52 protein-coding genes and 1 pseudogene (1 of these 53 cut by a window edge) are annotated in these 45,562 nt (G+C 47.4%); 8 read left to right on the top strand and 45 right to left on the bottom strand.

The features are described from left to right. A protein-coding gene (locus tag OCV70_RS06870) for a nucleoside recognition domain-containing protein (RefSeq protein WP_021926953.1) crosses the window boundary here: on the top strand, positions 1 to 77 show its 3' portion. Its footprint begins 847 nt before the window's first position; 77 of the gene's 924 nt are visible here — the last part of the coding sequence; the start codon falls outside the window, past its left edge; its stop codon occupies positions 75 to 77. Between the two features lie 64 nt (positions 78 to 141). Here the strand turns inward: OCV70_RS06870 and OCV70_RS06875 are convergent, their stop codons facing one another. The 6 genes from OCV70_RS06875 to OCV70_RS06900 form a co-directional block, all read right to left on the bottom strand. After that, positions 142 to 777, bottom strand: a complete 636-nt coding sequence (locus tag OCV70_RS06875) for an ATPase (protein ID WP_117850224.1) — start codon at positions 775 to 777, stop codon at positions 142 to 144. Positions 778 to 794: 17 nt separating this feature from the next. Continuing rightward, on the bottom strand, positions 795 to 1,283 hold the full coding sequence (gene coaD / locus OCV70_RS06880) for a pantetheine-phosphate adenylyltransferase (protein WP_021926955.1): 489 nt from the start codon (positions 1,281 to 1,283) through the stop codon (positions 795 to 797). Positions 1,284 to 1,292: 9 nt separating this feature from the next. Further along, entirely contained in the window at positions 1,293 to 1,847 is a 555-nt protein-coding gene (rsmD, locus tag OCV70_RS06885; RefSeq protein ID WP_021926956.1) for a 16S rRNA (guanine(966)-N(2))-methyltransferase RsmD, read from the bottom strand. Continuing rightward, a complete protein-coding gene (locus tag OCV70_RS06890; protein ID WP_021926957.1) occupies positions 1,844 to 2,239 on the bottom strand; it encodes a methylglyoxal synthase in 396 nt (131 codons plus the stop codon). Before OCV70_RS06890 ends, rsmD begins: the two co-directional genes overlap by 4 nt. 347 nt (positions 2,240 to 2,586) lie before the next feature. Then, positions 2,587 to 4,644, bottom strand: a complete 2,058-nt coding sequence (locus OCV70_RS06895) for an ATP-binding protein (RefSeq protein ID WP_021926958.1) — start codon at positions 4,642 to 4,644, stop codon at positions 2,587 to 2,589. 284 nt (positions 4,645 to 4,928) lie between these two features. Next, entirely contained in the window at positions 4,929 to 5,345 is a 417-nt protein-coding gene (locus OCV70_RS06900) for a YolD-like family protein (RefSeq protein WP_021926959.1), read from the bottom strand. Positions 5,346 to 5,522: 177 nt separating this feature from the next. On the opposite strand from OCV70_RS06900, the gene OCV70_RS06905 reads away from it, so the two are divergent. Continuing rightward, on the top strand, positions 5,523 to 7,100 hold the full coding sequence (locus OCV70_RS06905) for a Y-family DNA polymerase (RefSeq protein WP_173767515.1): 1,578 nt from the start codon (positions 5,523 to 5,525) through the stop codon (positions 7,098 to 7,100). Here the strand turns inward: OCV70_RS06905 and OCV70_RS20135 are convergent. Then, on the bottom strand, positions 7,060 to 7,233 hold the full coding sequence (locus tag OCV70_RS20135; RefSeq protein ID WP_408610271.1) for a DUF6783 domain-containing protein: 174 nt from the start codon (positions 7,231 to 7,233) through the stop codon (positions 7,060 to 7,062). The two genes, OCV70_RS06905 and OCV70_RS20135, sit on opposite strands and share 41 nt — an antisense overlap. Between OCV70_RS20135 and OCV70_RS19660 the strand changes: the two genes are divergently transcribed. Continuing rightward, entirely contained in the window at positions 7,204 to 7,299 is a 96-nt protein-coding gene (locus tag OCV70_RS19660) for a DUF6783 domain-containing protein (protein WP_408610268.1), read from the top strand. The two genes, OCV70_RS20135 and OCV70_RS19660, sit on opposite strands and share 30 nt — an antisense overlap. Here OCV70_RS19660 and OCV70_RS06910 read toward each other — a convergent pair. Together OCV70_RS06910 and OCV70_RS06915 are read right to left on the bottom strand one after the other, a co-directional pair. Next, positions 7,283 to 8,368, bottom strand: coding sequence for an endonuclease/exonuclease/phosphatase family protein (locus OCV70_RS06910; protein ID WP_021926961.1), 1,086 nt, complete (start codon positions 8,366 to 8,368; stop codon positions 7,283 to 7,285). The genes OCV70_RS19660 and OCV70_RS06910 overlap by 17 nt on opposite strands. Before the next feature lie 75 nt (positions 8,369 to 8,443). Next, a complete protein-coding gene (locus OCV70_RS06915; RefSeq protein WP_021926962.1) occupies positions 8,444 to 8,680 on the bottom strand; it encodes a GyrI-like domain-containing protein in 237 nt (78 codons plus the stop codon). Positions 8,681 to 8,845: 165 nt separating this feature from the next. Here OCV70_RS06915 and OCV70_RS06920 point away from each other — a divergent pair, with 165 nt between their 5' ends. After that, the gene (locus tag OCV70_RS06920; protein WP_021926963.1) at positions 8,846 to 9,082 is read left to right on the top strand and encodes an alpha/beta-type small acid-soluble spore protein; all 237 of its coding nucleotides are present in this window, start codon (positions 8,846 to 8,848) and stop codon (positions 9,080 to 9,082) included. A gap of 113 nt (positions 9,083 to 9,195) precedes the next feature. On the opposite strand, the gene OCV70_RS06925 is transcribed toward OCV70_RS06920, so the two are convergent. The 7 genes from OCV70_RS06925 to OCV70_RS06955 form a co-directional block, all read right to left on the bottom strand. After that, positions 9,196 to 9,936 (bottom strand): hypothetical protein, encoded by a 741-nt coding sequence (locus OCV70_RS06925; protein ID WP_021926964.1) that lies wholly within the window; start codon positions 9,934 to 9,936, stop codon positions 9,196 to 9,198. After that, positions 9,930 to 10,637 (bottom strand): ABC transporter ATP-binding protein, encoded by a 708-nt coding sequence (locus OCV70_RS06930; protein WP_416795306.1) that lies wholly within the window; start codon positions 10,635 to 10,637, stop codon positions 9,930 to 9,932. The genes OCV70_RS06925 and OCV70_RS06930 overlap by 7 nt, the downstream gene beginning before the upstream one ends. Positions 10,638 to 10,685: 48 nt before the next feature. Next, on the bottom strand, positions 10,686 to 11,036 hold the full coding sequence (locus tag OCV70_RS06935; protein ID WP_021926966.1) for a GntR family transcriptional regulator: 351 nt from the start codon (positions 11,034 to 11,036) through the stop codon (positions 10,686 to 10,688). Positions 11,037 to 11,216: 180 nt separating this feature from the next. Further along, on the bottom strand, positions 11,217 to 11,489 hold the full coding sequence (locus OCV70_RS06940; RefSeq protein WP_021926967.1) for an MATE family efflux transporter: 273 nt from the start codon (positions 11,487 to 11,489) through the stop codon (positions 11,217 to 11,219). A gap of 61 nt (positions 11,490 to 11,550) precedes the next feature. Next, positions 11,551 to 11,949 (bottom strand): HI0074 family nucleotidyltransferase substrate-binding subunit, encoded by a 399-nt coding sequence (locus OCV70_RS06945; RefSeq protein WP_021926968.1) that lies wholly within the window; start codon positions 11,947 to 11,949, stop codon positions 11,551 to 11,553. Beyond that, entirely contained in the window at positions 11,921 to 12,202 is a 282-nt protein-coding gene (locus OCV70_RS06950) for a nucleotidyltransferase domain-containing protein (protein WP_021926969.1), read from the bottom strand. Before OCV70_RS06950 ends, OCV70_RS06945 begins: the two co-directional genes overlap by 29 nt. Before the next feature lie 172 nt (positions 12,203 to 12,374). Next, positions 12,375 to 12,803 carry a hypothetical protein gene (locus tag OCV70_RS06955; RefSeq protein WP_173767481.1) on the bottom strand — a complete coding sequence of 143 codons (429 nt, stop codon included), beginning with the start codon at positions 12,801 to 12,803 and terminating at the stop codon, positions 12,375 to 12,377. On the opposite strand from OCV70_RS06955, the gene OCV70_RS06960 reads away from it, so the two are divergent. Continuing rightward, positions 12,759 to 13,196: a helix-turn-helix domain-containing protein gene (locus OCV70_RS06960; RefSeq protein WP_173767483.1), complete on the top strand. Its 438-nt coding sequence runs from the start codon at positions 12,759 to 12,761 to the stop codon at positions 13,194 to 13,196. The two genes, OCV70_RS06955 and OCV70_RS06960, sit on opposite strands and share 45 nt — an antisense overlap. Before the next feature lie 69 nt (positions 13,197 to 13,265). Here the strand turns inward: OCV70_RS06960 and OCV70_RS06965 are convergent, their stop codons facing one another. The 5 genes from OCV70_RS06965 to OCV70_RS06985 form a co-directional block, all read right to left on the bottom strand. Beyond that, positions 13,266 to 14,750: a L,D-transpeptidase family protein gene (locus OCV70_RS06965; protein WP_195587335.1), complete on the bottom strand. Its 1,485-nt coding sequence runs from the start codon at positions 14,748 to 14,750 to the stop codon at positions 13,266 to 13,268. A 19-nt stretch (positions 14,751 to 14,769) separates the two neighbouring features. Beyond that, positions 14,770 to 15,624, bottom strand: a complete 855-nt coding sequence (locus tag OCV70_RS06970) for a YitT family protein (protein WP_021926972.1) — start codon at positions 15,622 to 15,624, stop codon at positions 14,770 to 14,772. Positions 15,625 to 15,630: 6 nt separating this feature from the next. Continuing rightward, positions 15,631 to 16,887, bottom strand: coding sequence for a DNA polymerase Y family protein (locus tag OCV70_RS06975; RefSeq protein ID WP_202031092.1), 1,257 nt, complete (start codon positions 16,885 to 16,887; stop codon positions 15,631 to 15,633). A 138-nt stretch (positions 16,888 to 17,025) separates the two neighbouring features. Continuing rightward, positions 17,026 to 19,956, bottom strand: coding sequence for a TIR domain-containing protein (locus OCV70_RS06980; protein WP_195587334.1), 2,931 nt, complete (start codon positions 19,954 to 19,956; stop codon positions 17,026 to 17,028). 1 nt (position 19,957) lies between these two features. After that, positions 19,958 to 20,170, bottom strand: coding sequence for a hypothetical protein (locus OCV70_RS06985; protein ID WP_147342965.1), 213 nt, complete (start codon positions 20,168 to 20,170; stop codon positions 19,958 to 19,960). Between the two features lie 287 nt (positions 20,171 to 20,457). Here OCV70_RS06985 and OCV70_RS06990 point away from each other — a divergent pair, with 287 nt between their 5' ends. Further along, positions 20,458 to 21,681: a dicarboxylate/amino acid:cation symporter gene (locus OCV70_RS06990; RefSeq protein ID WP_021926975.1), complete on the top strand. Its 1,224-nt coding sequence runs from the start codon at positions 20,458 to 20,460 to the stop codon at positions 21,679 to 21,681. Between the two features lie 206 nt (positions 21,682 to 21,887). Here the strand turns inward: OCV70_RS06990 and OCV70_RS06995 are convergent. Next, a pseudogene (locus OCV70_RS06995) lies at positions 21,888 to 22,370 on the bottom strand (iron-containing alcohol dehydrogenase); the annotation flags it as partial. A 44-nt stretch (positions 22,371 to 22,414) separates the two neighbouring features. Next, on the bottom strand, positions 22,415 to 23,650 hold the full coding sequence (locus OCV70_RS07000; RefSeq protein WP_021926977.1) for a galactokinase: 1,236 nt from the start codon (positions 23,648 to 23,650) through the stop codon (positions 22,415 to 22,417). 297 nt (positions 23,651 to 23,947) lie between these two features. Between OCV70_RS07000 and OCV70_RS07005 the strand changes: the two genes are divergently transcribed. Further along, positions 23,948 to 24,829 (top strand): AraC family transcriptional regulator, encoded by an 882-nt coding sequence (locus OCV70_RS07005; protein ID WP_186901306.1) that lies wholly within the window; start codon positions 23,948 to 23,950, stop codon positions 24,827 to 24,829. A 136-nt stretch (positions 24,830 to 24,965) separates the two neighbouring features. Here OCV70_RS07005 and OCV70_RS07010 read toward each other — a convergent pair whose 3' ends face one another. From OCV70_RS07010 to OCV70_RS07050, 9 genes are all read right to left on the bottom strand, one after another. Continuing rightward, positions 24,966 to 25,100, bottom strand: coding sequence for a hypothetical protein (locus tag OCV70_RS07010; RefSeq protein ID WP_262579476.1), 135 nt, complete (start codon positions 25,098 to 25,100; stop codon positions 24,966 to 24,968). 125 nt (positions 25,101 to 25,225) lie between these two features. Beyond that, positions 25,226 to 25,762 (bottom strand): hypothetical protein, encoded by a 537-nt coding sequence (locus tag OCV70_RS07015; RefSeq protein WP_021926979.1) that lies wholly within the window; start codon positions 25,760 to 25,762, stop codon positions 25,226 to 25,228. 177 nt (positions 25,763 to 25,939) lie between these two features. Then, positions 25,940 to 27,010 (bottom strand): hypothetical protein, encoded by a 1,071-nt coding sequence (locus tag OCV70_RS07020; RefSeq protein WP_173767487.1) that lies wholly within the window; start codon positions 27,008 to 27,010, stop codon positions 25,940 to 25,942. Between the two features lie 50 nt (positions 27,011 to 27,060). Continuing rightward, the gene (locus tag OCV70_RS07025; protein WP_195587333.1) at positions 27,061 to 28,800 is read right to left on the bottom strand and encodes a helix-turn-helix domain-containing protein; all 1,740 of its coding nucleotides are present in this window, start codon (positions 28,798 to 28,800) and stop codon (positions 27,061 to 27,063) included. Further along, positions 28,797 to 29,252 (bottom strand): hypothetical protein, encoded by a 456-nt coding sequence (locus OCV70_RS07030; RefSeq protein ID WP_195587332.1) that lies wholly within the window; start codon positions 29,250 to 29,252, stop codon positions 28,797 to 28,799. Before OCV70_RS07030 ends, OCV70_RS07025 begins: the two co-directional genes overlap by 4 nt. Positions 29,253 to 29,382: 130 nt before the next feature. Continuing rightward, positions 29,383 to 29,889, bottom strand: coding sequence for an NUDIX hydrolase (locus OCV70_RS07035; protein ID WP_243000132.1), 507 nt, complete (start codon positions 29,887 to 29,889; stop codon positions 29,383 to 29,385). Next, entirely contained in the window at positions 29,886 to 30,416 is a 531-nt protein-coding gene (locus tag OCV70_RS07040) for a EutP/PduV family microcompartment system protein (protein ID WP_021926985.1), read from the bottom strand. Before OCV70_RS07040 ends, OCV70_RS07035 begins: the two co-directional genes overlap by 4 nt. A gap of 35 nt (positions 30,417 to 30,451) precedes the next feature. Beyond that, complete coding sequence (locus OCV70_RS07045) at positions 30,452 to 30,880, bottom strand: BMC domain-containing protein (RefSeq protein WP_021926986.1); 429 nt, start codon at positions 30,878 to 30,880, stop codon at positions 30,452 to 30,454. Positions 30,881 to 30,891: 11 nt separating this feature from the next. Next, positions 30,892 to 31,257, bottom strand: a complete 366-nt coding sequence (locus OCV70_RS07050; RefSeq protein WP_021926987.1) for a BMC domain-containing protein — start codon at positions 31,255 to 31,257, stop codon at positions 30,892 to 30,894. 271 nt (positions 31,258 to 31,528) lie between these two features. Between OCV70_RS07050 and OCV70_RS07055 the strand changes: the two genes are divergently transcribed. Further along, a complete protein-coding gene (locus tag OCV70_RS07055; RefSeq protein ID WP_262579477.1) occupies positions 31,529 to 32,899 on the top strand; it encodes an MATE family efflux transporter in 1,371 nt (456 codons plus the stop codon). Here the strand turns inward: OCV70_RS07055 and OCV70_RS07060 are convergent, their stop codons facing one another. The 13 genes from OCV70_RS07060 to OCV70_RS07120 form a co-directional block, all read right to left on the bottom strand. Then, a complete protein-coding gene (locus OCV70_RS07060; protein WP_021926989.1) occupies positions 32,900 to 33,817 on the bottom strand; it encodes a M14 family zinc carboxypeptidase in 918 nt (305 codons plus the stop codon). Positions 33,818 to 33,938: 121 nt separating this feature from the next. Next, positions 33,939 to 36,173: a hypothetical protein gene (locus OCV70_RS07065; protein WP_195587330.1), complete on the bottom strand. Its 2,235-nt coding sequence runs from the start codon at positions 36,171 to 36,173 to the stop codon at positions 33,939 to 33,941. A gap of 88 nt (positions 36,174 to 36,261) precedes the next feature. After that, a complete protein-coding gene (locus OCV70_RS07070; RefSeq protein WP_195587329.1) occupies positions 36,262 to 37,512 on the bottom strand; it encodes a glutamate-5-semialdehyde dehydrogenase in 1,251 nt (416 codons plus the stop codon). Further along, positions 37,505 to 38,086, bottom strand: coding sequence for a 5-formyltetrahydrofolate cyclo-ligase (locus OCV70_RS07075; protein ID WP_195587328.1), 582 nt, complete (start codon positions 38,084 to 38,086; stop codon positions 37,505 to 37,507). The genes OCV70_RS07070 and OCV70_RS07075 overlap by 8 nt, the downstream gene beginning before the upstream one ends. Continuing rightward, a complete protein-coding gene (locus OCV70_RS07080) occupies positions 38,064 to 38,285 on the bottom strand; it encodes a DUF896 domain-containing protein (RefSeq protein WP_021926993.1) in 222 nt (73 codons plus the stop codon). Before OCV70_RS07080 ends, OCV70_RS07075 begins: the two co-directional genes overlap by 23 nt. Positions 38,286 to 38,321: 36 nt before the next feature. Beyond that, the gene (gene proB / locus OCV70_RS07085) at positions 38,322 to 39,179 is read right to left on the bottom strand and encodes a glutamate 5-kinase (protein ID WP_021926994.1); all 858 of its coding nucleotides are present in this window, start codon (positions 39,177 to 39,179) and stop codon (positions 38,322 to 38,324) included. A 354-nt stretch (positions 39,180 to 39,533) separates the two neighbouring features. Further along, complete coding sequence (locus OCV70_RS07090) at positions 39,534 to 40,547, bottom strand: DUF3048 domain-containing protein (RefSeq protein ID WP_173767498.1); 1,014 nt, start codon at positions 40,545 to 40,547, stop codon at positions 39,534 to 39,536. Positions 40,548 to 40,605: 58 nt separating this feature from the next. Continuing rightward, positions 40,606 to 41,103, bottom strand: coding sequence for an rRNA maturation RNase YbeY (gene ybeY / locus OCV70_RS07095; RefSeq protein WP_021926996.1), 498 nt, complete (start codon positions 41,101 to 41,103; stop codon positions 40,606 to 40,608). A 190-nt stretch (positions 41,104 to 41,293) separates the two neighbouring features. Then, complete coding sequence (locus OCV70_RS07100) at positions 41,294 to 42,316, bottom strand: PhoH family protein (protein WP_195587327.1); 1,023 nt, start codon at positions 42,314 to 42,316, stop codon at positions 41,294 to 41,296. An 89-nt stretch (positions 42,317 to 42,405) separates the two neighbouring features. Next, complete coding sequence (locus tag OCV70_RS07105) at positions 42,406 to 43,068, bottom strand: signal peptidase I (RefSeq protein ID WP_021926998.1); 663 nt, start codon at positions 43,066 to 43,068, stop codon at positions 42,406 to 42,408. 3 nt (positions 43,069 to 43,071) lie between these two features. After that, entirely contained in the window at positions 43,072 to 43,386 is a 315-nt protein-coding gene (locus OCV70_RS07110; RefSeq protein ID WP_195587326.1) for a hypothetical protein, read from the bottom strand. A gap of 87 nt (positions 43,387 to 43,473) precedes the next feature. Continuing rightward, positions 43,474 to 44,157, bottom strand: a complete 684-nt coding sequence (locus OCV70_RS07115; protein WP_021924391.1) for a PilZ domain-containing protein — start codon at positions 44,155 to 44,157, stop codon at positions 43,474 to 43,476. Between the two features lie 148 nt (positions 44,158 to 44,305). Next, a partial coding sequence (locus OCV70_RS07120) for a sporulation protein YqfD (RefSeq protein WP_262579478.1) occupies positions 44,306 to 45,562 on the bottom strand: 1,257 nt, incomplete at its 5' end.

Consider the following 45,562-nt stretch of genomic DNA (forward strand, 5'->3'; position numbering starts at 1 on the left):
TCTCCCTTCGTCCATACGCTTCTGCAAAATGCCTGAACACAGCCATAACCGCTGTGCTTACCCTTCTCTTCTTATAAAACTGGCACAGCATATATGAGAATACGCTGTGCCAGAGAAAAATTCCTGATTATGGACAATCATTTAGTTATCGCCAATCTCATTTAAAAGGTCTTCATCTTCCTTGGATGTCTCTGTATCAGATGTCTGATAGGATCCGGAAATGGCAGCTGCCTGTGCAGTCTGCGGAGCAAGCTCCTGACGGTTGTGATTTACAACGTCCAGGCAAGCCTGAAGGGCATCGATGAATCCTTTGTATTTGCCGCCTGCATCCTCAAGAGTCTGATTCAGAACGGAGCCGATGTTGGCCATCATATCATCTGTATAGGTGATCGCACTGAGACGAATGCTGTTGGCATCCTGTGTAGCGGAGTCAAGGATCTCCTGAGCCTGACGGTTCGCTGCATTGATGGTCTCGTTGGCCTGAGCGTATGCCTTCTGCATGATCTCATGCTGTGTCACAAGCTCCTGCGCTTTATTCTGAGCATCTGCGATCAGAGCGTCAGCCTTGGTCTGTGCATCCTCAAGGATAGCATCCTTATTGCTGATGATCTTCTGATAACGCTTGATCTCATCTGGTGTCTTAAGACGGAGTTCACGAAGAAGCTCCTCAATCTCTTCCTTATTCACTACAATCTTGGTTGTAGAAAGCGGCTGATATTTACAGCTGTCTACATACTCTTCGATTTCTTCAATGATCTGTTCAATTCTGCTGCTCATAGTAAACTCTCCTTATTCTATTTCTTCAAATCGTGCATCTTTTCCTTTACAGCTTTGGTAATTTCCGGCGGAGCAAATTTGCTCAGGTCGCCGTCATAGCTTGCCACTTCCTTCATGATGGTGGAACTGAGGTAAGCATATTCCAGGCTGGTCGTCAGAAACACGGTGTCAACATCCGGAGCAAGTACCCGGTTCGTCTGTGCCATCTGCAGCTCGAACTCAAAGTCCGTCACTGCACGGAGCCCGCGCACGATTACCTGTGCATGATTCTCTCGGGCAAAATTCACAGAAAGACCTTCAAATGCCTTAACAGTGACATTCGGCATGTCTTTTGTTGCCTTTTCTAGTATATTAACACGTTCTTCCACAGAAAACAACGGACTTTTTGCAGAATTATGCAAAACTCCTACGATTACTTTATCGAAAGAAACGCTTGCACGTCTGATTACATCCAGGTGACCGTAGGTGGCCGGATCAAAACTTCCAGGATAAACAGCTATTACCATGTATTTTTCTCACTTTCCCCGGCATAAAAATATATGCTTGTTGGTCTTATATTCTTTGGAACGCAGCTGCCGATATCCAAGATCCTCCACATATCCGAAATCTGTAGCCAAATCAGCTTCGATGATGATCAGTGTATTCTCATCAAGGATGGTGCTGTCCTGAAGATACTCCAGAACCTGGTGCTCCAGTTCGTGATTATATGGCGGATCCATGAATATGCAGTCGAAAACGCCCTTCCCCTCCAGGGAACGAAGGGCCTGCAGCACATCCATGTTCAGCAGTTTACCACTATCTGCAAGTTTTGTAAATGTAAGATTTTCTTTTATGCAGGCACATGCCTTGGGATTTTTCTCAACAAAAACAGCCTGAGCAGCTCCGCGGCTGAGTGCTTCAATGCCGATGGCTCCGCTTCCGCTGAACAGATCAAGAAAACGACAGTCCAGAAGTTCAGGCTGAAGAATATTAAAAAGAGTTTCTTTGATGCGGTCCGTGGTGGGGCGTGTTTCCATGCCCGGCACGGTTTTAAGGTTTAGTCGTCTTGCTTTTCCTGCGATGACTCTCATTTCAGATTCAGTCTCCAATCCAGATCTCCACGGGCCAGCCCCAGAATAAGAAGTTCTGCTGTAGCGATGTTGGTCGCTACCGGAATATTATACTGGTCACAGCGCTTCACAATGGCTGTGATATCCGGCTCCTTCGGATCTATCATAACAGGATTATAGAAAAGTATTACCATATCCAGATCCTGCCGCTCTACCATCTCCATGAACTGCTTATCGCCTCCGATACTGCCCGGTAAAAATTTGTGGACATGAAGGCCGGTAGCCTCTTCGATTCTTCTTCCTGTAGTGCCTGTAGCATAAACCTCATGCTTGGCCAGGATATTCTTATAGGCGATACAGAAATCTTCAATGAGAACTTTTTTGCTATTATGTGCAATGATACCTAAATTCATAATTCACCTCTCCCATTTCTTTCTGTTTATTGAGACAATTATAGCAAATTGACAAAAGAAGTGCAAGAAAAAGCTGAAAATATATACAAAATTCATTTTTGTTAAAAAATGTTCACATTTTCTTTTCTTATTTGCTCCTATCATCATCCAGAGCAAAGTGTGCAGCATAACTAATTTTTTTAACTTTTTATTCTTTCCCATGTAGGTCTTCCCCCTCAAAACTATTACTTTATAGTATACCTTTCCCCCAATAGATTCGACAACGAAGAGATACAGCTGTTTTTGCAATAAAAAACAGACTGCCGGAACTTATTTTAGCAGTCTGCATCTTTATTTTAAATAATAATTTACTTAGAAAGAACCTGTTCCATTGTTTTCAGCAGGACCTGAAGGTCGAAGGGCTTCGCGATATGGGCATTCATTCCGGCGGCAAGGGCTTTCTTTTTGTCTTCCTCGAAAGCATTTGCGGTCATGGCGATGATTGGAATGCGGGCCTTCTCCCCATCTAATCTGCGGATTTCCCGGGCAGCATCGTAGCCATTCATGTTCGGCATCTGGATGTCCATAAGGATCAGGCTGTAGTAGCGGTCTTTGGCATTTTTCACCATTTCCACGCAGATCTGGCCATCCTCGGCGCGTTCTGCCAGGAAACCGTTCTCCTCTAAAATGGTCATGGCAATCTCTGCATTTAAGTCGTTGTCCTCTGCAAGAAGGATCCGCCTGCCTGCAAAATCAGATTTTTCATCTGAAGGAAGCTGGATATGTAAAGAGTCGATCTGCTCCTTTGTTGCAGTTGGAAATGTTAGTTCAATGGTGGTTCGGGTTCCTTTTCCAAGCTCGCTTTCTACCTGGATGGTTCCCTCCATCAGCTCAACCAGCGCTTTCACAATGGGAAGTCCAAGTCCGGTCCCCACTACCTTGCTCTCTGTACTTGTGCGCTCTCTTGTAAACTCCTCGAAAATGTGGGGCAGATATTTCTCGCTCATGCCGATTCCGGTATCTTCCACAATCACGCGGGTAGAGACGCAATCGGCTTTTGGAGAAGGGATTTCCGTAACGATCAGGGAAATCTGTCCGCCATCCGGCGTGTATTTCACAGAATTGCCCAGTACATTTAAAAGGATCTCACGTACCTTGGTTTCATCGCAGATCACATAGTCATGGTTGATATTCAGCCTGCAGGTATATTGCAGGTCTTTCTTCCTCATGGTTGGCTCGAAAACAGCTTCTAAGGATTCCAAAAGCTTTCTCGAATTCACAGGTGCCGGATTCAGGGATGCCTTTCCGCTTTCAATCCTTGCCATTTCCAGAATATCGTTGATCAAAGAGAGCAGAAACTCACTGGAAGATTTAATCTTCTGGATATAGTCGACAACCTTTTCCCGCTCTGTGATATGCTCCTCCAAAAGCTCGGAAAAGCCGATGATGGCGTTCATTGGCGTCCGGATATCGTGGCTCATATTGAAAAGGAAGCGGGTCTTGGCTTCGTTTGCCAGGCGGGCCTTGGCGGCGGATTTCTCAATCTCTCTGGCATATACCCGGTCCTTGTAGCGCTGCTGCTCAAACTGCCAGAATCCGATTCCCGCCAGAAATGCGATGGCAAGGGCAATCACAAAATCTGCCAGAACCGTGTTGGCGGATAACCAGCCGTTCCTTGCTGCAATCTCGAAATACCAGGTATCATTTGGCACCTTGCAGGCAACTTCCAGTACAGAGGTCAGATCCAGGTCATCACACTGTGCAATGGAAACATCCTGGTCTGTGCTCATATTGTGCTTCCAGATCCGGTAGTGATAGTTGGCATTTTCAAGGGAATCAAGCCCCAGCCTGTCCACAAATTTATCCCAGTTCAGAACCAGAAGGGAAAATCCCCAGAAGGTTTCTTCCCCGGATGCATCTTCCATATAGATCGGGTCAAAAAGAAGGGCTCCGGTGCCGCCCTGTACCAGTTCAAAAGGACCGGCAATGGTGTACTGGCCGCTTTCCTTGGCAAGCTGGGCTTCCTTCCTGCGCTCAGGCTGGGTGAGCATGTCAAGTCCGATGGCTTCCTCATTTCCCTCCAGGGGATATACCTGGGAGACCAAACCGTCCTTGGCCAGCTCAAAGGCTTCGATTACATGTTCCTCGTCCTGAAGCAGCGTGGCCATCTGGGCAAACTGATTGTCCGTAACCACATAACCGCTTTCTACCACGTTTTTCATAAAATCGGAAGCGACCAGATACTGGTTCATCTGGGATTCGATCCGGTTTACTGTGGACTCTGCGGTAAAGGCAGCTTTCATCTGCTCTTCCTTCACCTGGTTCTGGTTCAAGATCACAGCGCAGATCATAACAACAGCGAAGGTTATCAAAAAGGCAAATACAGTGTGCAGCCTGATTGTTTTCGGGGTGATTTTTCTATTCATATCAAAAATGACTCCTCATCCATATGCTGAATGAGTTTATACTACCACAGATTCTTGCTTTTGTCCATTTGTTCCCTATTTTCCTTAGAGCGTGTTTGAAAAGTTACTGTTCACTCTGTGCCCAGTAACACGCTTCGCGATGCACAGAAATCATGCTTTGCATGATTTCGCGCCGCAATCCTCGGGTTTTCTGTGAACTTTGTTCACAAAAAACACCTCGCGGAATATTACCTATGAACAGTAACTTTGAAAAAGCAGATCACGAAATAGTCCTTCTGTTTCATTTAAAACTGAATATCATATATGTTTTCTATGGGGATGATTTCGCCGTTTGCGAGAATCAGGCTTCGCCGGGTGTGATCGATTTTGGTTATGTTTCCGGTAAAGGTGTGATAAGCGCCGCCCTCTTTTTTGGTGTCTGGAATAAAGTAGGTGATCGTGATCTCTGGGCGTTGGGAAAACTGCGTCTCAAGATCATGGAGCCGGATGTCCAGAAGCTCTTTCTCCGATTCGTCCAGCTCGATCTTCGGCTGGGTCAGACGCCTGGTTTCCTCTGCAGCCGCCTCATACCCCGTCAGCGCCGCAAACGGCGAAAACTGCGCCGCCCGGTCCATAATGTCCATAGGCGGATGGGTTTTAGAAACATGATGGGGCAGATCGATCATGTCGTCGTATTTATTTGTACGGTGTAGGGATGACATACTATACCTCCTCCTTTGCACTATCAGAATTTTCACTTATCATAACATTTCCCAGAAGTTTCCTCAATAGTGTTGAAAATTAAGGATGCCGCAGATTCGTCCCTTTTTTTGACCTGCAAAATGGATTATAATAAGAGAAAGAGAAACAGGCGGCAAGGGAGATTCTTTCTTATGGACATGAATGATTATGAAAATGATCGAAATATAGATTTGAAAAAAAATAAAACAGATTTGCAGAACCGCACTTATCTGTGCATCGATCTGAAATCCTTTTATGCATCCGTGGAATGTACCAGGCGGGGGCTGAATCCGATGGTGACGAATCTGGTGGTGGCGGATGCGTCCCGTACATCGAAGACGATCTGTCTTGCGGTTTCCCCGGCGCTGAAGGCATATGGGATTCCTGGAAGGGCCAGGCTTTTTGAGGTGGAACAGAGGATCAAAAAGGCCAACTACATGCGGCAGAAATACGCGCCGGGGCACCAGTTTACCGGGGCTTCCTGCGATACAGGCGAGCTTTTTGCCCATCCGGAATATGCCATCGACTATATCATTGCGCCGCCCAGAATGTCCCTCTACATGGAACAAAGCACCAGGATCTACAAGCTGTACCTGAAATACGTTGCACCGGAAGACATCCATATTTACTCCATTGATGAGGTCTTTATCGATCTGACCGATTACCTGCCCTCTTCCGGCAAAACAGCCTGGGAATTTGCCCGGGAAATGATCCTGGATGTGCTGCAGACCACAGGAATCACAGCCACAGCCGGAATCGGCACCAATCTTTACCTTGCCAAGATTGCCATGGACATTATGGCCAAGCACATTCCCGCAGATGAGTACGGCGTCCGCATTGCTTTTCTGGATGAGAGGGAATACAGGCTGCAGCTGTGGAGCCACAGGCCTCTTACAGATTTCTGGCGCGTGGGAAGGGGCTATGCGAAAAAGCTTGAGGAGAACGGGATTTTCACCATGGGTGATATTGCAAGATGTTCTCTTGGCGGACCTGGGGACTACTATAATGAGGAGCTTTTGTACCGGCTGTTCGGAATCAATGCCGAACTTCTCATCGATCACGCCTGGGGCTGCGAGCCCTGTCGGATTTCCCACATTAAGGCTTATAAACCGGAATCCAGCAGCATCTGCTCCGGTCAGGTTCTGACATGTCCCTATCCAGCGGACAAAGCACGGCTGGTGGTACAGGAAATGGCGGACCTTATGGCTCTGGATCTGGTAGAAAAAGGCCTGGTAACAAACCAGCTGGTGCTCACAGTGGGATACGACATTGACAACCTCACAGATCCCGCCATCCGAAAAAGTTACCACGGTCCTGTGACAACCGACCGCTATGGCCGCCAGGTTCCCAAGCATGCCCACGGGACGCAGAATCTTTCCCTGCAGACCTCCTCTGCCAGACTTCTCACAGAGGCCGCCCTTAGGCTGTATGACCGCATTATCAATCCGCACCTGCTGGTAAGGCGCTTTTCTCTTACTGCCAATAACCTGGTTCCGGAATCTGAGAGGAAACAGAACACTGCCTTTGAACAGATGGATCTTTTTACTGATTATGCTGCACTTGAAAAACAACAGCAGGAGGAGAACGCGCTTCTGGAAAAAGAGAAGAAAATGCAGCAGGCCATGCTGGATATCAAGAAAAAATTCGGGAAAAATGCGATTTTGAAAGGTATGAACCTTCAGGAAGGCACCACCACTATAGAGCGTAATAAACAGATTGGCGGACACAAGGCATAGGGGAATTCCCCGGTACCTTGTGCCCGCCTAATATATCCCTCATTTTGCAGTGCATTTCGCTCGAATTCGGGTGCGCAGCACGGGCTACGACAACCGAATTCGGGTGAAATCTCCCGCAAAGTGGGGCGTGCAGATTGCGGGAATGATTTTTCAAACACGCTCTAGCAGGGGAATCAGCAATATCAGGATTTCAGTTTAAATTTCATATACACCGGGTCGTGATCGGAATAGGAATATCCGGTGTTGATGTTTTCGTAGGAAATGCATTCCATATTGTCAGACAGGATAAATCCGTCCAGGGTGACGGTGTAGGTCACATCCGGCACGTACTCCATGTCTGCGTTGCGGGCGCTGTTCCACAGGCTGTCCCGCTCTTCTTCTGTAAGAAGGTCAATGCCGAAGGTAAAGTGCTCCGGCAATTCTGCCCTTGGGAACGGATAAGCCCAGGACTCTCTTTCGCTGTCGTCATCTTCAGACGCCTTTAAATCATGATTGAAATCGCCGCCGCACAAAACATAGTTTCCAGCTTCGTATTCTTTCTCCATGTCAGCGGTAAGCATGCTGATCTGGCCTTCCCGAATCTCATCGCTGTTTCCGTAGGCAGACATATGTAAGGCAAAAATCACCAGTTCTTTCCCATTTTCCACAGGCACTCTGGAAATGCTGTAGCATCTGTCCAGATCAAAAAACTTGGTAAAGGATGTGGACACCGGAAAGCTTCTTCGAAGTGCAAAAGTCACCGGATATCTGGAGAAGAGCCCGATGCCGGATTTGCTGCTTCCATGGGGCTGGGTAAATGGATAGAACAAAAATGCGGAGTCATAATTCTGTGCAAACACATAATTGTAATCCGGGAAGCAGTCCTTCAAAATAGAATATTCATCTACATGGTAACTTCTTGTGGAGTCCAGATCCACCTCTTCGATCATGGCAAAATCCGGATCATAAGAGGCTGCCAGCTCTCCTGCTCCCTGAACGGCATCCAGCACGCTGTCCTTGCTTTTGGCCCAAGAGGATTTGCCTCCGTCCATGAAAAAGCTGAAATCCGGGGTGTAGGCGCCGAAACCAATGTTGTAGGTAAGGGCAGAATATTCCGTATCAGTGTGAAGGGAAGAAAGGTTTGATGTCTGCGCTGCAGAAGTTTCCACCTTAAGTTCCTGGTTGTCCGGAATCCGGTGGTAACTGGCGAACAGATAGATCAGGTATCCTACAAGCAGTACCAGAACCGCCCCAAGCAGGATTCCCACTGCTTTCAGAAATTTTTTCATATTGTAAAAGCTCCTTTATGTAAGATTATAGAAAGCTTAACATAAAAAGAGCCTATTCACAAGTTCATATTCATTTTATAAAGAGTTGCTGCCGGGAATCCTTTCGTTTACAGCAACTACCGGGATACTGATTTCCGTGACGAATTTCTCCGTGTCGCTGGTGAGACCATAGTCGATCATAGTGATTTCTCTGGAAAAACCAGTCACCTGCAAATTATGATCGTTTATATATTTCAGAAGCTTCTCATACTGCGCAGGTGCTTCCCCGTGACTTCCACGGAAACGAATGCTGACACAGAGGGTTTCTGGCATACTTTCCACTTTGCCGTCATACTGATCTTCTTCATCCAGAAGAAAAAATCAAGCTATGTTTTAAATTTTTCAGTCCATTAATTCCCAGTGTATTTTCTTTTTCAAAGCACATACTAGCAATGTAACATCAAACAAAACATTTCTTAACCAAGGAGGAAAATGATTATGTCAAACAATACTTCTTCTAACAAAGCAGCTGTACCAGAAGCAAAGGGCGCATTAAATCGTTTCAAATTTGAGGTTGCAAATGAGCTGGGTGTGCCGCTTACAGACGGATACAACGGAAACCTTACTTCCAAGCAGAACGGAAGCGTTGGCGGCTATATGGTGAAAAAAATGATCGAGGCGCAGGAGCGTTCCATGTCCGCAGGACAGGGCAGCCAGCAGAGCGGTCAGTACTAATCTTTTGAAAAAGTCTGATTAAAAAAGCAAAAAACTACAGGGCATTCCTTACTCCTTATGAAAGAAGCAGGTAATGCCCTGTTTTCATATAATGACTGTAAGCGGAAAAAATTTTATACGCTCAGTTTCTTTTCCATGATCCATCCGCTGATCAGGTAGATGATCGCAGAGATCACCAGCACAACTGCAATATACAAAGCAAATGTACTTTCTTTACTTTGCAGCGTCGGAACTCTGTCCAGTACCATGCCAAGAAGAATGGAAAGAATGATAAAAATAACAAAGGATACCACACCGCTGGCCTTTTTGCCGGCAAGAACACTGGCGGATAAAATTACGGCAAAATCTGCACTGACAATGTAGGAGATCCAGCTTGCCAGAAGTGTAAAAAAGGCAAAGGCAATGCTGACAGGATCAACAGATATATGCATGCTCACATACAAAACATCGTTTACCATATTCCAGACTTCCTTTAGTCCGCCGACGTAAAAATACGCGGCAGCTGCATCGATTGCTGCCAGGGCTGCAAAAAACGCGCCTGTGATCAGTATGGAGATTCCGTTTTCCAGAATTTTGGCTCCAAGGATCTGGTAGCTGCTTTTGGGAGTGAGGAACAGCATGTAGCTCTGTTTGGTGTTCAGATCCCGGTGCAAAACGGTTACGCTTTCCAGGCCAATGTACAGGATACCCATAGTTGCACACAGAACCAGAAACATAATCCCAGAGGAAAGGAACACATCCTTTTTCAAAAATATTCCCAGTAAATAAACGATTTCAGATAAAAGAGTAATGCTTAATAGGATCAGTTTTGAAAATGCGGTTTTGCGAAATTCATATTTCATTAACTTTAACATACTGCTTCTCCCCCATGTCCATAAATTTCACGATAAAGATCTACGACAGATTTGTGCCGGCTGATACGGAGCTCCTCTACCATGCACTGTTCTACCAGATGGCCATCCTTCATGAAAAGGGCTGCGTCTGCCACGCGCTCCAGCTCGTCTACCAGATGGCTGGAAACCACCAAAGTCACATCTGGATCAACCGCTTCCAGAATGCTTTTCATGATTTCATCTCTTGCAAGAAGGTCGATGCCGTTTAATGGCTCATCCAGAAGATAGATCTTTGCCTTTCGTGCCATGGTGACCGCAATTTTCAGCTTCGCCATCATACCGGAGGAAAGCTTCTTGGCTTTCATGTCTTCGGTCAGCTCCATGCGGGCGATCATCTGCTGGTATTTTTCCATGGAAAAATCCTCGAAGAAATCGGCGTAGTATTTTCCCACATCCGCTACGGACATCCAGTTGTAGAAGTATGGCTCTGTGGACATGTAGGCGATTTCCTTCTTGCTTTCTTTGCCGATGGGCTGGTTCTGGTAAAGGATCTCACCGCTGGTTGGCTTTACAAGTCCGGCGACCATTTTCATCCAGGTGGTCTTGCCGCTTCCGTTGGGGCCGAGCATAGCGTATACAAGTCCTGATTCCAGTTTCAGGGATACATGATCCACAGCGGTTTTGCCGCCGTATTTTTTCGTTGCTTCATTGCTTTCTAAAATCATTTTCACACCCTCCTCGTGATTTTGTTTATACAGAAAATAATTTCTTTACTTTTGTTTTTCCAAAAGAGCGATTGCTTCGCTTCTGGAAAAACCAAGCTGCTCCATGCCTTCCAGAAAATCCCGGATCAGTGTGCCGGCCATTTCTTCTTTCATCTGGTCCACTTTCCCGGGATCTTCTGTGACAAAAGTTCCCATTCCGCGTCTGGTGAAGCAGACGCCTTCGCTCTCAAGCTCCTTATATACGCGGCTGACAGTATTTGGATTGATGGTGTATTCCACCGCCAGGTCGCGCACAGAGGGAAGCTTGGCTCCCGGGGGCAGCTTGCCTGTTACAATATCTCGCTTGATTGAATTGGCTGCCTGGAGATAAATCGGCAGCGCCGGATTATATTCCATGATGCCCTCCTTCTTTGTATCGTTGTCATAGTTGAATAGTACACTAGAAATATGGAATTGTCAAGAAAGATTTTTAGAATTATTAAAAATTTCCTTGAATAAAAAAACAGCAACCGCCGCGATTGCTGTTTTTGAAAAGAATTGTGTAAAAAACTTTAGTTTTATAAATTCGCCTTTGCCTCAAGCTTTCGCATATGCAAAAGATACACTACCAGAATCGCGCCGCCGGTGAAAATCCAGAAGGTTTACAAAAATACCAACCAGAGCCACGCAGCTTCCCACTGCCGCCAGCGCCCTGTCCCCTGCAAATCTGCCGACTACGGCAACATCCGCAGAGTTAAACAGCTGCTGCAAAATACTGCTGAATGCCAGCGGTATGGCAAAGATGATCAGCTTGCCGGCAAGACCGCCGTTTAGCATATCCATTTCTTTTGATTTTTTTACTTCTTCCATCTCTTACGAAATCACTTTCTGTTTTTATACTATTACGCCATATCTGGGGACACTTATTTTCTTAAAACAAGTTCTCTACTTTCTCCTGAAATTCTTCGAATTTGGTTATATAGACGTCGACGATTGTCTGGCAGCTGTTTTTTACGATGATGCCATCATAGTCGTGTGCCAGCAGGTTTCTGACCTTCAGCATCTCCATCCATTCGTCTCCCTCAATCAGGTTTGCCTGGAAAGATTCTCTTAAGACTTCACGAGGCGAACCAGCAACAAAGCCTGTGATTGCATAATACTGAACCAGGATATCTTTCATTACTTTCCATGCAAGATCAAAGGTAATACTGAATTTGGCACTGGTTCCGCTTAATACAAAAGAATCCGTCATATCACGTTCTCTGGCTTCAGAAAGAGAAGATAGAGAATTTTTAAAAGATTCATATCTTTTCGTAAATTTTTCGTCCATACTTTTCTATGTCCTCCAATAAAAGATTATTTTGGCACTCTTCCAGGCCAACAAGATCAATGGTATATAGTGTGGGGATTTCTTCCAGCTCTTCTCTTAGGTTTTCTATGTCGTCCACGCCTTTTACTGCAATATCAATGTCGCTTCTTTCCAGTGCAGTTCCCTTGGCGCGAGAGCCGAAAAGGATTACTGTGGTGGCTCCATTTCTTTTGCATATTCCAATGATTTCCTGCATCACGTCTTCTATCTGCATACTTCAACATCCCTCTATAAAAAATATTCCCCACCTCTCTCAGCATTTCCTAAGAGATGGGGAGATCTGTATTTATAATACGTGATGGCGGGGAATAAATCAATATGAATCTTTTTCTGCTGACTCACAGCAGTGTAGGTTCGGTATTTAATAACACTGTGAGGATTCAGCATCAGCCGGTGATCATTTTCCAAATTCCGCGGAGAAAATGGCCGTTGGCGAATTCCAGGAGGGCGGGGATGAGGCCGCCTTTCATGCCGCCGGAAATCTGCATGCTGCGTAAGGGGGCTCCGGCAGAGGATGCATCTTTCATTTCCTCCACAGAATTATCCATGGTAAACTGACCTTTTCGCGGCTTCACAAAATGATAGGGTCTGCCAAGCATGGCTTCCAATTCTTTCTGGTTTGGCTTTCCCTTGCAGGTTTCGTACCAGCTGCCCGGCTGCCATGCGGGAACCTCTTTCAGCAACGCGTCCGTGGTATTTCCCTTTTCATCGCAGCCAGAAGCATAAACGGAACCTGGCAGAAAGTTCAGCGGCTGGCTGATTCTGGCGGGATGGATGTAAACGATGCCTTTTCCCTCAGTGATTCCTATATCCAACAGTGCGAGCTTCTCGCTTCCCCAGAAAAGCTGGTAAATCTCCAGTACCGGATGCTGCTGGATTATACGAACAAAGTAGAGCGCCTGCGCCTTGGAAAGCAGCCCACCCGGCTTACTCTGGATGTTGCCAATTACATCCAGCATCATATGTCTGAGAACATCACTGTGGAAAAGCTGGCAAAAGAGCTGTTTTTGAGCCGCCCTTATCTTTCCAGGCGGTTTAAGGAAGAGACCGGGGAAAGCCTGACAGATTTTATTTTAAAAGAAAAAACGGAAGAAGCAAAGCGCCTCCTCCGTTATTCGGGTAAATCTCTTACTGCAATCGGAAACTATCTGGGATTTTCTTCCCAGAGTCATTTCGCGCGGGTATTTAAAAAATATGCCAAGGTGTAACATAGTTAAAATAAGTTGTCAATTTATATTTGTTCATTTCGTTGTTAAATTTAAGTAAATTGATGCAATTTAATACAAAATAATGGGATACCCGCCCTCTATGGTGTTATAAATAATCGAAGCCTCATCTGGCGGAAGGTTTACGCAGCCGTGGCTGCCTCGGGTTTTATATGCGTCACCGCCGAAGGAGGACTGCCAGCTTGCATCATGGAGACCCTGGCCGTAGACGAAGGGCATCCAGTACTGCACGGTTGTCTCGTATCCATACTCCTCACTGGAAAGGGTGAAGGGGCTTGCCTTGTAGGCGATGGGGTAAGCGCCTGTGTAGGTGGCACGCTCCGGTGTAGGAAGGCCGCTGATGATGTCCGTTTCCGTAACCAGCGCGCCATCCTTGTACAGCCACAAATGCTGCTGAGACAGACTGACCTCAATATAGCTTCCGTTCAGATCATCGGTTCCATTTCGTGACAAACCAGCCTTCTCATAAACAGGCTCACGGGTAACGGCTTCTCCGCTCTTTAAATCTGTAAGGATCTGCTGGACTTCCCCACTCTGGTCGATCCGATAGCCATATTCATTGTTGCTCACTTCTATGACGCCACCGCTTGTGGTCTGGAAAGATCTTGGTACATAAATGGTATTATATTTTCCAGCCAGGTTCTCCACGTAGGACTGAACCTGTGCCTCATCCACGGTAATCCCGTCGTCTGAAATCTGCAGCCAGGCTCCTGTGGTCTCCCCGTTCAGTACCTCCGTCACACTTCCAAAGGTGTAGGTAATGGAGGCATTTCTGTAATTGGAAAGAAGGGTGTTCAGCTCTGCTGCTTTTTCATTCAATTCTGTGGAATCTGCGGTTACCTCTGCTGTCTTGTAAAGGTTTTCGTTCACCTCTATCTGCAGATTATTTTTGAAAAAAGAATCGTCCAGGCTCTGGCCGACGTAGGCTTCTGTGTACTGTCTTAATTTTCCCTCATCGATCTGGTTTCCAAGCTGATCCTGAATTACCACGTAAGTGTCCTGCTGGCTGTCATACTGAATGCTCGCACTCTGGGAGGCAACTCTCTCACCGCTTCCGGAAAAATTCCCTTCCGTTAACGCATCTGAAAACTTCTGGTCATCCCTCTGCACATTTAAGGTCACCACATCATTCTCTCTTCCACGAAAAAGCTTCCAGTTCTGTTGGTGTTCCTCCATAATCTGTTCCAGTTGGGAAAGCAGATCCGCCTGGTCCAGGGAATAACCCAGGTTTCCAAGGGTGACGGTATATACCGTATTTCCATTTTCCACGTAGGTCAACTGCTTCGATTCGAAAGCAGAGCTTAAGGTCTCGCTGGCTTTTTCGGGAGTAAGACGGGAAACATTTGCTCCGTTGACGGTAATGTTTCCGCCCATTGTCTTTGTATTTACTACGATCTCATATGCGATCAGACCAATCACCAGAAGAACAAGGATTACAATACAGGCAGTAAGAACTCCCTTCAGTTTTTTCTTCTGATTCCGGGATCTCTTCCCGGATTCTTTAATCCCATTCTTTCTTTTTTTCTCTTTGCTCATATCTGCTCTCACCTGTCTCTCACATCTTCGGCTGATAGCGCATGTCTGAAACATTGTAAACCGTCACAAAAGCTTTCGGGTCTTCGTGGTTGATGAAGTTCATCAGCTTCTGATATTCGTTTTTGTCTACAATGGTGATGATCTCATTGCGCTTCTGCAAGTTGTACGCTCCAATAGACTCGTAAATCGTCGCGCCGCTGTGAAGATCCTCGATGATAAACCTTCGAAGCTCCTCCTCTTTCTTTGTGATAATGCAGACGCGCCGTTTGATATTGTGGTCGAAAATAAAGTGATCCAGCACCATGCCGTTGAAATACGTTCCCAGAATACTGAGCACCACCGTTTTCTTATCGTACACAAGTGCCGCGGAAAGTGCCACGCACATGCCGGAAAGGGACATGGCTTTGCCAAGCTCCATGTGCAGGTATTTGTTCATGATCTTTGCCACAATGTCCAGACCGCCGGAGGACGCATTCCGGTTAAACAAAATGCTAAGTCCTACGCTGACCACCAGGATGTAGCAGAGCACATCCAGTTCCTGGCTTCCGGTCATGGATTCAAAATCCGGGAAAATCCTTTCAAAAAGACCGATAAACAGCGGCAAAACAATGCTTGTATAAACGGTCTTAACTCCAAATTCCCTTCCGCAGGTAAAAAATCCGATGATCAGGAGCACCACGTTCAGGATCATGGTGATGGCAGACAAGGGCAGGGGAACAAAGTTGGACAGCACAATTCCAAGTCCGGAAATGCTGCTGACCGAGGTATGGCTTGGCACCAGGAAAAAATAAACTGCCGCCGCAATAATAGCCACTGCCCAGGTAAGAATCACAGTTTCTTTTATGATATTTTTGTAATCCAGTTGTTTTTTCATAGCTTTTTAGTCTTTCTTATCAGTTTTATTTCGCTTTTGGGTCTCATTCTCCATCTGCGCTTTTGCTTTCCGTCCCATGCCGGTGTTGCTGTTCATAATGCTGGCGCGGGTGATCTTGTCGTTGCCAAACTTCATGCGGATGGCATCCAAAGTAGCATCCAGCTTCTGGCGCTGCTCTTTTTTCTTCGTATCCTCAAACAACGACATCTGCTCAAAGCTCTCATCTGTCAGTCCGGTGAGAGCAACACCGATCAGTCGAAGGGGCTGCCCCTTCCAGAATTCCAGAAACAGCCTTCTGGCATTTTCGTAGATCTCATCGGTCACGTCCGTGGCACTGGAAAGGCTGGTCTGATGGGAACGGTTCTTGAAGTCCAGGGTACGGAAGGTGACGGAAATACAGCTGCATTTCTTCCCTTTCCGCCGCATGCGGGTAGCAACAATGTCGCACTGCTCCAGAAGAATGGGAAGCACCTGTTCCACGGAAACAATGTCGTCATTGAAGGTTTTCTCCACGCTGAAGCCCTTGCTCTCTTCTGCCTGGGCAAGCACCGGGGAATTGTCGATTCCTCTGGCATACTGGTAAAGCTGGCGCCCCGTCTTTTCTCCAAGCAAAGCCTGGATGGTGGATTCCTTCTCCCTGGCAAGCTCCCCGATGGTATGGATTCCGAAATCCTGCAGTTTTTTCTCGGAAGCTTTGCCAAGGAACAGAAGGTCCCGAATGGGAAGCGGCCACATTTTTTCCGGGATTTCCGCTGGGAAAAGGGTGTGTACCTTGTCCGGTTTCTCAAAGTCTGAGGCCATTTTGGCCAGCAGCTTGTTGGTAGAAATGCCCACGTTTACCGTAAAACCAAGCTCTTCATGAATCTTGTCCTTAATCTGGTGCGCAGTTGCAATGGGATCCGGATAGATCAGGGAAGTGCCCGTCATATCCAGAAACACTTCATCAATGGAAAAGGATTCCACCACAGGGGCATAGTCCCTGCAAATCGCCTTAAATGCCAGGGAATTCTCTGTATAAAGGCGAAAATCACTGGGAACCACCACAAGATTGGGGCATTTCCGAAGAGCCATGGCCATAGGCTCCCCGGTCTGAATGCCGTACTTCTTGGCGGGAATGGATTTGGCAACCACGATTCCCGTGCGCTGCTTTGGATCTCCGCCCACCACAGAAGGGATTTCCCGCAGATCCGGAAGCCCTTCCTTCACTCGTTTCGCCGCCTCCCAGGAGAGGAAGGCACTGTTTACATCTACATGGAAAATCAACCGTTCTATAGGGAATCACCTCCTGCTGCGCGGCTTAAATCCTGCTACAAACATTTCTGCAATCTGCCCGCCTCACTTTGCAATATCATTCACACAAATGAAAGCAATACAGACGTCAGAAATCATCAGCCTTATCGCTTAATCACAATGATAAGCCGCCTTCTGCTCCTCCGTCAGGCCCTCGCCGTTCAGGAATTCCTTACCATTTGCATAAGTTTCATCCATGGAAAGGAACGGTACTCCGTAAATAGTATCCACACCGTCGAAGATCAGCACCTCGCCCTTTTCGTTCATTCCAAGACCGCCTTTGATTCTGGCGATTGGGGAGGATGGCTCTTCCCTGCTGTATACGTCCAGTCTGGTCTCTCCGTTGTCAGAAAGGTAAAGAGCTGTGAAATAAGGCTGTCCTTCCGGTGCATCAAAGGTATACAAAGTATTGGCCTCAGAAATGGTCAGGATCACTTCTCCTGTGGAGGTATCTACCACATAAGCCCCCTTATCACTGCTGCAAAGGAAGGCATATCCGCCGTTTACACACTCCATCCAGGAAAATTCCCCAAGATCCATTCGGGCAATCTCTTTTTTTTCCGCGAAATTGTAGAGAACATAATCGGTTTCTCCGGCAGGCTGGTACAGCACGTAATCTGCTTCCCCACTGCTGCTTGCGCCCGTTTCTTCCACAGACAGAACTTCCTTTCGATCCGGATCCAGAACCACCAGCGTACTGGTATCACCGCCGTCGTTTCTTTCTTCTACCAGATAACCGTCCTTGGAAATAAATGCCATGATACAGTCTTCCGGTACTTCTTCTGTATAAACCGGCTCCACCTCATCTGCGGACTTATCTGTCTTATCATAGCTGTATTTTTTCATAACACCGTCTTCTACCATATAGGCAGCATCTGTCTCAAGGTTGCCGCCTACTCCGTCCGGAAGATCTGTAAGCAGTTCTCCGGTTTCCCCATCATAGACGCTGATGGTTCCGTCCAGATTGTCACAGCTGACCAGATTATCATTGATAACATTCATATAGGAAACTTCGTTGTCAAACTCAGCTCCGTTCATGGTGGACAGATTTACCATGTAGGAGTTGTCTGTACAGTTCACGGCCAGCATCCTCTCACGGCGGATCAGATGTGCCACCTTTTCGTTGGAACGCTTCTTCATGGAAGCGGTTTGGGAGGTACTGCGGTTATTTTTCTGATAAATACGGAATTCATAATCGTTGTAGGTATAGGTTACCGCATAGGTATCTCCTATGCAGATTTCCGAACACTCCTTGCCGTCTCCAGCAAGGCTTCCGATCCGGTATGGATCCTTTGTAAAATCCACATATTCCAGGGTTCCGTCAGAGTCGCTGACAGCAAAGGCCGTATTTTTTTTGCCGTCTCCTGTATAGACAACATCTGCAATATTTCTGGCGGCACTATAAGTTTTCTCAACCTCTCCGGTTTCCATGGAAGCACAGTTCAGCTGGTTTCCATCACGGAAATAGATCAGTCCCCGGCGGGAATCTGCATAACAGATGTCGGTCTCGATCTTACTTGTGGTTTTGTGAACCTGGTTCTGATCCATATCCACATATCCATAAAGCTCGTCTCCTCCATAGGTGAAAAACAGCTTGTTTCCGCACCATGAGCTGTCATTGAATACACAGTTTTCATATTTCACATCGTCCAGATATTTCACTGTATTTCCAGTATTGGTATTAATAATATAAAGATTGTTCTGTTCGTTGTTATCCTCATCCACAACTTCTGCGACGGCTGCATACCTGCCGTCATCACTCATTCCGAAAAATACGGCTTCCCCATTCTCCCAGCTGCACTCAGAAAGCAGCGTTCCATCTGCGGTATAGACGGTCAGGCTGTTTTCCTCTATATTAAACACACTGACTCTGTAACCATCGGCACTTGCGCTGACAGTCATGCCATAGGCGCCCTCCCAGAGCACCTCCATCGTGTTCATGTCAATGACCTGGAGTCCCTCTTTGCCGGCAATGGCGCAGCGGTGATCCCCGAAAAAGGCAACCTTGGAGTTACAGCTGCGGTATCCGTTGTAATCCGGGTTTACCGGAAAATCTGCCACAACCTTTCCAGCGGCAATGTCATAGAAATGAAGGGTATAATCTGAGGAGCTTACAAGGTCAATATAGGCAATGTAATCATCATACGGGCTGACCAGCACCGCATCCATGGTCTGGGTCTTCACATTGCTTCTCGCCGCGTATCCCTTCTGGTAATCGTAGGTTTGCAAAGCATTGGTAAGGGAAGCCATAGCCGCGCCCTCAAAAGGACGATCATCTCCTAAATCCTCCGGAAGTCCTTCCATGGCAAGCATGGCTGCCAGCTTCAGGTTATCCGAAGAATAAGCGGTATCCGAATACTCTGCCAGCAGATAGGACTGGGCAGACTGGGTCTTCTGCACCTGTTTCTGCAGCTTCTGGTTCTCCCTTACAGACATGGCAAGGAAAGCACAGACAACAGCAAAGCTGACGCCGCCGGCTGCAATGCCTCGCTGGAGCTGGCGCTGCCGTTCTCTTTGACGGAGCTGGTCGAACTCGCAGTGCAGCATGGCTGCCACAATACGCAGCTGCTCCACTCTCATCTTGTGCTTTTGCTTTGCCGGCGTCTCGCCGCGCACATCTGCAGCCAGAGACTCTACCTCAACTTCCTGTCCGTTGATCACCGGATGGGTGATGGCATAGGGAAAGCTGTCCACAGGTTCCCCTTCTGCAAGCACCGCAATAATATGATCACTGCCCCGAAGCTTCTGGAACAGCTCGATCTCACGCATGCACCACTTGGATTCCTGAAGCCTTGGGGTACAGATCACAATGAGAAACTCAGACTGTCCAAGGGCCTCCTCAATATTGTTGTACAGACTGCTGGAGCTTGGCAGCTCGTCCACATCACGGAAGATCCTGCCTACCTTTTTTCGTCCAAGCTTGGCTGCCAGCTTCGCCGGAACACGGTAATTTTCCAGCATATTATGAAGGGTCTTTGCCGCAAACTCGTCATTTCCGCCGTGCCTGTAGCTGATAAAGGCCGTATATTTCCAGTTTCCCATTTTATTCGCACCTCTCATAGCTTCGTAAAAATACAGATTTCTCGATGGTATAAACATCCGAAAGGTCATCCTCCCGGACTGCAATGTAATCGCCCTTGGCACCTTTTAAATATTTGTATTTGTCCCACTGGGTGAACACCTTGGCAGAGGCCTGAAGCTCCCTGGCGTAAATATGGTACTTGCTCCTGGCCTGGCAGGTTCTGATGTATGGCACCAGCTGGTAGGCTTCCGGAAAACATCAGGAAAATTGCTGTCACGAAATTCCTGCTATCCTCCAGCAGTTCTGTTTTATTTCAGTATAGCACGCATGTGTGAAATATGTCCAGTTTCTTCTGCTTATTTCGACGTTTTTCCCCTGTCTGTACCTGTGAAAATACATTCTTAGCCCGTCTGCTGCTTCGTAATGTATTTGTAACACATCAGTTTTATTACTGTAACATATAGAATGTGAGATTATGGTAAAATGTTGAAATATTCTGGGTTATTTTAAGGAGGGAACAAATGAAGAGTTTTTATGCGTGGTATAAGAAACATATCACAACCGCAATTTTTACCGGGCTGATCCTTGGTATTCTCACCGGACTTTTTCTGGCGAACCGCTTCGAGCCTGTACTGACTGTTACCAGCCTGATTGGAAGCATCTACATGAACGCCCTGAACATGATGATCTTCCCGCTGGTATTCTGTTCCATTATTATGGGTATCACCAGTATTGGAAGTGCCCGCACCACTGGTAAGATCACTGCAGGTGCCATGATCTTTTTCCTGTGCACCACTGCCCTTGCCAGCCTGGCAGGACTGATCATCCCGCGACTGATCAACCTTGGCAAGAACGTTAAGTTTGAGATGGCAACCTCTGACATTCAGGCTACAGAGATGACCAGCATTCTGGATACCATCAAGAACCTGATCCCGTCCAATCCGGTGGCTGCTTTTGCCAACGGAAACATGCTTCAGGTCCTGGTGTTTGCCGTGATCGTAGGCTTCACCCTGATCGCCATCGGGGAAAAGGGAGCGGCCCTTCTGAAGGTGATCGACTCCTGCAATGAGGTATGTCTGAAGGTCATCAGCACAGTTATGTATTTTACCCCAATCGGTGTCTTCTGTACTATCGTTCCGGTTGTGGAGGCCAACGGTACCGAGACTATTATCTCACTGGCTACCCAGCTTGTAATCCTGTACCTTGCATTCTTTGGATTTGCCTTTATTGTGTACGGCGGCGCTGTGAGGTTCATCGGTAAGGAAAGTCCGGTGAAGTTCTTTAAGGCAATGCTTCCGGCTGCGTTAAACGCATTTGGAACCTGCTCCAGTTCTGCTACCATCCCGATCAGCAAGCAGTGCATGGAGGATGAGATGGGCGTCTCCAACAAGATCACCAGTATTGCCATTCCTCTTGGCGCTACCGTAAACATGGACGCGGTTTCCATTCTCATGTCCTTTATGATCATGTTCTTTGCAAATGCCTGCGGAATCAATGTGAGCATTTCCATGATGATCGTGATCCTTCTGGCCAACGTGCTTCTGTCTGTGGGAACACCGGGAATCCCAGGAGGCGCCATTGCTTCCTTCGCAGCCCTTGCCACCATGGCAGGTCTTCCGGCAGGCGTTATGGGCGTGTACATCAGCATCAATACCCTTTGCGATATGGGTGCTACTTGCGTCAATGTTATTGGTGATATGGCAGGCTGCGTAGTTCTGAAAGAAAAGATCAAGCTGGACGAATAATCCGGCGGTGCCTTTTCCAAATACCAGCATTTTACACAAAAAGCTGTAAAAGCTTCTGGATGATAAGTCACACATAAGATATGAACTTATCATCCGGATTTACTTTTACAGCTTTTTTATTTGCCCAGATATTCAGGCACTTCTTACATAATCTTTCTGAACAGAGCAGTCAGGTCTTCTACGCTTGCGTCTTTCGGGTTTCCTGGTGCGCAGGCAACGCCGTGAGGAGTATCATAGACAGCACCTAAGGTGTGTGCCATGGAGTGTGCGATTCCAAGTCCTACGTTAGAGAAGCCCATTCCTGCAATGTACTGTCCAAGAGCCATGCCCTCACGTCCCTCTTTGGTGTTTTCAACAGCACCTCTTAAGGATTTGGAGATCAGTTCGATGGCTTTGAGATGGAACATATCTGTCATTTCCCATGCAGCTTTTGTGGTGTATCCCTCGATGGCATGTGTCAGGGCATCCATACCTGTGGATGCGGTAAGTCCTTTTGGCATGGAGGACATCATCTCAGGGTCAACAACTGCGATGATCGGCATGTCATGAGGATCTACACATACGAATTTTCTCTTTCTCTCAACATCTGTGATAACGTAGTTGATGGTAACCTCAGCTGCAGTACCTGCTGTAGTTGGAACTGCAATAATCGGAACGCACGGATTCTTGGTAGGTGCGGTTCCCTCAAGGATTTGGCTTTTTCGCCTTTTTCAGGTTTGAATTCACTCATTTCTCAACCGATATGGGCTGCGCCTACGGCACGGATGTCCATTGGATATACATTGTCTCTGCCTACATACTGAGCAATATACTCTACATAATTGTCCATCTCTTTTTCCGGAACGATGGCTGCGATAACGCCTGCGAATCCGCCGCCGTGTACTCGGCAGATACCGCCGCCGATCTTGTTCAGGAACAGCTGGGTCAGGGCAAGTACAAGAGGGATCTTCTGCTCGTGGCAGTCCTTAATGCAGTAGCAGTTCTGAAGCAGCTCCCAGGAAGATCTTCCGGACTCATCCATCAGCTTCAGGAATTCCTGGTAGTTCTCCTCTCCGATGGCATCGGCTGCGCGCTCTACGCGGGAGGTCTCTTCGAAGAAATGGATGGCACGAAGGATGGCTCTGTCGTCCTTGATCTCATTGACATGTGCAAGAAGATTCTCAAGGGTGGTCTCATGAAGAAGCTCTGCGCCAAGTACCTTGGCTGCTGCTTTCATCTCTCCCGGAATCTCAGAGTACTCCTGGCTCAGGTCTGCATGGCCTTTTCCTGTGTTTACGATTACCAGCTTGTGGCCGAATTTTCCAAAGGAGAAATCAAGCTTGCTGTATTTCAGGTCGTTTCGGTCTGCGAAGTCAAAAAGAACCGGTCCGCCTACTGCGCATGCCATCTGATCCATCATTCCGGATGCCTTGTCCCAGTAAACATTCTCAGCGTACTGGCCGATCTTTGCATAGTCGGTGTAGGTCATCTTGCTGTCGTTGAAGAAATAGTCGATGATAACCATGATCAGCATCTCAAAGGATGCGGAGGAGCTTACGCCTGCTGCTGCGATTACGTTGGTGCTTACATAAGCATCGAATCCGGCTGTCTTGAAGCCGTTTTTCTTCGCGCCTTCCATCATTCCTGCAAGGAGGGCGAAGGTTCCTTTCGGGTAGTTGGCTCTGCTGATGCGGTCAAGGTCTACTACGATCTCGTCTCTGTAGCCTTCGCTGGTGATGTGGATCACATTGGTGCCGTTTGGTGCTGCAGCGCCGATGGTGTCAAGGTTGATGCTTCCTGCGATTACCTTGCCACCGTTATGGTCTACATGGTTTCCGATAATCTCGGTTCTTCCCGGAGAAGTGAAGAAATCTGCATGGTCATGCTTGTAGATCTTGGCAAATTTCTCTGCAAGATTCTGGAAGCGTTCAGTACATTTCTCGGTTTCTCCGTAGATTTTCTCAAAGCTTGCTTTTTCTGGTAAGTTCATAGGGATTCTCCTTCTTTATGATATTATGTGTAAATAATATAATTAGGTTGATATGGTATCTCTTATGTAATATATCTCTTATTATATCGCATCCAATATGGAATACCTTAAATAATTTGCGCAGTATCAGTAATATCTTGCGTTTTTAAGACTTTATAGTGTATAATACAAGTACTTTACAGGTAAATTTATGCGATTCATCACTGTTCACTCTGTGTCCGGCAACAGGCTCTAGGCACACTGCCAGTAAACAATCGCTGCGCTTTTACAATGTATTAAAAAAGAAAGGCACACACCATGGCGCAGATCATCACCAACCAGTTTCAAAAAGAATTAAAACAGCACGGCAGCGAGCATTTCCCCTTCCTGGTAAGCTACCAGAAGCTTTCTGAATATGAATCCGGGGCTTTCATGTGGCACTGGCATCCCGAGATCGAAATCACCTATGTGCAGACCGGCTCCATGTGCTACAAGGTGAACAACCTAACCTACCATCTGAAAGAAGGGGATATCGTGTTCAACAATTCCAATGCCCTGCACTCCGGTGCCATGGAAAACCACCAGGACTGCTCCTACATTCCGGTGACCTTCGACCCCAGGCTGATCTACGGATTTTTCCAAAGCACCATAAACAGCAAATATGTGGACCCGGTGATCCAGGATCCCCGCCTGCCTGCTGTCTGCATTGATCAGAGCGAAACCTGGCACAGTGCATTCCGGGAGCATCTTCTTGCAATTATTTCCCTGGATCAGAAAAAGCCGGAATTTTATGAGCTGGATATCACCATTCATCTGCAGATGATGTGGCGGCTGCTTCTCTCCCACATTACCTACGAACCCCAGGACACCCAGGAAAACAGTCCGGATTACGACCGGCTTAAGAAGATCCTTTCCTATATTGAGGAAAACTACAGCCACCCCATTACCCTGAAAGACATTTCCGGGCACATCCACCTTTGTGAAAGTGAATGTACCCGGCTGTTTAAGCGGCACATGAATACCACCTTATTTACTTATCTTCAGGAATACCGCATTGAGCGAAGTCTGGAGGATCTCTGCAAAGGAACGCAAATCAGCATCGTGGCAGAAAACGCAGGCTTCTCCGATTCTAATTATTACTCCAAGGTTTTCGCCAAGGTAAAGGGTTGCAGCCCCCGAGAATATAGGAAACGGCAATAAAACAGTTCAAAAATGCCCGTTTTTTACGAAAACAAAATTTTTCCCAGCTTTTCCTTTTTCCAAATCTTCTTTCCCTCCTGAAAAAGCTGAAGATACTCTAACTTGCGCTGTACGGTTTCTGCGATCTGGCTGGCTCTTATTTCCGGCATTCGTCAAATACAGGTGCCATTTTTATCAGCTTATGTCTGTCACTGCTGTACAAAAAGCCAAAATTATTATAATGCCTGTCTGTGTTGCTGGAATAAGCAACCCCAACGTAAGGCAGTTTCATAGTCCCCTGTACTCTGCCCCACGTTTCAGCAAATATAAAAAGCCGTTTGCAGTGCTGTACTTCTAGAAAAATATAGCAGTGCAAAACGGCTTTTTTGTTTAAGAGAAAAAAATGATTTGTATTTATCAGGTGAGGCTTACGGAGGTCAGGATCGAGCAGATCGTATCCACGTTAGCCGCGTATCCCACGCCTGTTACGCAGAACAGGTACTGCCTGTTGGTGGGATGGAAAAACATGATAGCGCTGCAGTCGCTTTCCTCGATCCGGTAGGAAACGCAGGGGATTCCGTTGATGGAAACGATATCGTCCACCTGGTACCCTCCCTGTCCGATGGCAGCGGCAACCTCTTCAATGGTCTCGGCTCCGTCGCTGTAAGCCCACACTACGGAAATTCCAGGCGCAGTCTCAGCACCGGAAGAATCTCCTGCAATATAAAGCACACCCTGCTGGCTCTGCTCTTCCGTCACATTGTACACATCCCAGTCACTTGGCAGATACAGCTGAAAACCATCCTCAAAAGGAACCCAGGTTCCCGCATATCCCACAGTGTCCTGAGAAAACGTGATGCTTCCCATCTGTGTACCATCCCCACTGCCGTCAGAAGAATCTGCACCTGTCTGCCCATCCTCCACGCTGGAGGAAACACCGCCGATATTTCCCACAGTACCGCCGGAAGCAGTGTCATTTCCTGCTCCGCCCTGCTTTAGTACATCGCTTACAGTGCTTTCAATATCTTCTATGGGGTCTGAGGCAGCTGTATCTGAGGTTACAGAACGGGTACTATCTACATGCTTTGTGTAGTCACTGTCTCCACCTGCAAGATGGGCAAAGCTTCCTGCTTACCCTGCCCATCTTACAGAGTGCAGCATTGCCTGCACCGTATCGTTATTACGCACATCTCCTCCTGTAAGATAGACCACTTCCATTACCGAATCGCTCTGGTCCATAAATACGATTCCGTAATCGTCTTCATTGGAAAAGAAGGCGCAGGGGATGTCATTGATGGTTTCTGTTTTTTCTACGGTATAGCCTTGCTGAGCCATGGCATCCTGTGCCACCTCAAATAAAGAACTGTAATTGCCCTCGGCAAGCTCCGCGTCGATTTCCTCCTGGGTGTAACCATCTGTCAGATTCATGGACATAGCAACCAGGATGGCATTCTGGTCGGAGGACATTGCGGCGAAGTAAATATCGTTTGCCTGATCTTCCTCGTCCAAATCCACAGATTCCCAATCCGATGGAAGATACAGCTCAAATTCCCCTCTCACCTGAACCCAGCTTCCTGTGTATCCCGCCTGGGACTCCTGGAAATCAGAGGTGTCAGAACTTCCATTTCCTCCCGGAATCCCCGGTACAGTTGTGGCAGCTCCAATGTCTGCAGAGCTTCCAGATGCAGGAACCCCCACAGGTGCCCCCTCACTTAACATATAAGCATTCTGCTTCACAAAATCAATTTCTGCGTTCATCTGCTGAAATTCGGCGGCCACGGCTTCGTCCTCTGTGTAGGCCTGGAAATCAGTGGGGAAGATCATGAAATAATTCATCACCGAATCCTCACTGAATCCGATATAGGTAAAATCCGGCAGCTCGGAAAAATCGTGATTGATGGTGCAGGACAAGGTAAACAGTTTGCCGCCGTCCTCCCCATATTTTTCCTGCCATTTCTCATGGCTTGCCTTGTGATAAAAGGCGGCAGAATTGTCCGTTGTCACAATTTCAAATTTCCCCTGCCAGTCAGCAGGAAGGGTAACTGCAACTTCCTCAAAATAATAGATCAGGGATCCGTCCGACAGCACGTTATCCGTATACGCCATCAGATCCTGGGAGCTGTCCGCCCCGTAAACATTGCCGGAAAACAGCATGGTTCCCATGCAAACTGCGGTAATTGTCTTTCTCCATGATTTTTTCATTTCTACACGCCTCCTTCATGTTATATGTTATATGTTATATGATATATGGATTAAATAAGCCCCTCATCCCGGATTGGAAGAACCACATTTTCCAGTGCATATCGCAGCTTGGGATGATGGATCACAAAGTGAATGGACGGTGCCTTATTCTTGGAAACCATGCACCATTTTTCCTGGTGACAGGTAATCTGGATATTATGAAAGCCCTTGACCTTTGTAAAAGAAAACTGATAGTTTTCATGCGTCCTGGCATATTCCTTTGCCGCTTCCACGCAGGTCATATATTCCTCATAGGTAAGCACAACATCCTTTTCCAGAAAACACTCTGCCAGCGGAAGCATCACCGGATATTTGTCATACTCCTCTTTTGTCACCTGGGACAGCTCATCCGAAACCGGGCTGTGAGCCAGTATGGTTTCCATCCGTTCACGCTCCCTGGCATATACTTTAAGAATTCTGGAGCACTTGGCTTTCTCCATCTGATTCTTCCCAAGAAGCTCTTTCAAAAGCTCCTCTGGCATTACAAACAGCGGCGGTGCTGCCAGAATCCTTCTGCGCCTGCCCTCCACGTGACTGTCCTTTTCCAGGAAATCGAAAAGACCTTCTCTTTTTTCCTCCCTGTAAATTTCCATCAGAAGATGTGCCTTTTTCAGCAGATATTCTGTGTTTTTCCTGCAGATCTCCACCTCTTCCCTGCGGCTGGTCAGATAATAGTGGGCGGTGTCATGGTGTCCGCTAATGCAGTCCCCTGTCATTGCCGCCTGACCTGAGGTGTAATGGAGATGGCAGTAGACCTTGTTCTGAATCCCCTTCAGATAATACGGGGAAATCTGCCCGGTCATATAAAGAGGAATCCAGTTTTCCAGCCCCAGCATCATGTCCTTCATAGGCCGCTCCACGTCATGGATAATGTGAATGTGAAGCCCTTTTTTCAGAACCATGGCAAGGCCAAACATATATTTCTTTGCAAATTTCTCATCCTGAGCCATGTCCTCCACAGGCATGTCGCAGCACAGATGCAGCGGCTCCATAGATTTAGATAATACTGTGTGCTTCAGAAAATCCAGCTCTCCCTCCCGCATTTCCTTCAGTCCATAGTATTGTCTGGAAACTGGAAGCTGGAAAGGTACCTTAGGTACCTTGAAGCTGTCAAAATGAATGGCCCGTATGTAATCATCCAGGTTAAATTCATCCATTTTCTGCAAAAAGCCGGATATGTAATCCATTGTCTCAAATTTTCCCACACAAAGCCAATTCTGCAAAAGGAGAAAGGAATTCTCCGGATGCGTCAGTGTCTCATTGTCACAGCCTGTCAGTGCAGCAATTTTGCTTAGCTCCTCCTGACCGGAAAAATTCCTTACAATATATCCGCATACATTTTCTGCAAAGCCCCGGACATCTGAGGGTGTTCTTTTTCCTGTTCGGATCTTGGAAATATAGGACGGATCATAGTGCAGGGCAGATGCCATTTTGGATACATTGATTTCCAGTTCCCGAAGAAGAATATCAAACTTTTGGTAATAAAAAATCTCTGTTTTTTCTTCCTGCTTCAAGGCTGCCAAAAGAGCCTCCAAAGCCCTTTCCTGATCTATTTTCTTTCCTTTTTGCTCTGCAGTCAGGGCAATTCCTGCTGCAAGCTTTTTCAGATAATCACTGTCTGCACCGGGAATACGTTCGCCCTTTCGGTATCGGCTGAGAATGGTTTCGGAAATACCGCTGTTTTTGGCAAGCTCCCTGCCGCTGCAGGAAAGCTCTTCCATATATAAATTCAACTGCTCCTGAAATGTCACCTTATACTAACCTCCTCCCAGAAAAGCTCTGCATTCTCCAAGTCATAAAGCTCTGTTTTACCCTGATTCCTCCATTCCAGGCTTTTGCCATTCAACTGAAAGGATACCGTTGTATTATTATCCGGAAAGAAAAAGGAAATGACATCATATTGATCCGTTACAAAAATGTCTGTCCTGTCACCAATCCGAATCTGAAGAAAGGCATCTACAGCTGTCCTGATTTCATCCGGGGAAGTAAGCTTCGTCACCGTTAACAATCCTTCCGTGTCCTTTCTGAATTCTATTTCGGAGGGCAGCACCTTTTGCATATCCTTCATCTGGCTGCTGCCAGGCACCTCATAAAGATAAGCTCCGGTGAGAGTGCTTTTTTCCTCTGGTAAGCTTTGAGAAGCCTTGCTTCCTGTCGTAATGCAGCACATAACTGCAAAAATGAAAAAAATGATCCGAGCCATTCTGGTGTCCTCCTTTCTTTGTACTTAGCAGGTAACTGCTCAATACCTTAATAGCTACTTTCAGTATACACTATAAATCTGTCCTATAAAGCAAATTGCCACATTTGTCTATGACAAATGTGGCAATCCGTTAGTATGACTGACTCTCAAGAGGACGTCCATCCAGTACGGTCTCTACCAGCTCATCCCCTTTATAGCTTAATTTCAGTGAGAAGAAGGGAACATCCTCATTCAGAAGCTTCAGAAAAATCTTATCCCCCTCCCACAATCTCAGATTCCAGATCTCGTCCTTAGGAATCCATTTCAGTTTCCCCTCGTCGCATTCCTTCATGGTTCCTGTAAAACCATCTGCAGTATAAAGGCACATGTATTCCGTGCCGTAGCCCTCCTGTGAAAAAGTGACGATCCCGCGGAATTTCCAGGAGGTAAGGGTATAGCCCGTCTCCTCAAAAACCTCCCGGAGCATACACTCCTCCGGGCTTTCTCCCTCTTCAAAATGGCCTCCCACGCCAATCCATTTCCCCTTGTTCACATCATTCTTCTTGGAAATGCGGTGCAGCATCAGATACTGCCCGTCCTTTTCCAGATAGCATAAGGTGGTAAGGGGGCTTCTCTTTGCTTCTGTCTGTGCCATCATCTGATTCCCTCCGGATAAGTGACTCCCTCAGGAAGAGGATCCCACTCATTTAAGCCAAGGCTTTGTTTAAACTTGGCCTGCTCCAGGGTAAGGCTTGGAGGATCCTCCTGCAGATATTCCATAAGCTCGTCAATTCCCTCTCTTGTCACATTGTTGACCATGAAAATCCGCTCGCAGCCTGCATTGATCAGCCACTGCTTTACCATGGGGATATTGGCGTAGGGGGAATCAATCTTGGTGATGATGCCGATAAGGGGACGCAGGATAAAGGAACGGCAGCTTGCCCCAAACAGATTGAACGGCTCGTCTGCTGCCTGCACGATTGCCACCACGTCTGCCTCAAAGGAAAAGCAGGCAAGTCCCACGCTGAACCGCTTGGACTCCGCATATTCCCCCGGAGAGTCAATGGTATCATCATTGGAATTGGTGTATTGCGTTTTTATATAATGAAGCTCCTCGCCTTTCAGCGCCTGTGTCAGTGAGGTCTTGCCGGCTTCGCTTCTGCCCATCAGAAAAATCTTCTTCATCTATCTCGTCCCTTATCTTTAGCTATACTCTTTACTTAACTTTTATGAACTGTGCACACCTTAAAGCCAAGCTCCTGGTCAAAAAAGCGCACAACCTCTTCTACCGCAGTCTGCACCTGTGACAGTCCGCCTGTCAGGATCAGGGAGCCGCAGAAACGGTCCATAAACCCGATCTGCACATCCGCACTCTTCATGGCAACGTCCGCTGCCACCACAACTGCCTCCCAGGGGGTAAAACGGATCAACCCGATGGCTTCCCCTGTATGGTCCTCCCCCTCATGAACCCCGATATGAAGTCCCAAATTCTCATAAATGCAGGACTGGGAAGGGCTGATCACGTGGGCCAGGCAAACCTCCTTGCCGGGAACACGCACGCGGGTCATGCGCAGCTTCTTCCCCTTCAGGTGCTCATAATCATCATGGAACAGCATTTCCAGCAGTTCTTCCTTCGTTATTCGCTCCATGCCCATACTTCCTATCGCTTCGTAATATTGCAGACTACATATCCTAAGGAATCACGGAAATAATCCACGATCTCTGTCATAGCGGACATTACATCGGAAATCTCTCCTGTGATGATCAGGGTTCCTGTGAAACGGTCTGCAAAGCCAAGATATACGTTGCCGCTCTTTACCGCAATGTCAGATGCGATAACTGCGGACTCCGGCGGTGTCATATTCATGATGCCGATTGCAGAGGAACGGTAATCCAGCTGAGGATTCAGTCCTAACTTCTGATAAATAATCGGTGCCGGGCCTCCCATTACATGGGCAAAGGTAATCTCCTTACCTGCCACAGTCTCCTGTACGATTCTAATCTGTTCTCCATGATCATTTGCCATTTATAAAGTGCCTCTCTTTCGAATATTATGATACCGATTGTACGCCGGATATCTGAATTTTCATTATTATTTTTAATTGTAACATCTGCTCCTGGAAATAGCAAGCAAAAGCCACCCAAAAATCTGTCGGTCCATGGCTGGTCCGGCTGCCCTTCCCATTATTTTTTCTTCTTTTTTATAAAATAATAGGGTGACATCTTTACGTGAGTGTGATAAAATACTTTCGCTTCTAAAAAAAGCAATTAATATGTAATTTTTTTGTATTATTTTTTTGAAAAAGAGGGGATTGATAATGGAAAAAGATATGACCAAAGGCAGACCGCTGCCTGTGATTCTGAAATTTGTACTTCCTCTTATTATAGGAAACATTTTTCAGCAGCTTTATAATATGGCGGACACTATCATAGTGGGACGCTTTGTCGGTTCAGATGCCCTTGCGGCAGTTGGCTCCACGGGAACCATCATGTTCCTTATAGGCGGCTTTTCTCAGGGAATTACAGCCGGCTTTTCGGTATTAACTGCCCAAAGGTTTGGTGCCCGTGACGAAGATGGTGTGAAGATCAGTGTGGCAAATGGTATTTTGCTTTCCCTTATTTTTACAGCGGTTATCAGTACCTTTAGTATGCTTGGCATGCACTCTTTGCTGAAGCTGATGAATACGCCGGAGAATATTTTCCAGGATGCTTACACCTACATTATGATCATCAGTGCCGGAATCATTGCAACCATTTTTTACAATCTGTTTTCCTCCTACCTGCGTGCGGTGGGAAACAGCAAGATTCCGCTTATTTTCCTGGTATTTTCCGCAGTGCTTAATGTAATTCTTGACCTTGTATTTATCATTAACTTTAAAATGGGTGTTGCAGGTGCCGCCTGCGCTACCATCCTTTCCCAGGGTGTATCTGCAGTTCTGTGTCTGGTCTACATTTACACCAAAATGCCTACACTCGCCCCGGCAAGACAGCACTGGAGGCTGCATGGTAAGGAGAGCCGCCATCAGCTGTCTATGGGAATTCCTATGGCACTGCAGTTTGCCATTACTGCCTCCGGTACCATGATCATGCAGTCTGCAATCAATCTGTTCGGTTCCACAGCAGTTGCTTCCTTTACCGCTGCCAGCAAGGTACAGAATCTGGTAACCCAGGGAATGATGGCAATGGGACAGACTATGGCTGCCTACAGCGGCCAGAATTTCGGTAAGGGGGATATCGGACGTATCCGCCAGGGTGTGAAGGCTGCTCTTTCTTCCTGTGTTGTATATTCCATTGGAGCAGCTGTTCTCGTATGTGTTCTTCTAAAGCCTGCCCTTGGACTTTTCTTTACAGGTGATGTGGATATGAACACCGTGCTTCCATGGGCCAAAACATATATTTACTTAAGTGTTATTTTCTATATTCCGCTTAGCACCATTTTCGTATTCCGCAATACCATGCAGGGCTGTGGCTATGGTTTCCTTCCTATGATGGGCGGCGTAGCGGAGCTGATTGCCAGGATGGTAGTCGCACTGATCTCCATGGCACTTACAAGCTACCCCCTGGCATGCTTCTGCGACCCGGCAGCATGGGTTGCCGCAGCTGTCTTTACAGGTGTTTCCTATATCTTTGTTATGAAGGATATTCGGAAAAAGTATGAAACAGCCTGATTAATTTTCCAGCGAGAAAATGTACTCCAACGGCAGCAAATGAATCTCTTCATAAATTTTCGTTTGGCTTTCTTCGCCAGCTTTTCCATCGTTCCCGGGTGCGGGAACCTTGATGCGAAAGGCTGGCTGTTTTATTGTCTGAATATAATATTGTTCCGGGGTTCCCATCCCTTTGAATTTCTTCCCGGAAGACTGTGAGCCTGGTTCCCGTTCCAGATGATAGGACGAGGATTTCTGCATATGTCTGGCAAGACGGTACGACCTTGGCAGACCTCCCATCCCCTGTTCGCTGTGATAATACACGATTTCCCTGCCGGCCTGTCCGAAAGTGAGAAGCCCTCTGCCTCCGTATTCCTGCATGATCCGGATCAGTGCCTTCGTCTCATTCTCGCTGGCAGGCTCCTCTCCCATCCTGGAACGAATGTAGTGGACAGTGGGGAAATTATGACAAATGTCCACGCCCCGGGCATTGTACCCGAAATCTTTCGCCGGAATGCTCTGCATCCGAAGCATCTGCCGGTAAATGGGATTTCGGATCATGGAAAAACCGCTCTGGCTGATCTCATATCCATCCGGATTCAGAAGGGGAAGAAAACAGATCCGGATCTTGTCCAGCAATTTTTTCACCTCGTAAAATTCTTCCAGCTGCCAGCCGCATTCATAAGCCCGGCAGTACTCTTCTGCCATCTGAATCAAAAGCCGGGGAAGCAGGTTCTGGGTTCCGTCAATTCCAGCCACGCAAAAAATCATCTGCGCTCCATTTCCCACCTCTAACATAGGAATCAGCCTGTCATCATGGCTGTTTCCCACTGCGCGAAACTGGCAAAAGCCGCTGTAACGGCCAGCAAGCTCCCATAATGTGTAGTAGAGCTTTTCATATGTATGATTTTGTTCTTTTGGCATAAATTCTGCCCGCATATTCTACCTCCTGCAGCGGAGGAAAATCTCAGGCAGTATTGCATTTTCCGTACCAGCCTGTCCCCCGCCGCAATAGTATTATATGCAAAAAGGCAGGTCAAAATGACCTGCCTTATCATACTTAGTTCTCTCTTTTTCTCTTTCTTACCAGAACATATCCGCCTGCTACAAGAGAAAGACTTGCAAGCATCATCATGGTTGCAATCGGAGAATTGTCGGCTGTTCTTGCATTGCTTGCAGAAGAAGAGCCTGTAGAACTGTCATCTCCGCTATAGTTCTCAGGATCTGTGGAATCACTGCCGTCTCCGGAGCCGCCATTATAGCCGTCTCCACTGCCGCTTCCATCTGTACCGGTTGGAGTAATCGTGCCGGATGGTGTTACGGTGAACTCAATTGCCTTGGAGTAGAATTTCTGCTCCAGAGCCTCCTGTACGCCAGAAACAGCTACCCAGTCAGTGCCGTTGTATATGTACTTCTGGAAGAAGATATACATGGTAAAGGTCTTGGCATCCTTGATACCGTATTTGTTTCCAATAGAGAAACTCTTCTCATATCCGCTGCGGATATTATCCTTATTCACACTCCATCCATAAGGTACCCATTTGGTATCTCCATTAACCGGATCGGTATTCTCGGTTCCTGCACCAACAACCTTGAAGTTGTACATAGTCTTCGGATAGAATGCCAGCGGCTCCTCAAGACCGGTTACCTTGCTGTCTGTTACAGGAGGAGTAAGGGCCGGACGTGTGGTCGGAGTCGGTTCAGTCGGTTCCTCTGTTGGTGTTGCCTTGGCATCCAGAGTCAGTACAAGAGGTTTCTCAGCCTCCACGCCCTTGGAATCTACGCCATAAACTACAACCTTAATATCTGTATCATATGCAACACCTGTAAGCTGTACCTCAACTTTCGTTGCGATATCTCCTTCTGCCACATTGTTGTTCTTCACATCTTCAAAGCTTGGAGTATCCTCTGATTTCTTCACCCAGGTTGCGTAATATTTACCGCCCACACCAGCATCATTGGTAGTGAAGCTCAGGTCTACAGTATGATCATACGCTGTATTCCAGGCCAGGGACTCTGCTTTCAGTTTCATACGTTCAACAGTTGGTGTTTTCACTTCTTCCAGCTGTCCAGTAGTTGTATTAACTGTATATTTATCAGTGTCCAGGTAATGTACATGCTCCAGTACATTCTCCATAGTGGTGTAAGCATTTCCATCTGCATCCTTGCCGATTGTGACAAATGCTTTCACTACATCTGCATCGCTTCTTCTCACCTGCAGGTTTGCAGTATCTGAAAGGACTCCCGTAGCTGCAATATATGCGTTCTCACCGCTCAAAACGATACTGTTCTCGTAATTCACTCCATCATCGTAGTTTTCGCTGACGATCACATTGCCAGATACACGGATTTCACCTTCACTGTAAATTGCTCCGCCCTTATCCATCGACTGGTTGTCCGTGATGGTACCGCCGCCAAGACCAATACTTCCGCCCTGGTTGTAAATTGCAGAGCCAGGCGCGCTGGTACGGTTGCCTGTTAAAGCAACACCGTCAGACATTCCGAAATATCCCTTCTCAAGAGAAACAATAGAACCTGTTGCATCATCTGCGGAAGAGGCATCTACGGTCAAAGATAAAACTGTATCCCCATTCTTGCCTGTGCCAAACTGAAATGCGGTGTTCTCCCCCTGAACCATAAACATATCATCCAGGAATCCATCTGCACGCTTGATCACAGTACCGTCCTCTGCTGCTGCGATGGACACATTCCGGCTGTCAGAGATCACGATGGTATCGGAAATCTCAATGGTACCTGTCACAAGAATCTGGGATGGAGCCGCATTCTTATCTGCGTTGGCCGGTGCCATCAAAATTGCATCTGCCAGAGTCTTGCACTCGGTCTGATTGCCCTCGGCATCCTGGAAATAAATCTTGCAGGTGGAAGTCTCTTCCTCTGTTCCAGCCTCCTCTGCCTGTGTGGCAATGCCAGCTTCTCCGGCTTCCTGAGTCTCTGCATCTCCGCTTCCGAATCCGTCTGCCTGGCTGCTGTCGGTGCTCTGATCTGCTGCAGGAGTATCCGTCTGATCCTGGGATGGTTCCTGCGTGGCGGCATTATCTGCAGTGTTATCCTCTGCTGGCGCTTCTGCCGGTGTCTCCGCTGCGGCATCCCCTTCTTCTGCCGGAGCAGCGGTATCCTGAACAGGCTCTGCAGCCTCCTCTGACTCCACGGCAGCTGCTGTATCGTCTGTTGTCACGGTCTGGGCATCTGACTCTGCGAACGCCATAGTTGCCGGAGCCATTCCGGCAGCAAGAGTTCCAGCCATGATCAACGCTAAAATCTGCTGTTTTTTCATTTTAAAAAGTCCTCCTTATAAACGAGTCCCCCGTATTAAGTATTAACATCAAAGTCCAGTATAACATATTTCATTTCAAAAATCAAACTTATGGGCGAATCTGTCCGTTTCCATAAATAATATATTTCGTGGAAGTAAGGGCCAGAAGTCCCATTGGGCCGCGGGCGTGAAGCTTCTGGGTGCTGATTCCGATCTCTGCTCCGAATCCGAACTCAAAGCCGTCAGTAAAACGGGTGGAAGCATTTACATACACTGCTGCCGCATCCACCTCATCCAGGAATTTCTGCGCGTTGTTGTAGTCCCGGGTGATGATTGCCTCTGAATGTCCGGTATTGTAGCGGTTAATATGACGGATAGCTTCCTCCACAGAACTAACCACTTTAATAGAAAGAATGTAATCCAGGTACTCGGTTCCCCAGTCCTCTTCCGTAGCAGAAACCGCATCCGGAATCAGTGCTTTGGCTGCTTCATCCGCACGCATTTCTACATGCTTGGTGCGAAGCCGCTCTGCCAGAACCGGAAGGAACGCATCCTTCACTTTCTCATGAACCAGAAGGGATTCGCAGGCATTGCACACGCCCACTCTCTGGGTCTTGGCATTCATCACAATGTCTGCCGCCATGGCAAGGTCCGCACTCTCATCCACATAAATGTGACAGTTGCCTGTACCGGTCTCGATTACCGGGATGGTACTGCCGTTTACAACCGCCTTGATCAGTCCCCGGCCGCCTCTTGGAATCAGTACATCCACGTACTCGTTCATTTTCATAAACTCTGCGGTGGTCTCTCTGGAAGTGTCCTGGATCAGCTGGATGGCATTCTCTGTAAGATCCTGGGCTTTCAGGGCACTGCGGATACAGTCCACAATGGCAGTATTGGAATGGATGGCATCGCTTCCGCCTTTTAAGATCACAACATTGCCGGTCTTAAAGCAAAGGGCAAAAGCATCTGCGGTCACATTTGGTCTGGCTTCATAAATGATTCCGATTACACCGAGGGGAACTCTTTTCTGACCGATCATCAGTCCGTTAGGACGTTTCTTCATGCCGGTTACTTCCCCAATAGGGTCGTCAAGAGCCGCTACCTGGCGCAGACCCTCTGCCATTCCCTCTATTCTCGCTTCCGTCAGCATCAGACGGTCCACAAGGCCTTCCGGCATATGGTTGCGTCTGCCGTTCTCTACATCTATGGCATTGGCCGCAAGCAGCTTATCAGCGTGTGCCACAAGGCTGTCTGCCACTGCTTCTAAGACTTGATTCTTCTTCGCAGTGCCAAGATTGCGAAGAATCACTTCCGCTTCCCGGGCATTTTCGCCCAGAGTCTGCAGCATTTCATTCATTTATAAGTCCTCCCTTCGGTAAGGCATTCCTGTAAATATTGCTTTGCGTCACAATGATCTGCGGGCAGATATCGGTCGGCTCTGTGGGAACCTGATCCAGGATCTGGAAATCAAAGGCAACTGCAACCCGCTGAGTATCCGGATGCTTCTCCAGAAAACGGTCGTAAAAGCCTCCGCCGTATCCCACTCTGTGGTTCTCACGGTCAAAGGCCACTCCCGGCATGATCATAAGGGCATCCGTCCAGTCCACAGTCTCTCCTTCTGCAGGCTCCGGAATTCCGAAATATCCAGGAGCGAGCTGGGAGAAATCTGTCAGGCGGTAAAAGACCATGTCCTTTCCCACCACCTTGGGAACTGCCACTTCCTTGCCGGATTTCCAGGCTTCCTCAATAATAAACCTTGTCATGACCTCATGATTGTAATCTGCATAAGCCATAACGCGGTCTGCCTGCAAAAATTCCGGAAGCCGGATCACGCGCTCGGTCAGCTGGCGGCTCCATTCTTCCACCTGCTCATCGGCGCACTGCTTCCTGGCTGCAAAAATCTGTTTTCTAATGAGTCTTTTTTCTTCCATATTTTTCTCCAAGGTTCACAATGGTACCATCGGCTTCCTTGATGTCAATATTGTCAAGCTGGTTGCGCAGGTTCATCTTGATAGTGGCAATATACTCCTTGCGAAGCTTCGCCTGCTCAATTTTCTCTTCCTCTGTAAGACCAACACTCTGTGCCTTGTGATGAAGGGTGTTGATCCGATCAATCATTTTACTGTCCATATTATACTCCTCTTCTATTTATAATCTGTAATACACTTATAACAATTTCTCTATATAATCTATCAGGTAAAACTCTTCCTGCTTCTTTCCTACGAAAAGGGTGCCGCATTTATCCCCCTCCACAATACGGTGGATGTTATGGAAGTCGCCGCCGTTGGCGATCACCATATCCGTGCCTGCCGCTGTGGCAATTCTGGCTGCGGTCAGCTTGGTGGCCATGCCGCCGGTACCAACTTTGCTTCCGGTGGAGCCTTTTCCCATGTTCAAAAGCTTGTCATCCAGCTGCTCAACTGTATCAATAAACTCCGCCTCCGGATTGGTATTGGGATCATCTGTGAAAAGCCCGTCTATATCGGACATCAGAATCAGAAGATCTGCACCGATCAGGGCTGCTACCACTGCGGAAAGGGTATCGTTGTCTCCGAATTTCTCCAGGGACTGCAGCTCGTAGGTGGAAATAGAGTCATTCTCATTTACAATGGGGATTACCCCCATAGACAAAAGCTCATTGAAGGTATTCTCCGCATTCTTACGGTTGGCATTGTTTACCATGGTGTTCTTGGTCATCAGGATCTGGCCTGCCATCTGATTGTACTCTCCGAACAGCTTCTGGTAGATCATCATCAGCCTGGCCTGTCCCACAGCTGCACACGCCTGCTTCTGGCGGGACTCCTGAGGCTTCTCCTTAAAGCCAAGGGCTGCCGCGCCCACTGCAATGGCTCCTGAGGATACCAATACCACATCCTTGCCCTGGTTGCGAAGATCTCCCAGCTCTCTTACCAGTACCTCAAGCTTGCGCAGGTTCAGTCTGCCTGTCTGCGGATGGGTAAGGGAGGAACTGCCGATCTTGATTACCACACGTTTTTTCTCTTTCAGTCTTTCCCGGTAATTCATTGTTCTAGTCAACTCCGTTAATCGTTAATGTAATAAAAAAATAATAACCCTTTTGGCAACTGTTCAGCACCTTCACAGTTACCTTTTTGCTACTTATCTTACATCATTTTTCTTCATTCGTCTATAATTTTGGATAATGGATGAATAATTTCAAAAAAAATTCACATTTTCTAAAAAAAATTAATATAAATGCTTCTGGGGGCAGGCTCTAGGGCCTGTTTGAAAAAGGCTCTAACCTCATATAAACAAAACAGGGATCTCAGGGCGCGGCATAAACACGCACTTGTCCCTGAAATCCCCCATTCTCTTATTTACTATTACTTTAAAAATCCTGGTTGGCAGCCATGAATTCTGTCACTGCAAAGTCACAGATCCTACAGAATCATTGAGCACGATCTCTACCCAGGTCTTGCCGCGGTTCAGCTGGATCTCCTGGCCGTTGGAATCATAGTAATGGGTAGTACCCCACTGGGAATCCTTACTCCAGGTAATATCGATTGCCTTGCCTCTGGTAATGTATTTGCCGCTGCCGCCGGACTGGGTATCAATGTTCAGATAGCCATTAGCATCATAAGCCTGATAGCCGGAATACTGAAGAATAATGTTGTCACAGGTCAGCTGCTGTCCTGTCAGCTGGTCCACATGAGGTGCATTAAACTGGAAGCGGCTGTATTCCTTGGTCTCGGCATTGTATTCAAACCAGGGATGATTGTCCCAGAAGTTATCCAGCTTCACAAGAGTCGCCGGTGCTCCTTCATCCAAAGTAATCTCTGTTCCCTCCGGCGCAAACTGATAATGTCCGGTGTAGCCCTCCGGATACTGCTGGCTGTAGCCAAGGCTCTGGATTCCTGCCTGAAGGTGGGCTGCATCTGTGTAGGCATTGTGAGGTGCCACACGGTCTGTAGTCCGGTAATAGGCATTTCCAAGAGTCAGTCCGTTCAGATTATCGATCACATGCTGATCCAGATACTGAAGTGCATACACAGCCTGTCCATAATGTGCGTAAATGGCATCAAATTCATTGGCGTAGAAAATATAATAATCACGGCAGCTTCGCACAGAGCCGATTCTCTGCAGATTATCGTAATCCTCGATGACCGCCATAAGCCTGGTAATGCCGCCCTCCACAGGTGCTTCATAAATAACCCCGGCATTTCCGGTACCGCTCTGGGGTGCACCGTTGGTATCATTGCCCAGCATGACTGCAATGGGGCGTCTTCTTCCAACGCTCTCAGGCACATCCTCTCCGGTCAGATAGCTTGTCACCTGCATTTCCAGATTGTCTTCTGCCTGTACGCTTACGGCTGAACCAGCCAATGTGCAGGAAATCAGCACGCCTGCAAGAAATTTCAGCATTTTCTTCTTCATGTCTTTTCCTCCTTACGCTGTCAACAAATCTTCATCCTAATATTCGCTGTACTAACTATCAGCGGGTAATTCCAAGCTCATCCAGTGCCTTCGCCTGTCTTGCCTCCATATCCGCAGCTTCCTCGGGAGTCATATGGTCATATCCCAGAAGATGCAGCATACTGTGGGCAACCAGGAAGCAGAACTCACGCTTCACACTGTGTCCGTACTCTTCTGCCTGTGCAGCTGCCCGCTCTGCGGAAATCATAATATCCCCCAGAAGAAGCTCTCCGCTGTCCAGGTCAAAACAGGACTCATCGTCCTCTGCCACAGAATAATCTGCCGGAGTCTCAAAAGGCAGCATTGGGAAAGAAAGCACATCTGTGGCTCTCTCTATTCCCCTGAACTCTGTATTTACACGCTTGATCTCTTCATTGTCCGTAAGAACCAGATTCACCTGTGCATCCCATGGACATTTCTCCATGTCCAGCACCTTCTCGGCAACGATTTTCGCAAGAGCGGGGCAGTCCAGGCCCAGGTCAAAATCTGTCTCACATTCATATTCTATTGTAACCAAAGCTTTCCCTCCTGGTGTAATGTACAACCTTTCAGTGATCCAAAGGGATACTCCAAACTAAGCGAACTGAATAGTTGTACTTATTTTATAATATTCCAATTCGTATCTGTAATGACAACTTTCCCTTTTGAGAGTTCCATCATCAGCCAAAAACCTTCGCCGTCAGCCTGGCAGCAAACTGGGGGCACACTTAAGATCTTCCACTCCTTCGAACTGCCCGCTTCTGCGTCTTCTCCGCAGCCTTCGCCTCTTCCTTCTCAAATGCCTTAACAATATCCTTCACAATCTTACAGCGGACAACGTCACGGTTGGTCAGAGAAATCGTGGCAATGTCATCCACATTTTTCAAAATAGACGCACATTTCTGCAGACCGGAGTCGGTCTCCTTGGAAAGGTCGATCTGGGTCACATCTCCGGTAAGAATCATTTTGGAGCCCACACCGATACGGGTCAGCGCCATTTTCAAAATAGGAAGCGTAGCATTCTGGCTCTCGTCGATGATGATCATACTGTTATTCAAAGTACGTCCTCGCATGTAGGCAAGAGGTGCCACCTCAATGATTCCCCTCTCCCGCAGCTTGGCCGCCTGATCCGGGCCAAACACATCATTCAAAGCATCATACAGCGGCTTCAGATAAGGGTCTACCTTCTCCTGCAGGTCTCCCGGAAGAAAGCCAAGCTTCTCTCCCGCTTCAATAGCAGGACGGCTGAGAATGATTCTCTCAATCTCATCATTTCGGAACATCTCCGCCGCATAGGCAACTGCCAGATAGGTTTTACCTGTACCAGCCGGTCCGATGCAGATGGTAACCGTATTGTTTTTCAATGCGTTAATGTAGTTCTTCTGGCCGATGGTCTTGGTGCGAATGGGACTGTTCTTGTAATTCAGAGTTACCGCATCCCCCAGTACCTTACGGGTACTGTCTGCAATATCCTCGTCCTGATCATCCCCCTCGTCCGTCTCATCCAGAAAACGATGGATCATATCCACAGAAAGCTGCTGCTGTTTGCTTAAGGCTTCCTGCATGGCTTCAATAATATTCACGGCACTGCGGATCCGTCCGTCATTGGTGCCGCTTACGGTAATACTGGAATTTCTCTGGGTAATAGATACCCCAAGACGCTTCTCGATCACCTTGATCAGCTTGTCATTGATACCGAAAAGCTCCTGTAAAATGTCTAATGAGTCAATCTCTATATTCGCGGATTTCAAATGCTGCTCCTCCTTATTTCTGAGTGTGCTTCAAAAAATATTCTGCCAAATATGGGTCACCATTTGCAGAAATGCTTTTTCGCCACACTTTATTCTGTCTCTTCTGGCTTCTGACTTTCCGCGTCAGATTCTTTTATACTATCCTGCTTCTCCAATTCTTTCTTCTTACGAAACTGCTCTACCGCTTCCCGGATGGCTGCCTCTTCCTCTTCCTTCGCAATCTTGCGGGCAAGGGAAATTGTCTGGAAAAAATTGCTCAGCAAAATCACAGCCAACGGTACCAGGATCACCGGGATAAAAATCAGCGGATTGGAAACCAGTCTGGAAATTTTTCCCAGGATCACAGATGACCAGATCACTTTTCCCACAAGGTATTCTGATTTCACATCATAGGGGTCTTCCACATTATTCCCATCTCCCTTGGTGGTATAAACATACTGACCGCCATCTTTCTCGATCCTTACCACACGGTGAGTATTCACCGCCCCGTCCAGCATAGGATCAGAAGAATAAAAAGAAATCACATCTCCCTCCCTGATCTGGGAAGGATCGGTCTCCTGCACCAGGATCATGGTATCCACATCATAGGTAGGCACCATGCTTCCGGTAGTGATCCGAAGCAGAGTAAAACCGCCTATACTGGGCGGTTTTCCAGGCTTGGTCAGCAAGACCATGATCAGCACCACAATGGCTGCTGCTATGATCACTACTGATATAAAATTAACAATGCCGTATATTATTTTTTTCAACATGGATTAATTGTCATCCTCTTTGTTCTTACGGTCGCGGCGATCCTGCAGAGCGTTCACGATATAGTGGGACAAAGTATTGGCCTGGGCTTTGGCAATTGCTTTTTCCCTCTCCTTCTTCGCCTCTTCAAGCTGCTGCTTCACCTGCTCCAGGGATTCTGCGGACTGCTTCTTCACACGGTCCACATCCTTCTGGGCTTTCTTCTGTGCAGCTTCCACTTTCTTCTTCGCTTCTAACTGCGCTTCCTTCACCGCCTGATCTGCCTTCTTCTGGGCATCGGAAACATCGGTACGTGCCTTATTTCTGGCTGCTGCGATCATGCGGTCAGCTTCTGCCTTTGCAAGACCTGGTTTTCTGAAATATCGGCAGGGATTTCCTCCTGCCTGTTCTTCCTTCTCTTCATACTCTTACAGTCTGTATCTCTTCTTCACATAGGCTACATAGTTCTGCATAGCGGCCTTCTCCTCAGGGTCTGCAAAACGCAGCTGGATACCGGCTACATAGCGGAAGCTTCCGCCCTTGGGTACCTCTCTCATCCAGCAGATCACGCCAGCCACCTCGTGCTCCGGAACTCCTGCGGCGGCAGTTCCGATTCTGGGAAGGGTGAAAATGCAGGTCTCCCCTACATCAAACCAGCGGTTCATATAAATTGCAAGACCGCCGTTGGAAATATCCATAGTCTCGCCCAGCTCCTGATCGATCTCTCCGTCTGAATTCAGTGCCCAGGTATCCTGCATGTATTTCACCGGCAGAGCCACCTTCATACGTACATCCACACGCTTGATAAACTGTCTGTGTTCTGTTACACGACGTACCTTCCAGAAACGGCGGATTCCAACCTTCACGGTATCGTCTACATATCCGGCAATAATGCCCGCTTCCTCTCCGTCGCCGTACTCAAACAACAGCTTCTGATTCTCGTCAGGCTCCAGTGCTTTTCCCCCAACCATAGGGATGGATACCAGAAAAGCAGATTCGTCTAATGATTTATTAAAAGTACATATCATATTGAATTTCGGTTCCTGACCGATGGGAACATCAAATGCCATTCGAAGCTTCGTTCCCGGATTGATCTTTAGTGCTCCTGCCATGCTTCACCTCAGTCTCCGCGTTTCATCCTGCAAAGGCGTTTTTTCTATATCGCTACTTATTTATCCCATATTATAACAAATATCATAATTTCCGTCTACATTATTTTACCAAATTATTTTCAGAATATTTCCAAAAAGCACTGAAATTTTACGAAGTTTCCTCTCCCTTTTGCACACTTCTCCTCTCCCCGCATTTTTCATCCACGGTCAAGGTTCCTTTGGTGATGCAGCGGGTTTTGTCTACGGTGATGGAAAGACTGGTGTCCACAATGGTGATGTACTGATCCAGCAGATTTTTTTCGTAGAGTTTTAGCTGCCGGGCGGCTTTTTCTTCGGCCTGTTCTTTGGTGTATACAGCCTTTTCGATCTGGTAGGGCGTGCGGGTGATTTTTCCCAGGGAAATAGGGAGGGCAAAATTTTCAGTGACCTGCCAGGGGATTTCTTCCACGGAAGTGATATGCTGCTCCCGGGACGCGCTGCCCGCGCCCAGAATCCAGTTTCCTATGTGAAAATACCAGCTGTTTTTCGGCTTGCCGTCTGCGATTTTTTTCTGATAGGAAAGGGAAAATTCCTGGTAGTATGGGATCTGATGGCGGACATAGATGTCTGCGTCTGCGGAAACGTACTCGGTGCGCACCACCTCCTGGCTGTCATTTAAAATTTCCACAATTCCGGATATGAGAAGGTCGCCTTTCTGACAGGTGTCACCTGTTTTCATCTGGGGAACGCCGCTTCTTGTGGTCATGCTTACGATCTCGCCATCCAGGTCTGCGATCAGATCACAGGGCACCGCCTCTTCCTGAAGGGTTTCTTCCAATACCTCCTCCTGAATGGTAAGAAGCAGCCGGGTTCCCTGCACCCTGGCAGAAACAAAGGTAATATCCGGGTAATTTTTCCGAAGGAGGGCTGCGATTTCCGAGCAGTTTACATTTTTTTTGCTGATTCCGTGGATCACGCCCTGCTGATCCAGAAATTCCAGAAGCTGGGGCGTAGAATTTTTCACGTTTCCGTCAATGTGAATGTTCCAAATGCGGCCGGAAAGCCAGAAAAGCAGAAGGGCGCACAGCAGGATGCCTGTAAGAAAGCATTTCCTGCGCCAGCTTCTGTACAGGAAAAAGGGCAGGCCTCTTTTTTCCAGAATTTGGATGCGGACATGGGTTTTGCTATGTATGGGGGCCAGCTTTTTGAAATCTGCTATGGAAATGCGGGCGGTGAGTTTCTTCTCTTCTGGGAGACAGACATTTTCCAGAAGGAGGCCTCTGGCGCGGCACAGGTTTAGGAAACGCTCTATCTGCTCCCCGGATACGGAAATTTTCACAGAGCCGCGGACGAATTTTTCGGGACTTTCCATGCTTCCAGGCTCCTTTCTTATTTTGGACGTTACATTCTTTCTCATCCACGCTCC

Origin of the sequence: Blautia acetigignens, assembly GCF_025566865.1 — a bacterium.
GTDB classification, from domain to species: domain Bacteria; phylum Bacillota; class Clostridia; order Lachnospirales; family Lachnospiraceae; genus Blautia_A; species Blautia_A acetigignens.

What these genes read in the sequence shown, in the direction of transcription:
- OCV70_RS06895 (WP_021926958.1), bottom strand. Translation starts at nt 4,644, where the DNA reads ATGAATAGAAAAATCACCCCGAAAACAATCAGGCTGCACACTGTATTT.
- OCV70_RS06915 (WP_021926962.1), bottom strand. Translation starts at nt 8,680, where the DNA reads ATGCCAGAAACCCTCTGTGTCAGCATTCGTTTCCGTGGAAGTCACGGG.
- OCV70_RS06935 (WP_021926966.1), bottom strand. Translation starts at nt 11,036, where the DNA reads ATGGAATATAATCCGGCGCTGCCGATTTATCTCCAGGCAGCCAATTCA.
- OCV70_RS07030 (WP_195587332.1), bottom strand. Translation starts at nt 29,252, where the DNA reads ATGGCTCGGATCATTTTTTTCATTTTTGCAGTTATGTGCTGCATTACG.
- OCV70_RS07090 (WP_173767498.1), bottom strand. Translation starts at nt 40,547, where the DNA reads ATGAAGAAGAAAATGCTGAAATTTCTTGCAGGCGTGCTGATTTCCTGC.
- OCV70_RS07080 (WP_021926993.1), bottom strand. Translation starts at nt 38,285, where the DNA reads ATGGACAGTAAAATGATTGATCGGATCAACACCCTTCATCACAAGGCA.
- OCV70_RS07035 (WP_243000132.1), bottom strand. Translation starts at nt 29,889, where the DNA reads ATGATGGCACAGACAGAAGCAAAGAGAAGCCCCCTTACCACCTTATGC.
- OCV70_RS07045 (WP_021926986.1), bottom strand. Translation starts at nt 30,880, where the DNA reads ATGGAGCGAATAACGAAGGAAGAACTGCTGGAAATGCTGTTCCATGAT.
- OCV70_RS07065 (WP_195587330.1), bottom strand. Translation starts at nt 36,173, where the DNA reads ATGAAAAAACAGCAGATTTTAGCGTTGATCATGGCTGGAACTCTTGCT.
- OCV70_RS07000 (WP_021926977.1), bottom strand. Translation starts at nt 23,650, where the DNA reads ATGAACTTACCAGAAAAAGCAAGCTTTGAGAAAATCTACGGAGAAACC.
- OCV70_RS06920 (WP_021926963.1), top strand. Translation starts at nt 8,846, where the DNA reads ATGTCAAACAATACTTCTTCTAACAAAGCAGCTGTACCAGAAGCAAAG.
- OCV70_RS07005 (WP_186901306.1), top strand. Translation starts at nt 23,948, where the DNA reads ATGGCGCAGATCATCACCAACCAGTTTCAAAAAGAATTAAAACAGCAC.
- OCV70_RS07075 (WP_195587328.1), bottom strand. Translation starts at nt 38,086, where the DNA reads ATGGAAGAAAAAAGACTCATTAGAAAACAGATTTTTGCAGCCAGGAAG.
- OCV70_RS06960 (WP_173767483.1), top strand. Translation starts at nt 12,759, where the DNA reads ATGGATGTAAACGATGCCTTTTCCCTCAGTGATTCCTATATCCAACAG.
- OCV70_RS06990 (WP_021926975.1), top strand. Translation starts at nt 20,458, where the DNA reads ATGAAGAGTTTTTATGCGTGGTATAAGAAACATATCACAACCGCAATT.
- OCV70_RS07115 (WP_021924391.1), bottom strand. Translation starts at nt 44,157, where the DNA reads ATGGCAGGAGCACTAAAGATCAATCCGGGAACGAAGCTTCGAATGGCA.
- OCV70_RS06900 (WP_021926959.1), bottom strand. Translation starts at nt 5,345, where the DNA reads ATGTCATCCCTACACCGTACAAATAAATACGACGACATGATCGATCTG.
- OCV70_RS07060 (WP_021926989.1), bottom strand. Translation starts at nt 33,817, where the DNA reads ATGCGGGCAGAATTTATGCCAAAAGAACAAAATCATACATATGAAAAG.
- OCV70_RS06890 (WP_021926957.1), bottom strand. Translation starts at nt 2,239, where the DNA reads ATGAATTTAGGTATCATTGCACATAATAGCAAAAAAGTTCTCATTGAA.
- OCV70_RS06980 (WP_195587334.1), bottom strand. Translation starts at nt 19,956, where the DNA reads ATGGGAAACTGGAAATATACGGCCTTTATCAGCTACAGGCACGGCGGA.
- OCV70_RS07050 (WP_021926987.1), bottom strand. Translation starts at nt 31,257, where the DNA reads ATGGCAAATGATCATGGAGAACAGATTAGAATCGTACAGGAGACTGTG.
- OCV70_RS06970 (WP_021926972.1), bottom strand. Translation starts at nt 15,624, where the DNA reads ATGAAAAAACAACTGGATTACAAAAATATCATAAAAGAAACTGTGATT.
- OCV70_RS06965 (WP_195587335.1), bottom strand. Translation starts at nt 14,750, where the DNA reads ATGAGCAAAGAGAAAAAAAGAAAGAATGGGATTAAAGAATCCGGGAAG.
- OCV70_RS06905 (WP_173767515.1), top strand. Translation starts at nt 5,523, where the DNA reads ATGAATGATTATGAAAATGATCGAAATATAGATTTGAAAAAAAATAAA.
- OCV70_RS06925 (WP_021926964.1), bottom strand. Translation starts at nt 9,936, where the DNA reads ATGTTAAAGTTAATGAAATATGAATTTCGCAAAACCGCATTTTCAAAA.
- OCV70_RS07070 (WP_195587329.1), bottom strand. Translation starts at nt 37,512, where the DNA reads ATGAATGAAATGCTGCAGACTCTGGGCGAAAATGCCCGGGAAGCGGAA.
- OCV70_RS07010 (WP_262579476.1), bottom strand. Translation starts at nt 25,100, where the DNA reads ATGAAACTGCCTTACGTTGGGGTTGCTTATTCCAGCAACACAGACAGG.
- OCV70_RS06945 (WP_021926968.1), bottom strand. Translation starts at nt 11,949, where the DNA reads ATGGACGAAAAATTTACGAAAAGATATGAATCTTTTAAAAATTCTCTA.
- OCV70_RS07020 (WP_173767487.1), bottom strand. Translation starts at nt 27,010, where the DNA reads ATGAAAAAATCATGGAGAAAGACAATTACCGCAGTTTGCATGGGAACC.
- OCV70_RS07110 (WP_195587326.1), bottom strand. Translation starts at nt 43,386, where the DNA reads ATGATCGCAGCAGCCAGAAATAAGGCACGTACCGATGTTTCCGATGCC.
- OCV70_RS06910 (WP_021926961.1), bottom strand. Translation starts at nt 8,368, where the DNA reads ATGAAAAAATTTCTGAAAGCAGTGGGAATCCTGCTTGGGGCGGTTCTG.
- OCV70_RS07105 (WP_021926998.1), bottom strand. Translation starts at nt 43,068, where the DNA reads ATGTTGAAAAAAATAATATACGGCATTGTTAATTTTATATCAGTAGTG.
- OCV70_RS06940 (WP_021926967.1), bottom strand. Translation starts at nt 11,489, where the DNA reads ATGGAAGAAGTAAAAAAATCAAAAGAAATGGATATGCTAAACGGCGGT.
- rsmD (WP_021926956.1), bottom strand. Translation starts at nt 1,847, where the DNA reads ATGAGAGTCATCGCAGGAAAAGCAAGACGACTAAACCTTAAAACCGTG.
- OCV70_RS06950 (WP_021926969.1), bottom strand. Translation starts at nt 12,202, where the DNA reads ATGCAGATAGAAGACGTGATGCAGGAAATCATTGGAATATGCAAAAGA.
- coaD (WP_021926955.1), bottom strand. Translation starts at nt 1,283, where the DNA reads ATGGTAATAGCTGTTTATCCTGGAAGTTTTGATCCGGCCACCTACGGT.
- OCV70_RS06875 (WP_117850224.1), bottom strand. Translation starts at nt 777, where the DNA reads ATGAGCAGCAGAATTGAACAGATCATTGAAGAAATCGAAGAGTATGTA.
- proB (WP_021926994.1), bottom strand. Translation starts at nt 39,179, where the DNA reads ATGAATTACCGGGAAAGACTGAAAGAGAAAAAACGTGTGGTAATCAAG.
- OCV70_RS07040 (WP_021926985.1), bottom strand. Translation starts at nt 30,416, where the DNA reads ATGAAGAAGATTTTTCTGATGGGCAGAAGCGAAGCCGGCAAGACCTCA.